Origin of the sequence: Billgrantia tianxiuensis (assembly GCF_009834345.1) — a bacterium.
GTDB classification, from domain to species: domain Bacteria; phylum Pseudomonadota; class Gammaproteobacteria; order Pseudomonadales; family Halomonadaceae; genus Halomonas; species Halomonas tianxiuensis.
Genome location: NZ_CP035042.1, coordinates 907111 through 960689, shown reverse-complemented (window position 1 = coordinate 960689; position 53579 = coordinate 907111). Strand labels below are relative to the sequence as shown.

65 protein-coding genes and 2 pseudogenes (2 of these 67 only partly in view) are annotated in these 53579 nt (G+C 63.1%); 36 read left to right on the top strand and 31 right to left on the bottom strand.

Annotation, left to right across the window (positions count from 1 at the left end; translation table 11 throughout):
* Positions 1–554: pseudogene (locus tag EKK97_RS04510) on the top strand (SLC13 family permease) (it extends 1047 nt beyond the left edge of the window).
* Between the two features lie 85 nt (positions 555–639).
* On the opposite strand, the gene EKK97_RS04505 reads toward EKK97_RS04510, so the two are convergent.
* The 3 genes from EKK97_RS04505 to EKK97_RS04495 are packed head-to-tail and all read right to left on the bottom strand — an operon-like array spanning position 640 to position 3369.
* Positions 640–1383, bottom strand: coding sequence for a carbonic anhydrase (locus tag EKK97_RS04505; RefSeq protein ID WP_201297013.1), 744 nt, complete (start codon positions 1381–1383; stop codon positions 640–642).
* A 53-nt stretch (positions 1384–1436) separates the two neighbouring features.
* Positions 1437–2696 (bottom strand): sensor histidine kinase, encoded by a 1260-nt coding sequence (locus EKK97_RS04500; RefSeq protein ID WP_159549590.1) that lies wholly within the window; start codon positions 2694–2696, stop codon positions 1437–1439.
* Positions 2686–3369 (bottom strand): response regulator transcription factor, encoded by a 684-nt coding sequence (locus EKK97_RS04495; RefSeq protein WP_159549587.1) that lies wholly within the window; start codon positions 3367–3369, stop codon positions 2686–2688. Before EKK97_RS04495 ends, EKK97_RS04500 begins: the two co-directional genes overlap by 11 nt.
* Positions 3370–3504: 135 nt before the next feature.
* Between EKK97_RS04495 and EKK97_RS04490 the strand changes: the two genes are divergently transcribed.
* Positions 3505–3855, top strand: a complete 351-nt coding sequence (locus EKK97_RS04490; protein ID WP_159549584.1) for a VOC family protein — start codon at positions 3505–3507, stop codon at positions 3853–3855.
* 79 nt (positions 3856–3934) lie between these two features.
* Here the strand turns inward: EKK97_RS04490 and EKK97_RS04485 are convergent, their stop codons facing one another.
* On the bottom strand, positions 3935–4204 hold the full coding sequence (locus EKK97_RS04485; protein ID WP_159555683.1) for an EF-hand domain-containing protein: 270 nt from the start codon (positions 4202–4204) through the stop codon (positions 3935–3937).
* Between the two features lie 181 nt (positions 4205–4385).
* Between EKK97_RS04485 and EKK97_RS04480 the strand changes: the two genes are divergently transcribed.
* Entirely contained in the window at positions 4386–5300 is a 915-nt protein-coding gene (locus tag EKK97_RS04480) for a LysR family transcriptional regulator (protein WP_159549581.1), read from the top strand.
* Between the two features lie 48 nt (positions 5301–5348).
* Here EKK97_RS04480 and EKK97_RS04475 read toward each other — a convergent pair whose 3' ends face one another.
* Positions 5349–5942 carry a TetR/AcrR family transcriptional regulator gene (locus EKK97_RS04475; RefSeq protein WP_234286605.1) on the bottom strand — a complete coding sequence of 198 codons (594 nt, stop codon included), beginning with the start codon at positions 5940–5942 and terminating at the stop codon, positions 5349–5351.
* A gap of 127 nt (positions 5943–6069) precedes the next feature.
* On the opposite strand from EKK97_RS04475, the gene EKK97_RS04470 reads away from it, so the two are divergent.
* The 6 genes from EKK97_RS04470 to EKK97_RS04445 all read left to right on the top strand — a co-directional run bounded on the left by EKK97_RS04470 (position 6070) and on the right by EKK97_RS04445 (position 11199).
* Entirely contained in the window at positions 6070–6471 is a 402-nt protein-coding gene (locus EKK97_RS04470) for a RidA family protein (RefSeq protein ID WP_159549578.1), read from the top strand.
* Positions 6472–6664: 193 nt separating this feature from the next.
* Positions 6665–6934 (top strand): hypothetical protein, encoded by a 270-nt coding sequence (locus EKK97_RS04465; protein WP_159549575.1) that lies wholly within the window; start codon positions 6665–6667, stop codon positions 6932–6934.
* On the top strand, positions 6885–7496 hold the full coding sequence (locus tag EKK97_RS04460; protein ID WP_340162927.1) for a GNAT family N-acetyltransferase: 612 nt from the start codon (positions 6885–6887) through the stop codon (positions 7494–7496). The genes EKK97_RS04465 and EKK97_RS04460 overlap by 50 nt, the downstream gene beginning before the upstream one ends.
* Positions 7497–7671: 175 nt before the next feature.
* A complete protein-coding gene (locus EKK97_RS04455; protein ID WP_159549570.1) occupies positions 7672–8688 on the top strand; it encodes a DUF2235 domain-containing protein in 1017 nt (338 codons plus the stop codon).
* Positions 8689–8815: 127 nt separating this feature from the next.
* Positions 8816–9439, top strand: a complete 624-nt coding sequence (locus EKK97_RS04450; protein WP_159549567.1) for a hypothetical protein — start codon at positions 8816–8818, stop codon at positions 9437–9439.
* Between the two features lie 92 nt (positions 9440–9531).
* Complete coding sequence (locus tag EKK97_RS04445) at positions 9532–11199, top strand: ATP-dependent nuclease (RefSeq protein ID WP_159549564.1); 1668 nt, start codon at positions 9532–9534, stop codon at positions 11197–11199.
* Positions 11200–11383: 184 nt separating this feature from the next.
* Here the strand turns inward: EKK97_RS04445 and EKK97_RS04440 are convergent, their stop codons facing one another.
* Positions 11384–12124, bottom strand: coding sequence for a dienelactone hydrolase family protein (locus tag EKK97_RS04440; RefSeq protein ID WP_159549561.1), 741 nt, complete (start codon positions 12122–12124; stop codon positions 11384–11386).
* A gap of 182 nt (positions 12125–12306) precedes the next feature.
* Here EKK97_RS04440 and EKK97_RS04435 point away from each other — a divergent pair, with 182 nt between their 5' ends.
* Positions 12307–12819: an OsmC family protein gene (locus EKK97_RS04435; RefSeq protein ID WP_159549558.1), complete on the top strand. Its 513-nt coding sequence runs from the start codon at positions 12307–12309 to the stop codon at positions 12817–12819.
* A 111-nt stretch (positions 12820–12930) separates the two neighbouring features.
* Positions 12931–13599, top strand: coding sequence for a dihydrofolate reductase family protein (locus tag EKK97_RS04430; RefSeq protein WP_159549555.1), 669 nt, complete (start codon positions 12931–12933; stop codon positions 13597–13599).
* Between the two features lie 8 nt (positions 13600–13607).
* Here EKK97_RS04430 and EKK97_RS04425 read toward each other — a convergent pair whose 3' ends face one another.
* The gene (locus tag EKK97_RS04425) at positions 13608–14975 is read right to left on the bottom strand and encodes an aminotransferase-like domain-containing protein (RefSeq protein WP_159549552.1); all 1368 of its coding nucleotides are present in this window, start codon (positions 14973–14975) and stop codon (positions 13608–13610) included.
* A gap of 156 nt (positions 14976–15131) precedes the next feature.
* Here EKK97_RS04425 and EKK97_RS04420 point away from each other — a divergent pair, with 156 nt between their 5' ends.
* The 6 genes from EKK97_RS04420 to EKK97_RS23600 all read left to right on the top strand — a co-directional run bounded on the left by EKK97_RS04420 (position 15132) and on the right by EKK97_RS23600 (position 20050).
* Entirely contained in the window at positions 15132–15365 is a 234-nt protein-coding gene (locus EKK97_RS04420; protein WP_159549549.1) for a hypothetical protein, read from the top strand.
* A gap of 2 nt (positions 15366–15367) precedes the next feature.
* A complete protein-coding gene (locus EKK97_RS04415; protein ID WP_159549546.1) occupies positions 15368–16720 on the top strand; it encodes a tripartite tricarboxylate transporter permease in 1353 nt (450 codons plus the stop codon).
* 55 nt (positions 16721–16775) lie between these two features.
* Positions 16776–18035, top strand: coding sequence for a hydroxymethylglutaryl-CoA reductase, degradative (locus EKK97_RS04410; protein ID WP_159549543.1), 1260 nt, complete (start codon positions 16776–16778; stop codon positions 18033–18035).
* A 131-nt stretch (positions 18036–18166) separates the two neighbouring features.
* On the top strand, positions 18167–18910 hold the full coding sequence (locus EKK97_RS04405; RefSeq protein ID WP_159549540.1) for a carbon-nitrogen hydrolase family protein: 744 nt from the start codon (positions 18167–18169) through the stop codon (positions 18908–18910).
* 73 nt (positions 18911–18983) lie between these two features.
* Entirely contained in the window at positions 18984–19565 is a 582-nt protein-coding gene (locus tag EKK97_RS23605) for a sodium:calcium antiporter (protein WP_201297012.1), read from the top strand.
* Positions 19520–20050, top strand: a complete 531-nt coding sequence (locus tag EKK97_RS23600; protein WP_201297011.1) for a sodium:calcium antiporter — start codon at positions 19520–19522, stop codon at positions 20048–20050. The genes EKK97_RS23605 and EKK97_RS23600 overlap by 46 nt, the downstream gene beginning before the upstream one ends.
* Positions 20051–20094: 44 nt before the next feature.
* On the opposite strand, the gene EKK97_RS04395 is transcribed toward EKK97_RS23600, so the two are convergent.
* Entirely contained in the window at positions 20095–20739 is a 645-nt protein-coding gene (locus EKK97_RS04395) for an MBL fold metallo-hydrolase (protein WP_159549537.1), read from the bottom strand.
* A 149-nt stretch (positions 20740–20888) separates the two neighbouring features.
* On the opposite strand from EKK97_RS04395, the gene EKK97_RS04390 reads away from it, so the two are divergent.
* Both EKK97_RS04390 and EKK97_RS04385 read left to right on the top strand, forming a co-directional pair.
* Positions 20889–21851, top strand: coding sequence for an arsenic resistance protein (locus EKK97_RS04390; protein ID WP_201297010.1), 963 nt, complete (start codon positions 20889–20891; stop codon positions 21849–21851).
* 133 nt (positions 21852–21984) lie between these two features.
* Entirely contained in the window at positions 21985–22593 is a 609-nt protein-coding gene (locus tag EKK97_RS04385) for a cell wall hydrolase (RefSeq protein ID WP_159549532.1), read from the top strand.
* On the opposite strand, the gene EKK97_RS04380 is transcribed toward EKK97_RS04385, so the two are convergent.
* Positions 22569–23441 carry a LysR substrate-binding domain-containing protein gene (locus EKK97_RS04380; RefSeq protein ID WP_234286656.1) on the bottom strand — a complete coding sequence of 291 codons (873 nt, stop codon included), beginning with the start codon at positions 23439–23441 and terminating at the stop codon, positions 22569–22571. The two genes, EKK97_RS04385 and EKK97_RS04380, sit on opposite strands and share 25 nt — an antisense overlap.
* 238 nt (positions 23442–23679) lie before the next feature.
* Here EKK97_RS04380 and EKK97_RS04375 point away from each other — a divergent pair, with 238 nt between their 5' ends.
* Both EKK97_RS04375 and EKK97_RS04370 read left to right on the top strand, forming a co-directional pair.
* Entirely contained in the window at positions 23680–24012 is a 333-nt protein-coding gene (locus tag EKK97_RS04375) for a hypothetical protein (protein ID WP_159549526.1), read from the top strand.
* 74 nt (positions 24013–24086) lie between these two features.
* Positions 24087–24806: an SDR family NAD(P)-dependent oxidoreductase gene (locus EKK97_RS04370; RefSeq protein WP_159549523.1), complete on the top strand. Its 720-nt coding sequence runs from the start codon at positions 24087–24089 to the stop codon at positions 24804–24806.
* 22 nt (positions 24807–24828) lie between these two features.
* On the opposite strand, the gene EKK97_RS04365 is transcribed toward EKK97_RS04370, so the two are convergent.
* The gene (locus tag EKK97_RS04365; protein WP_159549520.1) at positions 24829–25728 is read right to left on the bottom strand and encodes an arylamine N-acetyltransferase family protein; all 900 of its coding nucleotides are present in this window, start codon (positions 25726–25728) and stop codon (positions 24829–24831) included.
* A gap of 181 nt (positions 25729–25909) precedes the next feature.
* Between EKK97_RS04365 and EKK97_RS04360 the strand changes: the two genes are divergently transcribed.
* The 5 genes from EKK97_RS04360 to EKK97_RS04340 are packed head-to-tail and all read left to right on the top strand — an operon-like array spanning position 25910 to position 28677.
* Positions 25910–26275 (top strand): ArsR/SmtB family transcription factor, encoded by a 366-nt coding sequence (locus EKK97_RS04360; protein WP_201297009.1) that lies wholly within the window; start codon positions 25910–25912, stop codon positions 26273–26275.
* Positions 26268–26819, top strand: coding sequence for an SRPBCC family protein (locus EKK97_RS04355; RefSeq protein ID WP_159549517.1), 552 nt, complete (start codon positions 26268–26270; stop codon positions 26817–26819). The genes EKK97_RS04360 and EKK97_RS04355 overlap by 8 nt, the downstream gene beginning before the upstream one ends.
* Positions 26792–27220, top strand: a complete 429-nt coding sequence (locus EKK97_RS04350) for a VOC family protein (protein WP_159549514.1) — start codon at positions 26792–26794, stop codon at positions 27218–27220. The genes EKK97_RS04355 and EKK97_RS04350 overlap by 28 nt, the downstream gene beginning before the upstream one ends.
* Positions 27217–27924, top strand: a complete 708-nt coding sequence (locus tag EKK97_RS04345) for a DUF899 domain-containing protein (RefSeq protein ID WP_159549511.1) — start codon at positions 27217–27219, stop codon at positions 27922–27924. The genes EKK97_RS04350 and EKK97_RS04345 overlap by 4 nt, the downstream gene beginning before the upstream one ends.
* A 51-nt stretch (positions 27925–27975) precedes the next feature.
* On the top strand, positions 27976–28677 hold the full coding sequence (locus EKK97_RS04340; RefSeq protein ID WP_159555679.1) for an aspartate/glutamate racemase family protein: 702 nt from the start codon (positions 27976–27978) through the stop codon (positions 28675–28677).
* Here EKK97_RS04340 and EKK97_RS04335 read toward each other — a convergent pair.
* The 9 genes from EKK97_RS04335 to EKK97_RS25305 form a co-directional block, all read right to left on the bottom strand.
* Positions 28668–28871, bottom strand: coding sequence for a putative motility protein (locus EKK97_RS04335; protein ID WP_159549508.1), 204 nt, complete (start codon positions 28869–28871; stop codon positions 28668–28670). The genes EKK97_RS04340 and EKK97_RS04335 overlap by 10 nt on opposite strands.
* Positions 28872–28990: 119 nt before the next feature.
* Entirely contained in the window at positions 28991–29776 is a 786-nt protein-coding gene (locus tag EKK97_RS04330) for a hypothetical protein (protein ID WP_159549505.1), read from the bottom strand.
* Between the two features lie 60 nt (positions 29777–29836).
* Positions 29837–30100 carry a PAAR domain-containing protein gene (locus EKK97_RS04325; RefSeq protein ID WP_159549502.1) on the bottom strand — a complete coding sequence of 88 codons (264 nt, stop codon included), beginning with the start codon at positions 30098–30100 and terminating at the stop codon, positions 29837–29839.
* Entirely contained in the window at positions 30097–31128 is a 1032-nt protein-coding gene (locus EKK97_RS04320) for a hypothetical protein (protein WP_159549499.1), read from the bottom strand. The genes EKK97_RS04325 and EKK97_RS04320 overlap by 4 nt, the downstream gene beginning before the upstream one ends.
* Positions 31113–32975: a hypothetical protein gene (locus EKK97_RS04315; RefSeq protein ID WP_159549496.1), complete on the bottom strand. Its 1863-nt coding sequence runs from the start codon at positions 32973–32975 to the stop codon at positions 31113–31115. Before EKK97_RS04315 ends, EKK97_RS04320 begins: the two co-directional genes overlap by 16 nt.
* A gap of 19 nt (positions 32976–32994) precedes the next feature.
* Complete coding sequence (locus tag EKK97_RS04310; protein WP_159549493.1) at positions 32995–34368, bottom strand: DUF4123 domain-containing protein; 1374 nt, start codon at positions 34366–34368, stop codon at positions 32995–32997.
* A gap of 5 nt (positions 34369–34373) precedes the next feature.
* Positions 34374–36356 carry a type VI secretion system Vgr family protein gene (locus tag EKK97_RS04305; protein WP_159549490.1) on the bottom strand — a complete coding sequence of 661 codons (1983 nt, stop codon included), beginning with the start codon at positions 36354–36356 and terminating at the stop codon, positions 34374–34376.
* 232 nt (positions 36357–36588) lie between these two features.
* A complete protein-coding gene (locus tag EKK97_RS04300; RefSeq protein WP_277987348.1) occupies positions 36589–37308 on the bottom strand; it encodes an MFS transporter in 720 nt (239 codons plus the stop codon).
* Positions 37215–37721: an MFS transporter gene (locus EKK97_RS25305; RefSeq protein ID WP_277987334.1), complete on the bottom strand. Its 507-nt coding sequence runs from the start codon at positions 37719–37721 to the stop codon at positions 37215–37217. The genes EKK97_RS04300 and EKK97_RS25305 overlap by 94 nt, the downstream gene beginning before the upstream one ends.
* Positions 37722–37913: 192 nt before the next feature.
* Here EKK97_RS25305 and EKK97_RS04295 point away from each other — a divergent pair, with 192 nt between their 5' ends.
* Together EKK97_RS04295 and EKK97_RS04290 are read left to right on the top strand one after the other, a co-directional pair.
* On the top strand, positions 37914–38942 hold the full coding sequence (locus EKK97_RS04295; protein WP_159549487.1) for an AraC family transcriptional regulator: 1029 nt from the start codon (positions 37914–37916) through the stop codon (positions 38940–38942).
* Positions 38908–39441 (top strand): GrpB family protein, encoded by a 534-nt coding sequence (locus EKK97_RS04290; protein WP_159549484.1) that lies wholly within the window; start codon positions 38908–38910, stop codon positions 39439–39441. Before EKK97_RS04295 ends, EKK97_RS04290 begins: the two co-directional genes overlap by 35 nt.
* Here the strand turns inward: EKK97_RS04290 and mddA are convergent.
* A complete protein-coding gene (mddA, locus tag EKK97_RS04285; RefSeq protein WP_159549481.1) occupies positions 39416–40186 on the bottom strand; it encodes a methanethiol S-methyltransferase in 771 nt (256 codons plus the stop codon). The two genes, EKK97_RS04290 and mddA, sit on opposite strands and share 26 nt — an antisense overlap.
* 211 nt (positions 40187–40397) lie before the next feature.
* Between mddA and EKK97_RS04280 the strand changes: the two genes are divergently transcribed.
* Both EKK97_RS04280 and EKK97_RS04275 read left to right on the top strand, forming a co-directional pair.
* On the top strand, positions 40398–42002 hold the full coding sequence (locus EKK97_RS04280) for a bifunctional AfsR/SARP family transcriptional regulator/alpha/beta hydrolase (RefSeq protein WP_159549478.1): 1605 nt from the start codon (positions 40398–40400) through the stop codon (positions 42000–42002).
* Between the two features lie 82 nt (positions 42003–42084).
* A complete protein-coding gene (locus EKK97_RS04275; RefSeq protein WP_159549475.1) occupies positions 42085–42843 on the top strand; it encodes an alpha/beta fold hydrolase in 759 nt (252 codons plus the stop codon).
* Between the two features lie 76 nt (positions 42844–42919).
* Here EKK97_RS04275 and EKK97_RS04270 read toward each other — a convergent pair whose 3' ends face one another.
* Entirely contained in the window at positions 42920–43357 is a 438-nt protein-coding gene (locus EKK97_RS04270; protein WP_159549472.1) for an META domain-containing protein, read from the bottom strand.
* A gap of 158 nt (positions 43358–43515) precedes the next feature.
* A complete protein-coding gene (locus EKK97_RS04265; RefSeq protein ID WP_234286601.1) occupies positions 43516–43884 on the bottom strand; it encodes a DUF1330 domain-containing protein in 369 nt (122 codons plus the stop codon).
* A gap of 68 nt (positions 43885–43952) precedes the next feature.
* On the opposite strand from EKK97_RS04265, the gene EKK97_RS23595 reads away from it, so the two are divergent.
* Both EKK97_RS23595 and EKK97_RS04260 read left to right on the top strand, forming a co-directional pair.
* Positions 43953–44231, top strand: coding sequence for a helix-turn-helix domain-containing protein (locus EKK97_RS23595; RefSeq protein ID WP_201297008.1), 279 nt, complete (start codon positions 43953–43955; stop codon positions 44229–44231).
* Positions 44219–44764, top strand: a complete 546-nt coding sequence (locus EKK97_RS04260) for an MmyB family transcriptional regulator (protein WP_201297007.1) — start codon at positions 44219–44221, stop codon at positions 44762–44764. Before EKK97_RS23595 ends, EKK97_RS04260 begins: the two co-directional genes overlap by 13 nt.
* Before the next feature lie 139 nt (positions 44765–44903).
* Here the strand turns inward: EKK97_RS04260 and EKK97_RS04255 are convergent, their stop codons facing one another.
* From EKK97_RS04255 to EKK97_RS04245, 3 genes are all read right to left on the bottom strand, one after another.
* Positions 44904–45911 (bottom strand): zinc-dependent alcohol dehydrogenase family protein, encoded by a 1008-nt coding sequence (locus EKK97_RS04255; protein WP_159549469.1) that lies wholly within the window; start codon positions 45909–45911, stop codon positions 44904–44906.
* A gap of 56 nt (positions 45912–45967) precedes the next feature.
* Entirely contained in the window at positions 45968–46771 is an 804-nt protein-coding gene (locus EKK97_RS04250) for an aminoglycoside adenylyltransferase family protein (protein ID WP_159549466.1), read from the bottom strand.
* 64 nt (positions 46772–46835) lie between these two features.
* Positions 46836–48038: an MFS transporter gene (locus EKK97_RS04245; protein WP_159549463.1), complete on the bottom strand. Its 1203-nt coding sequence runs from the start codon at positions 48036–48038 to the stop codon at positions 46836–46838.
* A 94-nt stretch (positions 48039–48132) separates the two neighbouring features.
* Here EKK97_RS04245 and EKK97_RS04240 point away from each other — a divergent pair, with 94 nt between their 5' ends.
* Both EKK97_RS04240 and EKK97_RS04235 read left to right on the top strand, forming a co-directional pair.
* Positions 48133–48495 (top strand): AraC family ligand binding domain-containing protein, encoded by a 363-nt coding sequence (locus EKK97_RS04240; protein WP_159549460.1) that lies wholly within the window; start codon positions 48133–48135, stop codon positions 48493–48495.
* Positions 48462–48944: a helix-turn-helix domain-containing protein gene (locus tag EKK97_RS04235; RefSeq protein WP_159549457.1), complete on the top strand. Its 483-nt coding sequence runs from the start codon at positions 48462–48464 to the stop codon at positions 48942–48944. The genes EKK97_RS04240 and EKK97_RS04235 overlap by 34 nt, the downstream gene beginning before the upstream one ends.
* Before the next feature lie 4 nt (positions 48945–48948).
* Here EKK97_RS04235 and EKK97_RS04230 read toward each other — a convergent pair whose 3' ends face one another.
* The 3 genes and pseudogenes from EKK97_RS04230 to EKK97_RS04225 form a co-directional block, all read right to left on the bottom strand.
* The gene (locus tag EKK97_RS04230) at positions 48949–49566 is read right to left on the bottom strand and encodes a LysR substrate-binding domain-containing protein (protein ID WP_340162926.1); all 618 of its coding nucleotides are present in this window, start codon (positions 49564–49566) and stop codon (positions 48949–48951) included.
* Positions 49553–49822: a helix-turn-helix domain-containing protein gene (locus EKK97_RS25630; RefSeq protein ID WP_340162925.1), complete on the bottom strand. Its 270-nt coding sequence runs from the start codon at positions 49820–49822 to the stop codon at positions 49553–49555. Before EKK97_RS25630 ends, EKK97_RS04230 begins: the two co-directional genes overlap by 14 nt.
* A gap of 38 nt (positions 49823–49860) precedes the next feature.
* A pseudogene (locus EKK97_RS04225) lies at positions 49861–50900 on the bottom strand (zinc-dependent alcohol dehydrogenase family protein).
* Positions 50901–51029: 129 nt separating this feature from the next.
* On the opposite strand from EKK97_RS04225, the gene EKK97_RS25625 reads away from it, so the two are divergent.
* Together EKK97_RS25625 and EKK97_RS04220 are read left to right on the top strand one after the other, a co-directional pair.
* Entirely contained in the window at positions 51030–51272 is a 243-nt protein-coding gene (locus EKK97_RS25625; RefSeq protein WP_340162924.1) for an NAD(P)H-dependent oxidoreductase, read from the top strand.
* On the top strand, positions 51269–51778 hold the full coding sequence (locus EKK97_RS04220; protein ID WP_340162923.1) for an NAD(P)H-dependent oxidoreductase: 510 nt from the start codon (positions 51269–51271) through the stop codon (positions 51776–51778). Before EKK97_RS25625 ends, EKK97_RS04220 begins: the two co-directional genes overlap by 4 nt.
* 14 nt (positions 51779–51792) lie before the next feature.
* Here EKK97_RS04220 and aroQ read toward each other — a convergent pair whose 3' ends face one another.
* The 3 genes in view from aroQ to dbpA are tightly spaced (at most 53 nt apart) and all read right to left on the bottom strand, a layout consistent with a single transcriptional unit that may run on beyond the window.
* Positions 51793–52386, bottom strand: a complete 594-nt coding sequence (gene aroQ / locus EKK97_RS04215; protein ID WP_159549454.1) for a gamma subclass chorismate mutase AroQ — start codon at positions 52384–52386, stop codon at positions 51793–51795.
* Positions 52387–52439: 53 nt separating this feature from the next.
* Positions 52440–53342, bottom strand: coding sequence for a PA4780 family RIO1-like protein kinase (locus tag EKK97_RS04210; RefSeq protein ID WP_159549451.1), 903 nt, complete (start codon positions 53340–53342; stop codon positions 52440–52442).
* A gap of 28 nt (positions 53343–53370) precedes the next feature.
* Positions 53371–53579, bottom strand: partial view of an ATP-dependent RNA helicase DbpA gene (gene dbpA, locus EKK97_RS04205; RefSeq protein WP_159549448.1) — the final stretch only. It continues 1192 nt past the right edge of the window; only the last 209 of its 1401 coding nucleotides appear in the window; its start codon lies off the right edge, out of view — the gene reads right to left on this strand; it ends in the stop codon at positions 53371–53373.

Here is a 53579-nt window from a genome sequence, read left to right as displayed (position 1 = left end):
GATACCGCCATCGCCATCGCCGCCGGCATTGCCTTGTTCATTCTGCCCGCGAGAGGCCGCAGTGAGATGGTGCTGAATTGGCAGGATGCCGAGGATGGATTGCCCTGGGGGTGTTGCTGCTGTTTGGTGGCGGCCTGAGCCTCGCCGGCGCCGTCGCAGGCACCGGCCTGGATAGCTGGTTCGGTCAGCAGATCACCGGGCTCGGGGTGCTGCCAATCCTGCTGCTGGTAGCCGCCGTGGCCACCATCGTGCTGTTCCTCACGGAAGTGACCAGCAACACGGCCACGGCCGCGACCTTCATCCCCGTTCTCGGCGGTGTGGCGGTGGGCATCGGCGCCGACTCGATGACGCTGCTGATCCCGGCGGCCTTCGCCGCGACCTGCGCCTTCATGCTGCCGGTCGGCACGCCACCCAACGCCATCGTGTTCGGCACCGGTGCGGTCACCATCGCCCAGATGGCGCGCGGTGGGGTCATTCTCAACCTGATCGGCATCGTATTGATCACCACCTTCTGCTATCTGCTCGGCGGTTTTGCGCTGGGGCTGCAGTTCTGAACGAGAGGTGCGGGAGGGTAGCGGGAGAAAGATGAAGCTGAACGGCCTGAGCCCTGTGGATACAGGGCTCAGGCTGACTCACCGATTACTGCAGAACAGGGCGAGCGTTGACCGGTTGCACCGGGCGATTGTTGTGATGATCGTCGATGGCCGCCAGGAACTGATCGATCTGCTCCTGGGACGCGGTAATCGGCTGCTTCAGCACCAGCCAGCGCACGCCCTCGGTGCAGGGGGGCGTGGTCAGCGAGCCATTGAAGCGATAGTAATCACGGTCGGCAGGCAAAATGCCCAGCGGGGAGATGTCTGACGTCAGCGCCAGCGTTTCGCCCTCTTCCGGCATTTGCGCCCATGCTCTTGCAAGGGCTTCGTTGGCCTCACCCTCCGTCACCATGACCGCGACGACAGCCAGGTTGCCATCCTCGTCGGCATGTACGAGGTGGCCTTCCATGGGGAACGATTCGCCGTGGATGAGGTTCTCGCTCGGCACATGGAAATGGAACTGCTTCAACTCGAACTCGATACCGTCAACGGTAATGGTGTCGCCTGGATGCACGTTTATCTGGACGGTATGGCCGTTATTGAGGATTTCCGCGCCGCCATTTTCGTAATGAAAATCGATGGGCTCGAGTTCGGCGTCAATGAACCCAGTCAGGTCGATGGGCGACTGGTTGCTGCCCGCACAGGCACCGTACTCCGGGGTCAGCTGTGCCCAATTCTCAGGCCCGGTTTCGCCGGAATAGCTCCAGGCGTGCCCGTCGCCGGCATGGGCAAAACCTGAAAGCAGCGACATGGCGACAGCGATCGCAGTTTTTTTCATGGGGGTCCTCAATGAAGGTTTCGTCAGGGAGTGGACAAGGTAGCCTGACGAACGTCAAGAAGACGTTAAGGAGCTGACACGGCATGAACCGGAGGGAACGTCAGCACGAAGCGGGCTCCCCCGGCTTGCGGCACCTCCAGGCGAACCTCCCAACCGACATGCTCGACCACGCGCTTGACGATGGCCAGGCCCAGCCCCACCCCTTCTTGCCCGGCGGTATCGCGGCCATGGACGAAGCGTTCGAATAGTCTCTCGCGCACACCCTGGGGGATGCCGGGGCCAGTATCCTCGATTACCAGCCGGCCCGGCGTGAGTTGCACGAGAATCATGCCCTGGCTGGTATGCTGGCAGGCATTACGCAGCAAATTGCCGATCATGATCCCGGCCAGGTCGGGGTGTATGTCGGCCCACACAGGCTCCTTCCACTCCAGCCGGCATTGAACGGCACTTCCGCTCAGCAGGGGCCGGCAGCGTTCCATCTCCGACTCGATGATCGTATTCAGCACGATACGCGGCGCATCCAGGGTATCCGGGGCACGCGAAAGCAGGAGCAGCGCGCTGACCCGCTGCGAGGTCTCCGCCGCCACGCGGCGAATGCGTTCCGCGGTCTCGGATTGCCTGGAATGCTCCGGCAACTGAGCTTTCAGAACTTCCGCCGCGCCCAGCATGACCGTCAGAGGCGTGCGCAATTCGTGACTGACGTCGCCGGTAAAGAGCCGCTCACGTCGCAGGAACTGCTGTAGCTTGTCGGTCCGCTTGGCAAAGGCACGAGACAACGAGCCAATTTCGTCTTGCGCGGAAAGGGAAGGCAGTTCGGTCGGGCCTGCGTTACGCTCCACCGCCTCGGCAAGCGCCGCCACCGGCGCCATCACGCGCCGAGCGCTCAGCACACCAAGTACGGCGGCGAGCAGAACGCTGACGACAAAGCCGATGGCCAAGGCAAGCAGGATGACCCTTTCCGCATGTTCGAGTTCATCGACTTCCTGCACCACGGCGTACCGGCTAGCACCGTGCTCCGTCAACAGCACGCGCACCTGGCGCTCCCCGAGCGCCAACTCATGGCTACCCATGGGCAGTTCACGTAACGCGCCGGGTATGTCGTCATTGATATGGAAATGCACGTCCGGTGGCGCATCCGGGACATCGCCCAACTGATGGAGATCGATCAATCTTTCCGCCAACTTGGCGAGTCGAGCGTCGATGACCTGCTCTTCGATCACTTTCACCGCGACATAGGAAACCGCACTGAAGGCGCCGGCCACGGCAACGGTCAACAGAATGTAGGTGAGCGCGATGCGCTTCTTGAGAGAAAGTCTAGGCTTCACTGGGCGTTTTCAATCGATAACCGATGCCTGGTGAAGTCAGCAGCATGGGATAGGGAAAAGGCTTGTCGAGCGCTTGGCGCAACGTATGGATATGCGTACGCAGGGCGTCACTATCCGGCGGATTGTCGCCCCATATCTCGCGCGCGATCTCTTCGCGGCTTATCAGCTTCGGAGCGGCGCGCATTAGCGCCGTGAGAATCTTGTAGCCCGTCGGCGTCAGCTCGAGCGGCTGACCGGCCCGGGTGGCAAGGCCGGTACCCGTATCCAGCCGAAGCTCGCCGAAGACCAGGACCGACTGCACGTGCTCGTTACGCGCTCTGCGTACCAGCGCCTTCAAGCGCGCATCCAGCTCGGGGAGGGAATAGGGTTTGACCAGATAATCGTCGGCGCCGACCTCGAACCCGGTCAGCTTGTCATGCACCGAGTCGCGCGCCGTCAGCATGAGGATCGGCGTTGCCAGCCGATGCTCCTGGCGGAGCCTTCGGCACACCTCGACACCATCCATTCCCGGCAGCGATAGATCGAGGATGATCACATCATGGAAGGCGGCCGTCGCGCACGCGATGCCGGCATTGCCGTTACGCGCCACGTCCAGAACATAGCCGAGCGGTTCCAGGTATCCGTACAGGTTCGCGATGATGTCCGAATTGTCCTCGATAACCAGAACCTGCATGAGCGACCCGCCTGAACTCAATGCATCAAGATTACGAAGAAACAGCGTTGATGCAAAGCAGCCTGGAAGCCCGATGGCGCATCTACATCGATACCACTACGTTAAGGGGTTAATGAACAAGGAATCGGGGTAACCATGAAAGTCAAACGCATCATGGCCAACACGGCGACATCGGATCTCGGCAAGGCGGCGGCCTTCTATGGAGACATCCTGGGTCTCGACCTGCTCATGGATCACGGCTGGTTCCGAACCTATGGCTCGGACGAGAAAATGACGGTTCAGGTGAGCTTCGGCAGCGAAGGCGGCTCGGGTACTCCCGTGCCCGACCTCTCCATCGAGGTCGACGATATCGAAGCGGCGCTGGCCCGCTGCGAGCAGGCGAGCGTGCCCATCGAGTATGGCCCTGCCAGCGAGCCCTGGGGCGTGCGGCGGTTCTATGTCCGCGACCCGTTCGGCAAGCTCGTCAACATCCTGCAGCACGAGTGAAGGAACGCGCCCTCGGAGATGCACAACGAATCAAGGGAGGCCTCGAGCCTCCCTTTTTCACGAGCGAACCCAAACGCGCTCAATGCGGGCGGAAGTCGAACTCCTGACGGGAGATCACGCCATCGTGGTTGCGATCCATGAACAGGAAAATTTCCGGCAGAGTGCCCGCTTCGGCTTCTTCCCGTGAAATGCGGCCATCGCCGTCCCGATCCAGCTGTTCGAAGCTGTTCTGGCCGGTCACGCTGGAGGTCGCGGCAGCGGGCACCAGCTCTTCCGCGCCCCTCTCAGCGAAAGCGACGCCGGAGGCCAGGGCCAGTGCAAGAAACAGTGCGGTTTTCTGAGCTTTCATCGTATCTCTCCTTTGAATACAGAGGTGGGCCCGACAATTGCGTGGTGCTTCACTTCCGTTTGCCGACCCGATGGTTGTATTCTATCGACCAACAATCAACGCACTAGACCGCCAATTTCCAACTTTGCGTTTCCTACAGGAAACGATTAATTTACCGCCGTTCCCCACCGGGGCCGATGCAATGCACGATCTCAACGATCTCTACTACTTCCATGCCGTAGTGACCTACCAAGGCTTCTCGGCAGCCTCGCGTCACATCGGCGTGCCCAAGGGAACGCTCAGCAAGCGCATTGCGCGCCTGGAGGAGCGTCTCAAGGTGCGCCTGCTGGAGCGCTCGACCCGCAAGATCCGCACCACCGATGTGGGGCAATCCTTCTATGAGCATTGCCAGACCATGCTGGCCGGTGCCGAAGCGGCGGAAACGGTAGTGGCCCAGGCCCACGCGGAGCCCAACGGCATCGTGCGGCTGAGCTGCCCGCAGGGCCTGATCCAGAGCCTCATCGAGGAGGTCCTGCCGGCCTTCATGAAGACCTACCCCAAGGTTCGCGTGCACATGCAGGTGTTCGACCGGCGCGCCGACCTGATCGAGGATCGGCTCGACGTGGCCATACGCGTGCGCAGCAGGCCGGACATGACCGATGCCTCGCTGATCATGCGGCCGCTGGGACAGAACCACCTGGTGATGGCGGTCAGCCCGGCCGTGCATGCCGCCTGCAAGCGGGGGCTTACCATCGACGAACTCACGGAGGTGCCGACGCTCTCGATGGGAGGAGAAACGGACGAGGTTCGCTGGGAGCTGACGGGACCGAACGACGAGACCCGCGTGATCACCCTGCGCCCCCGGCTGATGTGCAGCAACTTCGACATGCTGCTCGCGGCGGCACGCCAGGGGCTCGGCGTGGCCCAGCTACCCGTGCATATCTGCCGCAGGAGCATAGCCAAGGGCGAACTGGTTCACGTGCTGCCGGAGTGGCGCTCACCCTACGGCACCATCCAAGCGGTATTCAGCCATCACAAGGGGCTCGTACCTTCCGTGAGGGCGCTGATCGACTTTCTTGCCCAGGCCATCCCCTGCAAGCTTTCGGTCGAAACCTGACAGCGCCCTCTTGCCGCGTACGACGCCGGAAGACTGGAGATTCGCCGCTCAGCGCTCGGTTTGCAGCAGGCCGGCCGCGAGCTGCCGGAACGCCTCGACGGCTCTCGGCAGCACGGCGCGCGGCTCATCGGCCGCGGCAATCCACAGTGCGGCGTTGAGAGCCGCGCCGTTGATCAGGCGGGCAGCGGCTTCGGCATCCACCGGCTTGACCGTACCCTCGTCGATGAGCGCCTGAATGGTCTGGGTCGTGCGCAACAGGCACGCATTCTGGTTGGGCCATTGCGATGGATCGCCGAGCACGGCCGGCCCATCCAGCAGCATGATGCGCTGGACTTCCGGCTCCAGCGCCATTTCGATATAGCTCACACCCTCCGCCAGCAGCCCTTCCCACGGACTTGGCGCCCGCTCCTGGGCCGCGATGAGTCGTGCCACCATCTCCGCATCGATCTGATCGACCACGGCCTGCAGCAGTCCCTTCTTGCCCCCGAAATTGTGATACAGCGCCCCTCGCGTCAGCCCCGCATCGGCGGTGATGTCGTCCATCGAAGCCGCCGCATAGCCCTTGGTCGCGAAGGCCTCCCGAGCGGCTCGAATGAGCTTGACCCGGGTCTCCTCCATCATCTGCGCACGTTTCGTCGCCACAGCCTCTCCTGACATCGCTTGCAAAAGTTTTTCACATACGCGCCGTATGCGTATTGACATACGCTGCGTATGTGCCAGCATAATCACATACGGCCCGTATATCAATTTTACCCACCGGAGCAGCATGATGGCTAAACGCGATGCAGTCTTTCCTGCCGGACGGCAGGCACTCTACGAGATCAACCGCTATTCGGCGGCCATCCGCTCGGGCGACTTCCTGTTCGTCTCGGGCCAGGTCGGCAGCCGTGAGGACGGCTCCCCCGAGCCGGATTTCGAAAGCCAGGTGCAGCTTGCCTTCGACAACCTCTCGGCCGTTCTCGAGGCCGCCGGTTGCACCTTCGACGACATCGTCGACGTGACCACCTTCCACACCGATCCCGCCGCCCAGTGGGAAGCGATCGACAGGGTTCGCACCAAGGAAATCGGCCAACCGCCCTACCCCAACTGGACCGCCGTCGGCGTCAACTGGCTAGCGGGCTTCGACTTTGAAATCAAGGTGATCGCACGGATTCCCGCGCCGGCGGCGTAACGCCACGCCTCCCACCAGGAGCGCACCGCTGCCGGAACGGCGGCGGTGCGCTTTCATCGATTGCAGGCCTCGGCACGCTAACCAATACTGCAGCGAGCGGCATCACTCACGGCAGGCAGCGCCTGATCGATCAGGGTAAACCCCGCTCGCCGAATGGGACTGCGAGCGATCGGAAAACCCTATGGAGGCTCCCATGGATGAAGACCTCGAACGGATGACCCGAGAGGAACTGATCGAAGAAGCCAAACGACTCCGCCAAGGCATCCGCGAACACCGGGACTGCAGCCGGCACGACCTGTGCTGGCATCACCCGGCCCTGTGGGCATTACTGCCCGACAAGACCGACCCGGTTCCCGTGGTACCGGAATGGCCGGAATTCATGAAAGGCTGCATCAAGTACCGCCAATCGCTTGATGAGCAGTTGCCTAATGCACCCCGCACAGATGACTCGTATGAGGAGTAAGACTTCCCACCCAGTAGGGCCAGAGACCATGCTTCCCCCACGTATCGACACCGAGCGACTCACCCTGCGGGAACCGCGCCCCACGGACGGACCGGTCTTGTACCGCGAATACACCACGGACCCGGAAGTGACGCGCTACATGGTCTGGCGTCCTCACCAGGCCCCATCCGAAACGCAGGAGTACGTGGATGTCTGCATTCGGGCCTGGAAAGAGCGCAGCCGGTTTCCGTACGTCATGACTTTCCATGGTGACGAGCACGAACCTATCGGGATGCTGGAAGCCCGGCCTCGGGGGCATACGGTCGATGTGGGCTATGTCCTGGCCCGCCGCCACTGGCGAAAAGGCATCATGCCGGAAGCACTGACTGCCCTGACCGCGCTTTGCCTGGCACAGCCCGAGGTATACCGCGTTCAGGCCACCTGCGATGTCGAAAATCTGGCTTCTGCCCGTTTATTGGAAAAATGCGGCTTCGTGAGAGAGGGTCGCCTCGAACGCCACATGCTCCATCCGAATATCGACCCCGAGCCAAGAGCCTGCTTCCTGTATGCCCGATGTCGTTAGGCTCCATGAACGAAACCCCATGCCCTCGCTCTCCTATCGTTGTAAGCGATTTGCTACAACGCGTAAGCCATAACCTCAATTGCGCTGACAAGGGTCATCTTTTGGCCTGATGGCATGGCGCACCCGAAACAATGGGTTTACGTTTAGTAAAAAAAGCACGCGGGGAGGGAGCGGGATGAAGCGCATCGTCATCTGCGCGGACGGCACCTGGCAGTGCCCGGAGAGCGATACCGCCACGCACGTACTGCGCCTGGCTCGCGGCATCGCCCCCTGCTGCCAGGCCGGTATCAAGCAGGTGGTTTACTACGACTGGGGCGTGGGCACCGAGGGTGACAGCATTCGCGGCGGTGCCACCGGCGCCGGTATCGACAAGAACATCATGGATTGCTATCGCTTCGTGGTGCACAACTACGAGCCCGGCGACCAGCTCTTCCTGTTCGGCTTCAGCCGTGGCGCCTATACCGTACGCTCCCTGGCCGGGCTCATTCGCAACTGCGGCATCCTGCGCCGGCTCTATGCCGACCGCATTCCGGAAGCCTACGTACTCTACCGTCAGCGCTCCAAGAACTCGGCTCCCAGTGGCGACAGAGCCGCCAACTTCCGCCGCGCCTACGCCGTGGCGGATAGAACCGAGATCGAATTCATCGGCGTGTGGGATACCGTCGGCGCACTCGGCATTCCCGCCCCGTTCCTCGGCACCCTGGGCACCGAGCGCTACCTGTTCCACGACACCGAACCCAGCAGCATCATCCGCCACGCCCGCCATGCCGTTTCCATCGACGAGAACCGTCAGGACTTCGAGCCCACGCTGTGGTCGGCCAAGCCCGGCATCGATCTCAAGCAGGTGTGGTTCGCCGGTGTGCATACCGATATCGGCGGCGGCTACCCACAGCGCGAACTCGGCGACTACGCCGGACAATGGATGGCCACCGAGGCCCAGCAGGTCGGCCTCATCTTCGAACCGCACTTCCTCACCTCGATGAACCCGCGCCATAGCGGCAGGCAACACGACGAATACAAGGGCTTCTACAAGATCATGCGCCGCTCGCAGCACCGCACGCCGGAACCCTGCGTGCACCAGAGCGTACGCCTGCGCTGGGAAGACCCGCACGTGACCTACCAGAGCCCGGCACTAAGCCAATTGCTCGACTCGGTGGGTGGGGATTGGGGCCGGGTGGAGTTGGTGGGGTGACTTTGATAAATAGTTTCCAAGGGAATGCAACAGCTGTGAGCCACCGGAAGTACATGACCCCGCCCTCTATCTCACCCATATCTCCGAAGCTTCATATATAAAAAACAATGCCATTAAGAGAAAATTAATGAAAAACGAGCACTGGGTACAAATTTTAGTTGGTATAATAATCCTGGGGACATTAGCTTTCCTAGGCACCAGCATGTATGATATGCGTGGGCTTCTTTCTGGGGTAGCCATGAAAGTTGACCAGAATGAGCAACGCGTATCCAGAATTGCTGATGTTCTCCCTGATGTCCGCGCAAGAGTTGCTTGGGACGAATTGCACGGGCCTCTGTCAGGATTTATTGCAGTATCAGTTCCTGAGGAGCGAAATCCTAACGAATGGGTCTCTACTATACGGCTTTACGACGCTCGAACAAGAAGACTTCAACTGTTCGAAATGACACGACCGGAACGTGAGAAAGATTTTCCTCGCTACCTTGTGGCAGGGCGCATTCGTGCTGAAGGCTCATTAGAGCCAAGCTTCCATGAGCTCACAGTATTTGCAAATAGTGAGCGAATTCCTGTGGCTCTCCCCAAAACCCTGGACAACCACGCCAGTTTTGTCATTCGTAGCCAAAGCATGGAAGTATATGAGGACTTCTTCAGGGAATTTTCAGATGATGAGCCCAGTACAACAGACTCAACTGATCTAAGAAACTGGCTAGAACTGTCAGCAGAGCTAGAAGCCCTAGATCAAGAGGGCTAGTATAGCACTTCCTAATAAACGCAATTTTTCAGCATAAATAAAACCTAAAAAACCAATCAGCCCAGACATGAACCTGAACAAAGGATTACACCGTGAAACTAGCTGCCCTACTTATTTCAAATTTCAAAGGCATAAAAGATGAGGTAAAAATACTCATCGACAACATTGTCGTATTAGTCGGCCCAAACAACAGCTGCAAATCTACGATACTTGACGCATACGAAGCCTACGTTTCAATGGGTAGCGCTCTGAGCTTAGATCACTTTCATGGAAGAAACACTAGCACACCAGTTATAATCACAGGCATATTTAATGATATAACGCAAGAAGATATTGACACATTAGGCCAGGAGTGGCACCTACTTAATGATCCAGAATTTGGAAACTGTGCAAAGTTCCAAATTCGCTGGGAGACGCCTGATGAGAGCGGTATAAAATATAGCTTTAGCAACAAAACCAACGATTGGAAAAAGGGTGGTGCCGGTGGTTGGAATACCTTGCTACAGAGCCGATTGCCAACACCAATTAGGCTTAACCCAAATGATGGATATGACGCGCTAGAAAAAGTCGTAAAGGATCTAGCATCAAAAAACGCCGCCAGAAAGCTTAAAGATGATAAAAGCAAGGTGGCTGGCATTGTTGCCGAAATTGAAAAGCTAGCCAAGGAAGTAGATAGAGAACTGTCTAACAGTATTGGCCAGCTGAGCAATAAAATAGAAACTGAGTTAAACAAGCTATTCCATGGAACCACAGTAACTTTTGAAACTGGCGTTGGAAAATTCAAGGCAGAGGAGGCCATCAAAGATGGAAGCAAATTTTTTGTTAAAACAAGCAACCACCCATCATCACTTGAGCATCAGGGAACAGGATTAAAAAGAGCTTTTTTATGGTCTGCGGTAAATGCTTTGTGTAGCGAAGGAATGTACAAAAAAGGAACCAAAGTAATTCAAGAAGAGACGCCGAAAGTATTACTAATCGACGAGCCAGAAATAAACCTTCACCCATCTGTTATTAAAGCAGCTAGAAAAGCCATCTATGCTCTTGCAGACATGGAGGGCTGGCAAGTTATTTGCACCACCCACTCCCCAATATTTATTGATCTCACTCAGGACCATACCACACTTATCAAGGTCTCCAACAGCCAGCAAGGCGTCTACTATTTTCAGACAGACAAGGCACATTTTAGCCCTGACGAAAGAGACAACCTCAAGATGCTTAACCGTTGCTGCCCAACGGTTCATGAATTCTTCTTTTACTCTAATGCAATACTCGTTGAGGGTGACACAGAGTATCTAGCATACCAGTACATTATTGAACAAAATGGACTGGAAGGAGTCTACTGCGTCATTAACTGTAGAGGCAAGGCAAACATACCAACTTTTATAAAAATCTTCAACCAATTCAATGCAAATGCCATTGCCATACATGACTTAGACACAAAGCTAAGAAAAGATGGAGTGCCAAACGCCATGTGGACAATCAATCTGAATATCCGAACTCTGGCAGATGCAACCGATGGACGCGTTCAAACAGTAGCCCACAACCCTGATTTTGAAGGATTTTATTTAAATGAATCGCCAAGCAAAGATAAGCCTTACAATCTTTTCACCCACCTAACTTCACCTGACTTCTTGACCAATGAAAAATACAATAAACTAAGGGAATCGCTTAGCTCAATAATTAATGGAACTCACAAAGGTTTGTATACTACTCACGCCGAGCTAGACGCAATGGCTTTACCAGCCTCTGCACGAGAATAAAACATTTATCACATCATGAATTCACGATGAGCGCCACGCCATATAATTTTTATTTAAAGCCCACTTCTTTCCGGATGAAAAGTATGACTTAACTTATCGAAAATAAGCTGCATTTTTCCCAGAAAGGCGAACCACCCCACCGCGGCCCCATCCCCCGGGGCCGCCGATAAAGCAGACCGCCCCGCTACAGCGTCTCTTCCAACAACATCGCCAACCGCTTGTGGTGCAGTGCATCAGCGGTCGCGTCGTAGCTGGGGGCGTCCTTGGCGGTGAAGCCGTGGGCGGCGCCCTTGTAGAGTTCGGAGGTGAAGTGCACGCCGGCCTTGGCCAGGGCTTCGTCCAGGCGGGCGATCTGGTCGGGGGGCAGCAGCTCGTCCTTGTCGGCGTGGCCGAGATAGACGCGCCCCTCGATGGTGCCGACTACATGCACCAGGCTGTTCGGGTCGTCGGCCTTGGCCAAGTTGGCCGAATGGAAGCCGGCCGCAGCGGCGACGCGGCCGGGGTGCTCGGCCGCCATGCGCAGCGCGAAGGCGCCGGTCATGCAGTAGCCCACTACGCCTATTTTGACGTCGGCGAACTCGGCCTCGCTGTCGATGCATTTCAGCAGCGCGGTGAAGTCGCGGGATAGTGCCTCGGGCGTAAGGTGGCCGGCATACCCGAACAGTGTTGGTCGCACGTCCGGGTCGCGGAAGGATTTGCCCTCCGGCACGACGGGACCGCGCGCATCGCGATAGTAGATGTTGGGCATCAACACGGCATAGCCGTTGTCCGCGAGTTGCTGGGCCTTCTCGTGATAGCAGGAGCGCAGGCCGCCGATATCGGTGAACAGCACCACGGCCGGAAGAGGACGGTCGGCACTCTCGGGCGTGAAGACATGAGCGTCGATGGTTCCGTCGGCGGCAGGGATTTCAATAGCGCGAGACATAGCGGGCTCCGGGTTTGTCGATGGCAACGTGATCTTGTCAGGGACGAATGTGCCAAATATCCGCCTTTGGCCAGCTCGAGTACCTTAGCCTATTTTGATGGGGTGTTTGAGACAGCTGGCATCTACGGCTGCCGTGCCGCCAAAACGAGCATGAGGCCATAACCAACATTATGGAGAGTGTCATGAAGGCTGAAGAGTTGCGCTCCGTCCAGAGGCCTCTGAAGGAGCGTTATCGCGAGGCACCGGATGCCGCACTGATCACTCTGCGCGCGCAAGGGCGTCTCGGTGAAGGTGTGAGCTGCAAGATCGAGACGGGCAAGGCGCTCGTTGAGGCCGGGCTGCATCCCGCCACGGGCGGGAGCGGTCAAAGCGCGTGTTCGGGCGACATGCTGCTCGAAGCGTTGGTGGCCTGTGCCGGGGTGACGCTGAACGCCGTCGCCACCTCGCTCGGCATCGAGTTGCGAGATGCTTCGCTCCAGGCGGAAGGCGATCTCAATTTTCGTGGAACGCTTGGCGTGGCAAAGGAAGTGCCCGTGGGCTTCCAGAGCATTCGGCTGCAAGTCACCCTCGACACCGATGCCTCGGAAGAGCAGCTCGACACTCTCCTGCGTTTGACGGAGCGGTACTGCGTTGTCTACCAGACGCTGGCACATCCCCCGGCGCTGTCGGTGGCTCGCAAACGCGCAACGGACTGAGCGTTATACCTCACACTCAACAAGCCGTCGCCGCCGTTCATCGCAAGCCTGTCGATTCCTACGCAGCTCGTTCGAATACTGGCTGAACTTGCAAACCACGAGGATGAGCAGATGCGTAAAGTGATCGTTGGCGGCATGGTTTCCCTGGACGGCGTCATGCAGGCGCCCGGCGGGCCGCAGGAAGACCCGACCGGAGGCTTCCGCCATGGCGGCTGGGTCGCGCCGTTGGTGGACGAGGTATTCGGTGAGGAGATCGACAAGCTGTTCGGTCAGCCGTTCGACCTGCTGCTCGGGCGCAAGACGTATGAGATCTTCGCTGCGCACTGGCCCTACGCCGAGGAAGGGCCGGACGACTCCATCGCCAAGACCTTCAACTCGATCAAGAAGTACGTGGCGACCCGAAAGGGACTGGAGTTGACCTGGAAAGACTCGGTGGCGCTGCGCGACGCGGCGGCCGATGTTGCCAGGCTGAAGCAGGAAGATGGGCCGGCGCTGATTACCCAGGGCAGCACCGAGCTGGTCCACACGCTGCTTGCGCACGATCTCGTCGATGAACTCAAGCTGTTCATCTGCCCCGTGGTGCTGGGGCAAGGCAAGAAGTTGTTTGACGACGGCGCCCAGGCGGCGGCATTCAAGCTCGTCGCCAATCGGGTGTCGCCCAACGGCATCGTGATCGCGAATTATGAACGCGACGGAGCGGTGAAGACCGGCGACTTTGCCATGGACCCACCTACGGCGGCGGAAGTGGCACGGCGCGAGAAGATGCAGCGGGAAGGGTAGGATGAAGCCTAACCCAACGCTCTCTTCAGGAACTCCAGGAACCGGAAGTCGTTGGCGTAGGCGACGTTGATGCGCATGGCGGTGCCGTCGATGCCATCCGGGCGCAGCGAAAAGATGGCACCGGGTGCGATGAAGATGCCCTCCTCCGTGGCGCGTTTGGCCAGCTCCAGGGTGTTGATACCGGCAGGCAGCCGGGCCCATAGATAGTAGCCGCCGCCGGGGCCGCTGATATCCTCGATGCCTACATCGCGCAGGGCGCGCCGGGCGCTGGCGCTGGCCTTGGCGACCCGCTCGCGAAGCTGCACCAGATGACGGCGGTAGCGCCCCTTGACGATCAGCTCGTGGATCACCGATTCGATGAAGGTGGAGGAGTTGACCACGGTGAGCATCTTGATGTCGGTGAGGGAGCGGATCAGCGCACGGCTGCCGGCGATGTAGCCTGAGCGCAGCCCGGTGGAGAGCGTCTTGGAGAAGGTGCCCACGTAGATGACGTTCTCCAGTCCATCCAGTGCGGCCAGGTGGGCACTCCCCTGCGGCAGCAGGTCGGCGAACACGTCGTCCTCCACCAACACCACGCCGTGCTGCTCGGCGATCTTCAATAGCTGATGCATGTTGCTCAGCGACATGCTGGTGCCGGTGGGGTTGTGAGCGTTGGGTTGCAGGAAGAACAGCCGCGGCCGGTACTGGCGCACCTTGCGCTCGAACTCCTCGAGGTCCACCCCTTCCGACGTACGCGAAACGCCCACCAGCTTGGCCCGTGCCAGGCGCAGCTTGCCGAACAGCGGATAGTAGCCTGGCGTTTCCACCAGCACGCTATCGCCGGCATCGACGAAGTGCCGGATGATCAGATCGAAGGCATGGTTGGCCCCGAAGGTGAGCAGCACCTGTTCCGGGGCGGCAAGGATGGAACGCCCAGCCAGCACCCGGGCGATGGCGTCGCGCAGCGGCTCGAAGCCCTGCGGCATGCCATATTCGAAATGCGCTTCTTCCTGGCCCGTACCGCGCCGCTTGAGCGCACGGGAGAGATCGAGCCCACCCATCCAGGCGGCCGGCGCACGGCCATCACCAGCACGGACCGCGAAGCTACCGACCAACTGCTCTCGCAGGAGAGAGACACTGTCGATCGCCTCACTCAGGTTCTCGCGCTCTTCCACCGTGGCTTGTGGACGCGTTTGCGAAACGAAGAAGCCGGCGCCATGACGGGCCTGCAGGCGTCCAATGGCGACGAGCTGATCGTAGGCATCGATGATGGTGTTCTTGGCCACGCCGAACTGACGAGCCGCTTCGCGAATGGAGGCAACCTTGGCCCCCGGTGCCAACCGGCCCTCCTCCATGGCCTTGAGCAGCGCCTCGGCAATCTGGCCGGATTTGGTCATGCTCACCCTCTTGCAGCAAACTGTAACCCTTCAGGCGAAGGTACAGTACTTGGAACAATTTTTACAACTGTACCTTATTCTGTTCCTTCGTTTTGCCGAAGCTGGCACTGCCGGTAACGGCTCATAACACCAATAACGATTTACCTGGAGTCACGCATGCCAGCCAAAGACAGGGCTTTCCTGAATGTCTGGGACGATACGGTTTCGGGCAGGGATCTGCTCATCTCGCTTGCCATCGCCACGCTGCTCAGCCTGGGTGGTTTCCTGCTCGCGCCGTGGCCAGCCCCCGGGCCGCTGGTGCTGGGGATTGCCGGTGCCATTCTCGGCTTCTTCATCAGTGCGCTGCTGTTTCGTCCCAAGCGCCGCCTCGACATCGAAGGGGAGGCGTGAGCATGGACCCAATGTTGCTGTTGCAGATGCTGATCGCCGCACTCATCGCGGTGGTGGTCTATACCGCCATTGGCGTGGCGCCCGGCACCGATGAAACCGCCGTACTGGCGCCCGTTACGCTGGCGCTGGTGGTGGCGGGCATCCCACTGCCCGTGGTGCTGGCCTTCTTCATGGCGGCCATCGTGGCCAAGAAGCTGACCGATTCCATTCCTGTTTCGGTGGCGGGCATTCCCGGCGGCGTGATGTCGGCGCCCATGGTGGAGCACGCCTTGACGCTGAAGCGCGAAGGACAGGCCACCCTGGCGATCCGCAAGATGGCCTCCGGCTCGGTGATCGGTACTTTGGTCGCGGTGCCGATCAGCCTGTTCCTCGCCTTCCTGCTCACTCCGCTGGCCGACGTGCTGGGCCAGTATGCCAGCCAGATCTTCTTCCTCGGCGCGGTGTTCCTGGCGCTGATGAGCCGCGAGAAGGTCATCAGCCTGGTCAGCATCGTGGTACTGGCGGCGCTGATCCAGGCACTGCGCCACTTCTATTGGGGCATGGGCGTGATCCCCGAGGGTCGGGTGGTATTCATCTCGTTCTTCCTCGGCATCACCATCGGCCCGATGATGTTCAACCTGGCGCAGCTTCTGGTGAACCGCGAGCGTCGGGCGATGACGGTGGCCGAGCCCAAGACCATCCAGATCTACAAGACCGAGGACGAGCACAAGCTACCCAATCCCTTCCGCATCCTCACGCGGCAGGAAACGGCCTCGGCCGCCGCCAGTTCGGTGCTGGGCTCGGTCACCTTCTTCATGAGCCCGGTGGGCATCACCATCTTCCTCGGCGAGGTGATGTCGAGCTGGGTGAAGGGCACCGTGGAGAAGGCCAGTCGGGCGCTCTCCTCCATGGACGCCGTGACCAACGCCGCCTATATCGCTGGCATCCTGATCCCCCTGGCGGCACTGGGCATTCCCATGAGCCCCATGGCCATCGGCCCGGGCAATGCCTTCTTCAATGCCCCGCCGGTGCTTACCCTGGAGCAGAACGCACACCACCTGATGAGCTTCTCCGAAATTGCCATTGCCAGCATTCTCGGCGCCGGTATTGCATTGCTGATCACCTACCCCATCGCGGTTCGCTACGCACGCCAGATCTGCGTCTTCGTGTTCCGCCACATTCCCCATGAAGCTTTCCTCGCCATGTTCTTCGCCCTGGTCATGCTGCTGGCCTACATGGATGCCGGGCTGATGGGCATTCTCGGCGTAATGGTGCTGGCTCTGGTGGCAGGCCTGCTGAACCGCTGGGGCGTGAATTACGGCGTGCAATTCATGTCGCTCTACGCGGCGCCCTGGCTGATGGGGCTGCTGGCCTGAGGGGTCACGGTTTCCCTTTCGAACTGACTTTCATTGAATTCCGATAGGTATCGATATGGCTCATGGCACTTCCCGAATCGCCGGCTTCTACCAGCTCTCTCCTCGGGAGCGGCTCGCCAAGGTGGCCGAAATCGCGGGTCTCGACGACACAGGTGTGGCGCACTTTACCAATATGGGCAACATCGGCCCGGAAACCGCCGACTCGATGATCGAGAACGTGATCGGCACGCTGAATATCCCGCTGGGTATCGCCACGAACCTGATCATCGATGGCGAGGAGCAACTGGTACCGATGGCCACGGAGGAATCCTCGGTAGTGGCGGCAGTATGCAATGCGGCGCGCCAGTGTCGGGAATCCGGCGGTTTCGTCACCGATGCGTCGGCACCGGTGATGATCGCCCAGGTACAGCTCGTCGAGGTGCCCAATCCTGAGTTCGCGCGCCTCAAGCTGCTGGAGGCACGCGAGGAGATCCGCCGGATTTGCGATGCCACCGACCCCGTGCTGCTCAAGCATGGCGGCGGCTTTCGTGACCTCGAGGTACGCGTGCTGGACGACATGCTGATCGTGCATCTGCTGGTGGACGTGCGCGACGCCATGGGCGCCAACGCGGTTAACTCCATGGCCGAGGCAGTGGCACCTTCATTGGCGGAGTGGAGCGGAGGCAAGAGTCGGCTGCGCATTCTCTCCAATCTGGCCGATCGGCGACTGGTACGGGCCCGGGCTACCTGGCGCCTTGACCAGATCGGCGGGAAGGAGGTACGCGACGGCATGCTCTCGGCCTACCGCTTCGCCGATCTCGACCCTTACCGGGCGGCCACGCACAACAAGGGCATCATGAACGGGGTAAGCGCCGTGGTGCTGGCCACGGGCAACGACACCCGAGCCGTGGAGGCTGGTGCGCATGCCTTTGCCGCACGCACGGGGCGCTATCGCTCCCTCACCCATTGGGAGATGGACAGCGAAGGCAACCTCACCGGTACGCTGGAGTTGCCGATGCCGGTCGGCCTGATCGGTGGCGCCACCCGGGCTCATCCTACCGCGCGCTACTGCCTGGAGATCCTCGGCGTGACCCAGGCCGAACGCCTGGCACGGATCATCGTGGCGGTGGGCTTGGCACAGAACTTCGCTGCCATGAAGGCGCTGGCCACCACCGGCATCCAGAAGGGTCACATGGCGCTGCACGCCAAGAACATCGCGCTGATGGCGGGCGCCCAGGGTGACGAAGTAGCCATCATTGCCGATCTGCTGGTGCAGAAGGGCAGCGTGCGGGTCGACATTGCCGAGAGCGAACTGGCCAAGCTGCGGCAGCACTGAGCCACTCCCGATGTTTGCAACCCCTTGGACGCCCGGTGGGTCCTGCTCGCTGGGCGTTCTCCAAACCTTCGTCATTCCGTTGCCAAAATGGAGTACGCTTAGCTGAGAGCCAGGCCAGAGGGAGCGAGTCGATGAAGCTGTGTGCCGTGCAGTACGCCTCCGTGACGGGCGATATCGAGGCCAACCTGGAGCGCCACGTGGCGTTCATCGAGCAGGCGGCAGCGCACGATACCGAGCTGATCTTTTTCCCCGAACTCTCGCTGACCGGCTATGAGCCCTCGCTGGCCAGGACGCTGGCCACTCACGTGGAGGATCCGCGGCTGGATGCGTTCCAGCGCCTGAGCGACACCCATGAGATCACCATCGCCGCCGGGCTGCCGCTGGTCACCTCGGCCAAACCGCAGATCGGCATGGTGGTGTTCCAACCTCACGTGGGCCGCCAAGCCTATGCCAAGCAGCGGCTGCACGACGATGAGCTGGCCTACTTCTCGGCCGGCGAGCGGCCGATGCTGATCGAGACCCGCGAACATCGCCTGGCCCTGGCGATCTGCTATGAGTCGCTGCAACCCGATCATGTCGCCACGGCGGCAAGTCTCGGCGCGGATGTGTACCTCGCCAGCGTGGCCAAGCTCTCGCCGCGCATGGACGAGGCCTACGCCTACTACGCCACCTTCGCCCGCGAGCACGCCATGACGATACTGATGGCCAACTGCATCGGTCCCTGCGATGGCGAAACCGGCGGCGGCCGTTCGGCGGCCTGGATCGACCAGGGCAAGCGGGTCGCCACCCTCGATGGCACGCAGGAAGCCATGCTGCTGCTGGATACCGCCACGCTGGCCACCTGCGTACTGACCCTGCCCGCCCCTGCCGCCTAGCCGTTCCCTTTCGCACCCGCGCCGGCCCATATGGGGGCGCGCACTCCTCGACCACAAGACAAGGAACCCATCGATGGTAACGCTGCTGCTGTTGGCTCTTGGCCTGTTGTTGTTGATCCTGGGCGCGGAGGGTCTGGTAAAGGGCGCATCGCGCCTGGCGGCTCGCCTGGGCCTTTCCCCGCTGATCATCGGTCTCACCGTGGTGGCCTTCGGCACCAGCGCCCCGGAACTCGTCGTCAGCCTCAAGGCGGCTTTCAGCGGCCAGGCGGGCATTGCCATGGGCAACGTGGTGGGCAGCAACATCTTCAACGTGCTGTTCATCCTGGGAGTCTCGGCGCTGATCGTGCCGCTCGCGGTGGCCCAGCAGCTGATCCGCCTGGATATCCCGCTGATGATCGTGCTCTCCCTGGTCGTGCTGGCGATGGCGCTGGATGGCAGCATCGGCCGGCTGGACGGTGGACTGCTGGTTCTGGGCCTGGTGGCCTACACCAGCTTTCTGCTGCGGCAGGGTCGGCGCCAAGCGCCCGCCAACGAGCCGGCGGCCGACAACAGCGAGGCACCCCCCGCCCCGGGTGGCACGACGCGCTTTATGTCATTGGCGGGCTCGCCATGCTGGTGGCGGGTTCGCGCCTGTTCGTCGACTCGGCCGTGGTGATGGCCGCCTGGTTCGGTGTCAGCGATCAGGTGATCGGCCTGACCGTGGTGGCGGCGGGCACTTCGCTGCCCGAGGTCGTGACCTCGATCGTCGCGGCCCTGCGCGGCCAGCGGGACATCGCCGTGGGCAACGTGGTGGGCAGCAACATCTTCAACCTGCTCGGCGTGCTGGGCCTCACCGGCCTGATTGCCCCAGCCGGCATTGCCGTGACCGAAGCCATGCTCAGCCTCGACCTGCCGGTCATGGTCGCCGTGGCCGTGGCCTGCCTGCCGATCTGTTTCACCGCTCGCGCCATCGACCGCTGGGAAGGTGTCGTGCTGTTGGGTTACTACCTGGCCTATACCGCTTACCTGATCCTGGCCGCCACCCACCACGACGCACTGGCCGGATTCAGCGCCCTGATGCTCTACTTCGTGCTGCCGATTACCGCTCTGACGCTCGCCGTGCTGGTCGTTCCGGAGCTGCGCCGGAACCCGACTCGCTAGGGGCAAGGGGGCGGCCAGGCCCCCTCTGCCATGGCTCGCGCGATTCAGCCCAGCAGTCGCGCCAGGGCACCGTCCACATGGCGCTTCCAGTCTTCTGGTGTCGTTTCCTGGAAGCCCATGTCGCCGAGGAAGGCACTGCCGAACACTACATCCGGCTCGAGCCCACTCAGCAGCCTGAGGCTCTCGGCCAGCGTTTGCCGGTCCCTTTCATCGTTGTGGCCGGGAATGAAGCCGGCGCGCCAGTCGCCCTCCTCGCCACGGTAGAGCGTGTCGCCGGTGAACAGATAGCGCTTGCCATGGGGCGAGTGCACCAGGAAACAGGTGCTGCCCGGGCTGTGTCCCGGCGTGGGGATCACCTCGACGTTGCCCAGGTGCATCTCGCGTCGCTCGAACAGGATGTCAGGCGTGCGGTAGCGGGCAAAATCGTCAAGCTCGGCGCGATGGCCGCCCAGCTTGGCCCCGAATCGCTGATGGATCGTCACGAGCGTTTCCCCCAGTTCGTCCCGGTGGCTCAGGTACTGATAGGCCACGCCGCCCAGCTCCTCCATCCTGTCGATCTCATGCTGGTGGCCGGTGTTGTAGAAAAGCACGTTGCCCGCGTCCCGAGTCAACAGATAGGCATGCACGGTCAGCCCGGGGAAGGGGCTCTCGACTTCGGTTTCCCAGATATCCGGTTGCACGCGTTGCATGGTTCGCTCCTTTGTGTGGCTACACTGTCGGAGCGTAAAACCTCAAGTTAAATTCAGGTCAAGAAAGGCTGCTGACGTCCCTCGCCTGACTTTACAGGGGTGGGTCGGCACGCGATGCTGGGCCGCGAATTGTCAGGGAGTAAGTCGCGTTGACCCGCCAAACGCTCGAGAAATACCAGGTGCTGGTCTATTTGGCGTTCATTGCCATGGGCCTTGCGCTGGGTACCGCACTGCCGGATCGGGTGGATGTGCTGGAAGCCCTGCTGTGGCCGCTGCTGGGGGCGCTGCTCTACGCCACCTTCACCCAGGTGCCGTTGACGCAGCTGCGCAGTGCATGGCGCGATACACGTTTCATGGTGGCCGCGGTGGTGGGCAATTTCCTGCTGCTACCATTTGTCGCCTGGGGGTTGGCGAGCCTTTTCGCTGCCGAGCCGGCGGTTCGCCTGGGCATGCTGCTGGTATTGCTGGTGCCATGCACGGATTGGTTTATCACCTTTTCCCACCTGGGTGGCGGCAGGGCGCAGCACGCCATCGCCTTCGCTCCGGTCAGCCTGCTGCTTCAGCTCTTGCTGCTGCCCTTCTACCTATGGCTGTTTCTCGATCAGGACCTGCTGGTCACCGTGGTGCAGCGTGAGCTGCTGCTGGCCTTTGCGGGGTTGATCCTGCTGCCCTTGCTGCTAGCCTTCGTGACCGAGACCTGGGCTCAGGGACACCGCAGGCGCGAAGCTGGCATCGAGCGCCTGGGGTGGCTGCCGGTGCCACTGCTGTCCCTGGTGGTGTTCAGCATCGCCGCTACCCAGGTCGGCGGCGTCGCCGATTCGTTACCCCTGCTCGGCGGGCTGCTGCTGGCCTTCACCGGGTTTCTGATCGCCGCCGCGCTGCTGGCTCGCCTGCTGGCTCGAGTGTTCGGCCTCCCCACTTCCCAGGGACGCGTGCTGGCCTTCAGCCTGGGTACACGCAACTCCTTCGTCGTGCTGCCCCTGGCGCTCTCCCTTCCCGCTTCCTACGAGCTGGCGGTGGTTGCCATCATGTTCCAGTCGCTGGTCGAACTTATCGGCATGGCGATCTTCCTGTGGTGGGTACCCCGGCGGCTCTTTCCCGCTTCCTCCTGATTCAGCCAGACAACCGCACCCGATGCCTGATTGGCATGGCGTGCGAGTACCGGCGGGAAACTATACTCGTTACGTAACACGCCAATGGGCACTCAAGAGAACCGAGCCATAACGATACAAAAAGGTTCTTCCCATGCTCCCCTCCCGGCTTATCGGTTGGCTGCTTCTTGCCCTGCCCGTGGTGGCGGTGGCCGTCGTCAATCCTGCTCCCCAGGCAGACGAGGCAGCGCGCAAGGCCGAGGTACTGGAGCAGGTCGTGGCCCCCGATGTACAAGTCAGCGAGCCCGTGGAGCCGCTCGACGAGCAGGAGGCACAGGTCATCGACCCGGAAGGAAGCGATCCGCTGGAGGAGCCGCTTACCTGCCTGGCACGGACGATCTACTGGGAAGCGAAGGGCGTGCCGGGCCTCGACATGGAATCGGTGGCCAACGTGGTGATGAACCGGCTGGCCAACGAGGAGTTTCCCAACACCATCTGCGAAGTGGTGAGACAAGGCTCCGAGCAGAGCCCATGCCAGTTCTCCTGGTGGTGCGACGGCAGGCCCGACGAGGTGATGGAAGGCGACGCCTATGAGGTAGCCAAGGAAGTTGCCCGCCGGGCGCTCAATCAGGAGTTACCCGACCATACCGACGGGGCGCTCTATTTTCACGACCGCACCGTTCACCCGCCCTGGGCGAACGAATTCCTGCTGACCGCCGAGACCGAGGCCTTTATCTTCTATCGTCCGGACGCGGTAGAGTGAGCCTGAAACGCGCCCATGACATGCCCCACCAGGGTCTCGCAGGCCTGGCTGGCTCCGGGCCTCTTGACCAGTGTCAGCTGATACTCGCCCAGCGGCGGCAACAAGTCGGGATCGATGCGCCGCAACGGCGGGCGCACCAGGCTCTGCGGGAAGGGAGAAACTGCCAGGTCGGCGATCATGGCCGCCTCCTGGCCGGCGCAATGTTCGCAGGAGTAGGCAATACGGAAGCTCAGGCCGGCCCGATTCAGCGCCTCCAGCGCCATGCCTCGCCAGGCACAGCCCTGATGTGCCAAGGCCACCGGTAGCGGCGAGCGCTGGGCGGCCACACCGCCTTCACGCCCCACCCATACCAACGGCTCGCTGTGTACGACCTCGCCGCGCACCCCCTGTCCAGGGTTGCCCGCCGTGACCAGTACCAGGTCGAGTTCGCCGGCATCCAGTCGAGCGAGCATTTCACGGCTGCTACCCACCACCACATCGACCTGCACCGCCGGGTGAGAGCGGGCGAACTGCGCCAGCACGCCGGGCAGGATGCGTGTGCCCACGTCGTCGGTGGTGCCGAAGCCCAGCCGGCCCGAGACGCTGGGCGCCAGGAATTGCGTGACCGCCTCCTCGTTGAGCTTGAGCAGGCGCCGCCCGTAGCCGAGCAGCACCTCGCCCTCCGGGGTCAACCGCACCTGGCGGGCCTCGCGCACGAAGAGCGCCTGGCCAAGCGTTTCCTCCAGTCGCTTGATCTGCATGCTGAGTGCCGAAGGGGTGCGGAACACCTGGCGTGCGGCCCGGGTAAAGCTACCGCACTCGGCAATCGCGACGAAGCTGCGCAGCACGTCGCTATCGAGCAGTGGCATCACGCCCTGGGAAACGGAGCCCTGTGAAACGGAAGCTTGAAGAGCGGTGGCATGGGGAGAGGCAACGTGAGTCATGTCTCGAACCTTTCAATTTTTCTTAAAAGACAATGTAGACCTTTTCGTTTGATTGATCCAATAGACCAAGCCAAGCTCTTCCTCAAGAGGTCGCGACCCTCCTTATTTCCACAAATTGATACGGCAACCGCCCCGACGGCGGCTGCCCGTCAGGAGGTGCGACATGAGCCAGTACGAACCGCTGCGCCGGCCCCAGCCAACCGCCAGGAAGCGCCCGGCCCCACCGCCCCAGCCAGACTTCTACATGCCGGCCATGCCCCCGCTGGGGCTGATCTACGCCCTCGAGACCAAGTGGCAGGACTACCTGCGCCGGCGGCGGTTTCGCCAGCGCTTCCTGCCGCTGCTGGCGCACGATGACCATATGCTCGAGGACATGGGGCACTGCCGTGAGGACATTCTCTGGGCCTCGCGCCTGCCGCTGAAGGAAGACGCCACAGAAGCGCTGATGCAGCGCCGGACGATACGCAACGCAACGCAGCAAAGGCGCCGACGTTAGCGCAACCCGCTTGACCTCAGCTGCGCTTGAGGTCGTACGGTCCTGGCAACGTCATCGCAGCGAGAGGAAGAAGCATGCGCATCATGATCGTGGGAGCGAGCCAGGGCCTGGGCCTGGCCTTCATCGAGGGGCTGGGCAATCAAGGCGATCACCTGATCGGCGTATCGCGCAGCGTTCCGGCGAGGGTGCCGGAACGCGCCGGCATCGAGATCGACTGGGTTGCCGCCGACCTGGCCGCTCCCGAGCGAGCGGCCGCCACGCTGGCTGAGGCCGTGGAAGCAAGCGGGCTCGACGTGCTGATCTACAACCTGGGGCTGTGGGAAAGCCGGGCCTTCGAGCCCGACTACCGCTTCCTGGCTGACAGCCCCGCTGAGATCCAGCGCATCGTCACGGTCAACGTCAGCGGCGCCATCCTGCTGGTCCAGGCGCTGCTTCCTGCGCTGCTGCGCTCACGCGCACCAAGAATCATCCTTACCGGCTCGACCTCCGCGCTGCCCGGCCACGGCCGGCCGGAGGTCGCCTTCAGCGCCACCAAGTTCGCCCTGCGCGGCATTGCCGAGGCACTGCGCGAGGGCTTTCGCGAGCAGCGCCTGGCGGTGACCTGCCTGCAGCTCGGCCACCTCAATACTGAAGACGGCCTGGGCGTGCCGCCCGAACGTGCGGCCCAGCGCGGCAACGGCGAACTCATCCCCATGCACGACGTGGTGCAGTTGGTGCGCACCCTGCTGACGCTATCACCAAGTGCCTATGTGAAGGAGGTGGTGATGCCGGCAATAGGCGATGCGCGCTTCTAGCGGCTCCTCTCTAGCCACTTACTCAGGCGCCAAGCTGCTCACCTTCGGAGGTGGTGTCGGCGAGCGTCTCGGCTCGCCGCAGCAGCACGCGCTCCTGTTCAGGGGTCAGCGCCAGCCCGAACCGCTCGCGCAGCACGCTGGGCAGCTCATCGGCTGCGATCCGGTGCAGCTCCGGCGCCTTGCCCGGATGGAAGATTTTTAGTTCCAGGTCGGTGAGCGCAAGCCGTACCTCAGCGCCGTTGTGCTGAGCCACGATCCGCCGCACGAACGGGGATGCCGGGTGATGAGACGCCAAGTAGTTGTATTCGCCAGAGTCGGCACGGTAGTTGGGTTCGTTACTGAACTGATAGATGTTGAACCATTCACCGAGGCGCTTATGACGCAGCAGCCAATACCCCAGTGGCGAGCGCTCCAGGCGATACTCCCAGGGGCCATGGCTCGCCTCGCTGTTCACTTCGAGCAGGATCGGCTCACGCGGGCCGATATTGCCCACCCCGACATCGACCATCCAGTCGTTACCTTCCGCTTTTACCACCAGCATCGTATGACCGAGCGGAGTGACGATACTCGCGTCCTCGCCCATCAGCATTCTCGCATTGCGCCCCGCGACCTCGAAGCCGAGCCGGTCCAGCACCGTGGCGAACAGCGTGTTCTGCTCATGGCAATAACCGCCGCGCCGGCGCCGTACCAGCTTGTCCTGAAGGCTTTCCAGGTCGATGCGGATCTCTCCGCCGGTGACGATTTCCAGGTTCTCGAACGGCACTGCGGCGAGGTGCGCCTGCTGCAGGGCCTTGAGAGTTTCCACGCTGGGCGTAAGGGGCCCCCGATAGTCGATGCGTGCCAGATAGGCCTCGAGATCGAGCGCCGCTGTCTCCCAGCGAGCCGATTCATGAAGGGGTTGAGTGATCGTTTCAGCCTGCATGTCGTTCTCCTTTTTCTCTCAAGGGCAATCGTTAGGCGCAGGCTAATACCTCAAGCCAACTTCAGGTAAAGCGGAGAAAACTCAATCGCTCTCATAGCCAAAGACAATCCCCTCGGTAGAGTCTTGAGATTCATTCAACCAAAAGGTTGACAATGATGTTCGTCACGCCTATATCAACCATATGGTTGAATATGACGAAACGCATCTGGACCAGGTCTTTCACGCCCTGGCCGATCCGACCCGACGCGCCCTGCTCGAACGGCTGGCGGCCGGTGAGCGCAAGATCGGCGAGCTGGCCGAGCCGTTCCCCATCTCGCTGGCCGCCGTCTCCAAGCACGTACGTGTGCTCGAGCAAGCCGGGCTAGTGGAACGGCGCATCGAAGGTCGCGCCCACTTCTGCAGGCTGCGGCCGGAGCCGCTGGCCGAAGCGGAACAGTGGCTAAGCTTCTACGAAGGGTTCTGGAGCCAACGCCTGAACGCTCTGGAAGCGGCGCTCAAGGCCGCTTCCGATGGCGAATCGACGAAGGGAGAGAGGCAAGATGGATGACAGCGGCTATGGCGAGAATATCGCCGAAGACAGCATCCGCTTCGAGCGCCTGCTGCCGGGGCCCATCGAGCGGGTCTGGGCCTTCCTGACCGAATCCGACAAGCGCGGCCTGTGGCTGGCTCCCGGCGCCATGGAAATGCGCCAGGGCACCTCTTTCGCCCTGCACTTCCGCAACACGGGGCTCACGCCCGACAAGACGCCTCCCTCCGAGCGCTTTCGCCAGTACGACCGCAGCTTCACCACACAGCATCAGGTGTTGCGCTGCGAACCGCCGCACTTGCTTGCCTGGACCTGGGGCGGCGGCAACGAAGCCCCTTCGGAGGTGACCTTCGAACTCAGCGAGGCCGGCGACCAGGTGCGCCTGGTCGTGACGCACCGCCGCCTCGCCGATGACGATACCCGGATCACCGTGGCCAGCGGCTGGCATACCCATCTCGCCATTCTCGAGAACGTGCTGCAGGGTGAGCGCCCCGTCCCCTTCTGGCCCACGTTCGAACGCCTGGAGGAGGAGTACCGATGCCGCATCACATCACCCCGCAGCTGATGTTCGAAGGCAATGCCGAGCAGGCCATGCGCTTCTACGTCTCGCTGTTCGACGATTCCGAAATCGTCCGGCTCGAGCGCTACGGCCCCGAGGAGCCGGGCCGGGAAGGCAGTGTCAAGCAAGCCGAATTCACCCTGGCCGGGCGACGCTATACCTGCATCGACAGCCATATCCAGCACCTCTTCAGCTTTACGCCCTCGATATCGCTGTTCGTCGAATGCGTAAACCGCGAAGAGTTCGAGCGCCTGCTCGAACAGCTGTCGGAACAGGGCCAAATACTGATGCCGGCGGACGACTACGGTTTCAGCACGCGTTTCGCCTGGCTCAACGACCGCTTCGGCGTCTCCTGGCAGCTCAATCTGGGGACAACTCAACCTGGCCTGAGCGGAGAAACACCATGAGCCGGTCTACCGCCCTGCCTCTCATCGTCTCCGAAGAGGCGTGGCGCAGCGCTCTGGAGGAACAGCTCGCTCGTGAAAAGGCCCATACGCGTGAGCGCGACAGGCTCAATGCCGCGCGGCGCCGTTTGCCGATGACCGAGGTGCGCACCGATTACCTCTTCGACGGGCCTCAGGGCGAAGTCACCCTGCTCGACCTGTTCGAGGGGCGCCGTCAGTTGATCGTCTACCATTTCATGTTCGGGCCCGACTGGGAGGCCGGCTGCGACGGCTGCTCCTGGGTGGTGGACGCCATGACCCACCCCGCCCACCTGAACGCCCGCGATACCACCCTGGTGCTGGTCTCCCGGGCGCCACGGGAGAAGCTCATACGCTACCAGGCGCGTATGGGCTGGCAGCACCCGACGTGGTACTCGTCGCTGAATAGCCGTTTCAACCAGGACATGGGCGTGACGAGCTGCCACTGCGACGCCCCCGACACCGACCGCGGCGAACGGCATGGTATCAGCGTTTTTCTGCGCGACGGCGAGCGGGTGTATCGTACCTACTTCAGCGGCAAGCGCGGCGTGGAGTACCTGGGCAGCCTATGGACCTACCTGGACCTGACGCCCTACGGCCGTCAGGAAACCTGGGAGGACTCGCCCCCCGGCTGGCCGCAAACGCCACCCTACGTGTGGAACCGGCGTCACGACGAATACGAGACGTGACCACGCGTACGGCGAGCCAGGAAACAACGACAACAGAGGGAAACCATGACCATGAAGACCATCGGCCTGCTCGGCGGCATGAGCTGGGAATCCACCGTCAGCTACTACCGTGCGCTCAACGAAGGGGTGAAGGCCGCCCTGGGCGGATTTCACTCGGCCAAGCTGTGTCTGTACAGCGTCGACTTCGCCGAGATCGAGCGGTTGCAGCACGCCGGCGACTGGGACGCCACCGCCGAGATCCTGTGCCAAGCCGCCCGCCGCGTGGAAGCCGGCGGCGCGGACTTCCTTCTGATCGGCACCAACACCATGCACAAGGTCGCGCCGCAGGTGGCCGAGGCGGTCTCGATCCCGTTGCTGCATATCGCCGATGCCACGGCACAGCGGCTGGCCGATGACGGCATTCGTCGCGTCGGCCTGCTTGGCACCCGCTTCACCATGGAGCAGGACTTCTACAAGGGGCGGATCGCCGAAGGCTTCGGCATCGAGGTGCTGGTGCCCGACGAGGCTCAGCGCGATCTGGTGCACGAAGTGATCTACACCGAACTGTGCCTGGGGCAGGTAAAGGAGGCGTCGCGTCAGCGCTACCTGGAGATCATCGAGTCGCTACGCGAGAGCGGCGCCGAGGCGGTGATCCTCGGCTGTACCGAAATCGCCCTGCTGGTGCAGCAGGGCCATACCGAGGTGCCGCTCTACGACACCACGGCCATACACGCCGAAGAGGCAGTGAAGTGGGCGTTGGAGGATCAAGCGTAAGTGTTGATCTGCGTACCCACCATCCCCTCATTGGCCAGCTGCGGTGCCACCGAAGCTGAAGACATCAGGGCGGCAACCTGATCCTTCTGCATGTCCAGGGCATCCTTGTAGACCTCGAGCTGCACCTGCTGTGCGGCTTGGGCCTGCTGCATGACCAAGGCCTGGCCCACGATGGCGTTGACGGCTGAATCCATATGGCTTGCTCCTATTTTTACTTCTTCTGTTAAGCCACGCTAACAGCTAACGAAGGCGAAGGCAAAAACGCAGCCCACCCTAACTCTCACTGGTTCCTATTTCTTGAGCGTCAGGCCGCTCAACGGCCACCTCGACGCAAGCGACCCCGCTTGATTCTTATGCCCTCCCGCGGACGATCAGGGAATAGCTGGCACAAGACTTCCAAAGGGGCATCCAGGTTCTCGGACAAACGTTGCAGCTCGGCCTTCGACCATTGTTGAACTGGTGCCCAACGCAGCTTGTAGCGCTTGTTGATGACGGCTCGTTTGGGCCGGTGTGGGAATAGCCTGGCCAGCTCCTCGGCCGGCAAGTGTCGGTGTTCCTCAAGGCGTTGAAGCTCCTCGGCACTCCATCTATCCCCTTTATCGCCATCGCCTTGGGGCATATAGCTCAGGCTTTCTGCTTTGGCTCGCTGCTTGATGGCCTCGACAGAACGATGAGGCAATGCCCGCTTTACCTGCGAAACACCGCCTTGAGGAAAGTCGCGCCGTAGAATTGCCAGTTCCCGTTCGGCCCATCGCTCTGTCGAGAAGGCCTTCAGACCGAATCTCTTGGCCACATGGCGGATGGCGATGACGGTACGGTGTGGCAGAAAGCGGCGCCGAATCTCCGGTGCCTTGAGTGCGGGAAAGTGCTGGATCACCACGAGCAGCTCTTCCTCGGTCCAAGGCTGCTTCTCCGTGATCGGGACCACCCGTTTTTTCAGCCCCAACTTATGGGCCATGGCCTGAAGCGCTGTAGAGGTGCGATGAGGAAAGTGGCGTGCCTGTAGCTCACGCCACGTCATGTCCAGGTAATGGCACTCGAGCAAGGCCAGTTCACTCGGAGTCCATTCGCGTGAAACGCCTCGATTGCGCCGCCGCATTCGTGCTTCCTCTCTTCTGGGCATCGTTGCTAGTCTCACGCAGTCGTTGGACAGAGACGACTACGGCTGCACCTTTGCCTTCCCCGAGGCGGTGATGATCTCGCCACCATGATCCGTCTTGCAGCCAAGATAAGCCGTGGGCCTGCCATCGGTGGTGGAACTACTCGCTCCTTCGATGATGGTGGCCCCGCAGCCGGTCTTGTCGCCCACCCGGGCCACGGGCTGGCCCTCGACTTGAGAGGGCGAGCCCGAGACGATTTCCGTGACGCCGTGGCCAGGGATGGGGCAGCGATGCAGATCGCCTTTGCGTGCGATGGGTTTCATATATTTGTCGCCACGTCCGCCACCCGCCACTCACCATTGCGAGTCTTGTAGAAGACCACTGGAAAACTGGCGAAACGCTCACTACCAGCCGGAGGATGCTCCCAAAGGATGGGATGGGGCTGGATTCTCACTAGACGACCGTTATCAAGAAACTCCACCTGATCTTCTTGAGGATCATCTCCCCAATATAAGGGTTGCAATACTGCACCGTCCGGTCGGATTCGCTCAAATTTTTCCAACCCTTGGCTGGCATTGTCCACAAAGTCACGCGCAGAGTTTCTTTCTGTCAGCATATAAGCCGTACGCTCCCAGACCGGCTCTACCTCATGAAAGAGCGCTTCCGTATCGTTACGTGAAATCAAGCCATGAATATGCCGATAGGCATCGCGCAGCTCACGGCGCAGCTCGGGAGTATCCTCCAGCACGACGGCTTCACGCTCCCAGTGAAAGGCCGGGATCGGATCATCGACGGTAAAGGTGATATCCAGACGATAGCCATCGAGTGTCCATCCACCACCGAAGATGATGTTGTCGAATTCGGAGAGCTGCATGCGCCCATTGCTACGTAGGTGCGGCTGCTCAAGCACGCGCTCCTCACCGCCGGCAGTGAATTCAAGTTGCTCGAACTTGCCTTCCGCCTCGTTATAGCGGATGCGAATAGGGTGAATGCGTTCCCGCTCCTGGGTCGTCCATAGATATCGCTCGATCGCGATATCGATCGCCACGCCATCATGCAGTTCATAGTGATACTCCCCCGTGTCAGGATCCTGCCCAGTCACTGGGGAGAAAAGCAAGGAGAGCGTATTTTTTCCCTGCCTGAGGTTCAAGCCGACATTGGGGGAGTAGTCGGCATACGCCACCTTGGCGTTATCGCGCACGAAGATATCATTGACCCTCAAGGACCAAGCGGAACCCACGGTATGTATATAGGCGTTATATCGATACTCGAAATTATTAGCCATTGCCGATCCTTGCCAAACGATCATGGTCAGAAGTGTGACACTTAACAACCTCAGTAAGCTTGCCATTCAATTACCTCAGGGCTCCATATGGAATAATTCGTGCCGCTAGTGGGTGCATCCGGCCGCTCCTGTGCCATCCTCTCAGCCGCCGCTTGTGATGAACCGATATGCCGTCCCACCTGTTCGAAAAGATCGCCCGCCTGAGCCTGGCCTCCGAATTCTCCACTAAGTTCAGGGCCCGCCTGTTTGACGTTATCGTGATCATTTTCCCACTTGGCCTCTGCATAAGCGGTTAGCGTCAACACGACGCCCTCGAATTCGTAGCGGCGCTGGCGCTCGCCCTCATGCATGCGCATGGCCCAGATCCAGGCGGTATGCAGCGAGCCGCTAGCCCCGGCCTTTGCGCTGAAGACCCAAACTTGGGCTTCGACTTCGATGGCGATCTCGGCTTTGCCGTTGATCTTGAGTTCACCGCCAAACTGCTGCTGAATACCGGCATAGGCCGCTTCCAGATTGCCATTGGCCGGAATCGTAATGCTCGCTCCGCTATCGATCGTATGCTGCAGGCTGCCCGTGGCGGCCATTTCAAGGTAGGCATCCAATTTCCCGGTGATGTGCTCACCTGCCGCCATACGTGCCCGAGCTTCGCGGATGGCATTTGCTCCAGGGCCACTAAAGGTCATAGCCAGAGCATCAATGAAGTCGAGCTTGCCCGATACCCCGATGCTGAGCGTCGATTCAAGGCTGGAGATGGCAAGTTGCAGATCAGGAGACCCTGTGACGGCGGTCAGCTCGAAGCCCTTCGGTTCGAAGGTCAACGACTTGCTGAGCTGAATACCGGAGGCGTACTGGGTGCGATCCAGTTCCTGCCGTTGCCTATTGCCCACGGAAACATAGTGATCCATCCTCTCGATGATACTGGCCATGGTGCCCACGAGCCCCGGGGCTTCGCTGCCGCTATCGACTGCCTGGCCGGTGTTGGCGGAGCCGCCGGCGCTGCCTTCGGCCGTCAGCTCGTCGGCACCGTACTGCCCGGTGAGCGTTCCCTTGGCCTCTGCGGAAGCGGAAACCCCAGCCGTGGTGAAGCTGATACGGGTGGCCAACTCCAGTTTTCCATCCAGCTTGGCATAGGGCAGCGGAATGACCTGGCATGGCACTCCCATCGAGGCATCCGAAAGGCACTGGAAGGGTGTGAAGCTGGCGCCCTGTCTTCCCCTCACAGCCGAGGCAATGGCTAGCACGGCATCCATGGCAAATAGCGCATGCAGCACATTCTCTGGCACATAGTTGCGCAATGCCAGGCTAACGTTGAGCATTTGCTCGTAACCTGTGGCCACTTCCACCTGCTGCTCTTCGATACGGCTTCGCCCATTGGTCAGGCCCGTCGTATTCATCCTGGGGCGATCATAATGCCCGACCTGGCAGCGCTGTCCTTCCCATTCGACTTGCACCTTGGAGAGCAGGTGCATGTCTTCTACCTCCTTGGCAATGACCAAGAGTGTAGTGGCTGTGGTGCTTTGCTCGTCTGACTCGGCCATTGCCGGTGGCCAGGTAATCTTGCGAGTGCTATCGGTGCTGTCGGATATGCTCCCCGAGATGAGACAGCAGGGCTCGTTGGACTGGCATTCGACGCAGGCCGCTGCGAAATCCGGATCGAGGGTGGGATCGCTACCCGGTTCCGGTGGGATGGGGCTTCTGGCGAGCGGCTGCCCACCATTACCACCCTGCTCGACCCACCTATTGGCCCAATTTCTCATGACGGGGCTTTCCAGGTTACTTGCGCCGTTGTCGCTCCTGCGCTGGAAGGCCTTGCCGATCTCGTTCTCCAGCAAGCGGCGGTCGTGGGCGCTGAAGCGCTCTCCATCCGAGGCAAGGATATAGGCGAGATCTTCTGCGGTGGGTGTGTAGCTCATTCCGATTTTCCTCTGCCTGCTAGGGCGACTCGACCCAGGCGCCAAGTGTCACGCGGGTTTGTGCTTGCTGTTTCAGGAAGTCACGCCGAATACGGCCACGCGGAATCCACTCTTCCATGAGCTTGCGCTTCTGCCATGGGAGCTTGCCGGGGTGGTTCAGAATGCCCTGGGCATCTCGATATTCGTGGAGAAAATCCTGGCCGAACTCCAGCACGCACTTGGCTAACGTTGCCACCTGTTTTCCCGAAGTCATCCCATGGCGCTGACCTATTCTTTCTGCCGCCTCGACCGCCGCCAGGAGGTCTGCCAGCGGCGTCTCGGCGTAGGGTTCCATGAGTTCCCTGGCCAGCTTGCGCTGCGCCCGGGTCTTCTGCAGGGCGCCGAAGCGGGCGAACTCGGTGGGATCGATGGCGAAGCTGCGGCCAGGGGTGATGGCGTTGGCCTCGCGGTCGCGCTCCGTTGCTGCGTCGCTCAGCGCCAGCCGCAGCAGCCGTCCCTGTACTTCCTGGGGCGTGGCGGCGAAGTGGGGCGGATCGCGGAGGTTGGCCGTGTCGGGGACGGTCATCAGCGGCGAGAGACCGACGATGAGCGTTTCCAGCGGGGCCATGAAGGCGGCCAGTTTCCAGGGGGCCAGCGCCTGGGCCATGTCCAGCGCCACGCGCGGGTCGTAGAAGCGGAAGTAGACCGGGGCCTGGTCGTTGGCCGGGATCCACAGCATGGTGAACTTGCGCAGGTGGCTGCGCAGCTGCTTCAGGGTGGCGTGGGATTGCAACAGGATGCCCCAGTGCTGGTCCTGGGGCAGGCTTTGCAGCCAGTGGCGGATCTCGCTGTCGGCTTCGAGCCGCACCAGCCAGGGCGCGATGGCGCGGGTGGCGGCATCGGTGGTGGCGTAGAGGCAGGCGCTCTGGACCTCGGCACTGGCGAGCCGCTGCATGACGTCGCGACAGTTGACGCCGTCGATCACCGCCCACAGCGGTGGCGAGGTGGGGGTGGTGGAAGTGAAAAGATCGGGCCAGGTAATCTCGTCGTAGCGGACCGGGGGCGGCGGCGGGCCGGGTTCCTCGGCCGGCGCTGCCGCTTCCGGCAGCAGCGGGAGCATCTCGCCGAAGGCCACCGGGGTGCGCGGTGAGATCGCGTCTGCCAGTCTCTGCAGCGTGTAGGAGGTGCCTTCGCGACGAAAGCGCTGCAGCAGGGTCTGCACTGCGTCGAGGCGGACCAGCGTCAGGCCTTCGGCGGCGAGCGTTGCGAGCAATCGGGCGCGCATATCCGCTTCCGATTCGGCCCGTACCACCACGGTGACCATGGCCTCGTCGGCATCGGCCTCCCAGCGTCTCGCCGTGGGCGAGCCGGCGCGCAGGTGGCAGCGCCCCGTCCAGTAGTCGTGGGACGACATGGGGCTTAGCCCTGCAGCGGGCAGTGGGAGACGAAAGGACTGCCTTCTCCGGCGGCCGCTTCCAGCACGGCGGGAATGGGCGGCAGGGCGGCGGCCCCCGGGGAGGCCGAGCCGACATTGATATGCGGCGTGACGTCGACGCGACCGCCCGCGACGACCAGTGCCGCGCCGCCCGCGACGAGGGTGATCTTCGCGGCGTCGAGCACGATCTCGCCGTCGGCCTTGAGGGTGATGTCGCCGCCGGCATGGGTCTGGAAGCTGCTGCCGACGCGCAGGCCGCGTTCGCCGTCGATCTTCTCGCTGAGATTGGCGCCGACGGTGACCTCGCGGTTGCCCTCGATGGTTTCGATGCGGTCGTTGGCCACGGCGAGGTGGGAGTCATGGCCGATGGTGGCGCTGTCGTCGTACTCCACACGCTTCTGGCGCGAGTTCTCGACGTGCAGCTCCAGGTTCTTCTGGGCGTGCACGTAGATGAATTCCTCGCCGGCCTGGTCTTCGAAGGTCAGTTCGTTGCTGCCTTCGCCCTGGTGCGTCTGGGTCTTGATCGTGGTACGGGTCTTGTGGACGGGCAGCGGATAAGGCGGCAGGTTCGTCGCGTGGTAGGTACGCCCGGTGATCAGCGGCTGATCCGGATCGCCCTCGAGGAAGCTGATCACCACCTCATGGCCGATCCTGGGAATCGCCATGCTGCCGTAGCCGCTGCCGGCCCAGCCCTGGGCGACCCGGATCCAGGCGCTGGCGGTGTCATCGGGCGCGGCGTCGCGGTCCCAGGGGAACTGCACCTTGACCCGGCCATACTCGTCACAGTAGATCTCTTCCCCCGCCGGCCCGACCACGAAGCCGATCTGGGGGCCGTCGACCCGCGGCTTGGGGTTGGGCTCGGGGCGCCAGGCCACGTCGCCGGGAGTCAGCACCAGTTCGTTGTGGTAGCGCGTCATGCCACCCGCGTCGTCGGCCGCCCCTTGCTCGCCGTTCAGGACGATACCGTCCTCCTCCAAGGCCTGGGGCTGCTTGCCGTAGTGGGTGACCGAGACCAGTTGCCAGTTGCGGTTGAGGCTCTCGGCATCGTGGTCGGTGAGGTCGAAGCGCAGGCCGGGCGCGAGTTCGGGCAGGTCGCTCTCGGCCTCGGCCGTGAGCGCCTCGTGGCGCAGCGACTCGAGGCGTATGCGGGTGAAGGGCTGACCGGAGGCGTCCTGCTTGTAGCGGCCGGGATAGTCGTAGTGTTCGTAGTCGTCGCGCTGACCGTGAGCTTCTAGATCGCGTGCGGCGTGGTCGTGCAGTTGTCCGTAGGCCGGGTTCTTGAACGAGTAGTCCTTGAGCGTGACCGAGGCGGGCGCGACCCGGGCCAGCTGACGCAGCTGGCGCACGTGCCGGGCGGGCGCAGTGCCGCCGGCACGGCTGTGGTAGGTACGCGGCCCGAGGTCGCCGAGCACGTGGGGCGCATCGGCGAACACCAGCCGATGCCCGCCGTCATGAAACTCGTGGAAATAGAACAGCCCCTCTTCGGCGGCCAGGCGCTCGATGAAATCCAGGTCCCGCTCCCGATATTGCACGCAGAACTCCCGAACCTCGGGTTCGCGGGTCACCGCGAAGGCGATATCGCGCAGGCCGCGTTCCTCGCACAGGGTCTCGATGATGGCAAGCGGCGAAGTCTGCTGAAAGATGCGCGAATTCTGGCGCAGCGAGAGGCGCCACAGGGCGGGACGCAGCACCAGCGAATAGAAGGTGCGGCGATGGCCGCGATCGCCACGGCCGAACTCGCTGATCACCCCCTGGATCCGGCGCAGCGGCTCGCCATCCTGCCAGATCGTGAGACAGGCCTCGCGGTCGAGCAGCTCGGTGGCGTCCAGATCACCGTTGCGGCTCGCCAGATTGAGCGTCAGCTCGAACGGTTTGGAGAGCGTTTCGCGATGGATGAAGTCGACTACCGCCACCTCGTCGACGCCGGGCAGGGCCAGGGTGAACTGCAGTCCGGTTGCGTGCGCCATGACGCCTCCCTACGTCGATGTTGCTGGGCGTCGCGTGTCCGCCCGACGCTGCATTAGGGGTTTCTTTAGTGAATGAGAAAAATACCATCCCCTCCCGGAGGCTTCTGTCGCTTTTCTCTGATGGATTTGTAAGCCATGGCGGACAAAAAGGCGACGACATTGGCTATTGACAGGATGCAGCCCGCCGAAGCGGGCCGCACTCATCCAGCCAGTGTTCCTGTTGAAACGGTTTTCAGGTTCCGGCAGTAGCCAGTGGCCGTGTCCTTACGCCCATCAGGATCATCAGCGCGGCCAGCAGCAGCACCGCACCGCTGGCGGCGAACACATTGAGGGCTCCGCCCAGGTCGAAGATAAGTCCCCCCGCAGCCGCCCCGGTGGCGATCGCCAGGTTGATGGCGGCCACCAAGAGACCACTGGCGCTCTCGGCCTCGTCGGGCACCGTGCGGGTGAGCCAGGTCGACCACGCCACCGGAATGGCGCCGAAGGCCAGCCCCCACACTGCCACCAGCGCAGCGTCCGTAGCCGGCGTACTTTGCAGCACTACCAGTGCCACCCCGAGCGAGCCCATCAACAGCGGCATCGCGATCATGGTCAGGCGCAGGCTGCGCTCGACCATCCAGCCACCCAGGTAGTTGCCAAGGAAGTTGGCCACGCCGAAGCCCAACAGGATGGTGGCCACGCCGCTGACACCAACGCCGGTTACGGTCTCGAGGAATGGCCGAATGTAGGTAAAGAAGGCGAAGTGGCCGGTGAAGACCAGGGCCGCGGCCAGCATGCCCAGGCCCACCCGCGGCCGCATCAGCACGTCGAACAGGGTGCGCAAGCGGGTCAGGCCGCTGGGTGCCATGCGCGGCAGCGTCATGAACTGCACCGCCAGCGCCAGCAAGCCCAACAGTGCTGCCATGCGGAACACGTCGCGCCAGCCGAGCAGGTCGCCGAAGTAGCTTCCCAGCGGCGCCGCAGCGATGGTCGCCGCGGATACTCCGCTGAACATGATCGACAGCCCCGCGGTACCAGATCCTCGGGCACCAGGCGCATCATGGTGGCGATCGACATGGTCCAGAATCCACCCAGCGCCATCCCCAACAGCACGCGCCCGATCAGCAGTACCGTCAGATTGGGGGCAAACGCCACCATCAGGTTCGAGGCCACCAGCAGCATCGAGAAGCCCAGCAGCACATGGCGCCGGTCGATGCGGCGGGTGGCGGTGGAGATCAGCAGGCTGGTCAGCAGTGCCACCGCCGCGGTAACCGTGACCGCCTGGCCCGCCATGCCTTCGGTCACGCCCAGGTCCGCCGCCATGGGTGTGAGCAGGCTGGCGGGCAGGAACTCCGCCGTGACCAGCCCGAATACGCCAAGGGCCATCGAGATGACTGCCCCCAAGCGGGCCTGGCCCGCTGTGCCAACTCGTTCATCGTTCGTTCTCCTTTCCTAGAGAAGCGTTCGTCAGGAACGAGAAGACTAGAGCGATCAACCCGGACGATCTATGCTAGAAGCTCTCGAATGCTTGATCATTCATCCGAAACTGATGAATGCCTACAGTAACAGGAGCACAGGATGCCAAAACCGGAACTGCCCAGCGATCTGGTCAGCGAGCTGCTGCTCGGGATGCGCCTGCGCGGCATCGCCTATCGTCGTATCCAACTTTCGCCCCCGCTGGGGGTCGAGTTCGGCACGGCCGCGGGCTGGGCCCAGTTCCACTTCGTCGCACGTGGCCCCGTCTACTTGCGCAGCCCCAGCGGCAGCGTTCATACCCTCTCGACGGGCGATGCCCTATTGCTGCCGCGGGGCGGCCCTCATGCCCTGCTCTCCTCCCCTGACCAGCCGGCCCAGGACGTCACCGCCTTCGAAAGCGCCAGGCTGTGCGAGGCGGTCAGCGCGATTCGCGCCTGCCCGAAGAATTGCACCCTCGACGGCGCCCTGACCTTCAGCGGCTGTATGGAGTTCGACTTGGGCAGCATGCACGCCCTCGTTTCGCTGATGCCCGAGGTGATGTACGTCGGCACCCTGCTCGAGCGCCAGCCCGAGATACTGCCCATGCTCGAGGCAATGGAGCGCGAGGCGAGAAGTGAACGGGCGGGCTATGCCGCTATCCTGGCGCGGCTCGCCGACGTGATGGCCGCCTTCATCGTGCGCGGCTGGGTGGAGTGCGGCTGTGGCGATGCCAGCGGTTGGATCGAGGCGCTGCGCGATCCGCGCCTGGGGCGCGTCATCGCCGCGCTGCATCGCGAGCCGGGGCGCAACTGGACGGTGGCGGAACTCGCCGCCGAGATGGGCAGCTCGCGCTCGGTGTTCGCCGAGCGCTTCCTGGCGGTAACGGGCATGACACCGCATCGTTACGTGACCGAGCTGCGCATGCGCCTGGCGGCCCAGTGGATCGGCCGGGAGCGGCAACCGATCGAAAGCGTGGCCTACCGCCTGGGCTACGGCAGTGCGGCCGCCTTCAGCCGCGCCTTCAAGCGTATCCACGGCCATCCGCCCGGTGCCTTGCGCCAGCAACACGAGGCCAGAACGGATGCGCCCCCGTACGAACCCGCCGCCAGGAGCCCCCATGAACGAAGCCCAGTCGCTACAGCGGGCCATTGATGAACCGGTGCACCTGGCGGAGTACGACCCCGCCTGGCCGGCACGCTTCAAGGCCGAGCGCAAGCGTCTGCTGGAGCGCTTCCCCGCCGCGCTGATCGAGGTGCAGCATATCGGCAGCACCGCCATTCCCGGCATGCCGGCCAAGCCCATTATCGACGTCATGGCCGGGGTCGCCTCCATGGCCGTGGCCGATTTCCTGTTCGAGCCCATTCTCGATCACGGCTACGTGACCTCGGTCGAGTTCAACGCCGGCCTGACCGACCGCCGCTGGTTCATGCGCCATGCCAATGGCCGACGCACCCACCACCTGCACGTAGTGGCTTACGACGGCAAGCTGTGGCGCAAGCGCCTAGCCTTTCGCGACGCCCTGCGCACCGATGCGGCGCTGGCCGAGCGCTATGCCGCCCTCAAGCGCGAGTTGGCTTTGCGTCACGGCACGGATCGCGAAGCCTATACCCGGGCCAAGGGGGAGTTCATACGCTGCGTTTGCGCTTCATGAAGCAAGACGCAACGGCGCGATACAGCGGCCTCAAGCTGGGAATCAGCATGGGAGTCGTTGCCTGATAGGCCCGGTAGTGATCGCCAAAGGCCCGCACCAGGCTACGCTCTTCGAAGTGAATGCCGATCAGAATGTAGAGGCTCATGCCTGCCGCGAAGAAGAAATGGCCAACTGTCATGTGAGGCGTCGACCAGAAAGCCAGCAACAGCCCCGACATGAGGGGATGACGCACCAATCGATGCAGCCCTGGGGTGTGAAAGCCAATCTCGCAGGGTGCTCTGCCACGCAGACGGCGATAGGCCTGGCTGATACCCAACAGTTCTCCATGACTGATCAGAAAGGTGGCGTACACGACCAGCACCCAACCCAGCACGAACAGGCACCAGAGCGCCACGGCAAGGCCGCCCTCCACCCACCACAAGGTAAGGGGCAAGGGCCGCCAGCCCCAGTAGAGCAAGCCCAACATGAGAGATGACAACAACACGTAGGTGCTGCGCTCCATTGGTGCCGGTATCCAGGCTCGGCACCAGCGCTTGAAGCCTTGGCGCGCCATGATGGAGTGCTGTACACCGAACATCAGCATCAGACTTGCATTGATCAGTAACGCCTGACCTATCCCGCTGACAGGGCCATGGTTCACTGTCCTTGGCACGAGGATATCGGCGGTAAAGCCGATCAAATAGGCGCTACATAGCCAGAACACTAGATAGGCCACTACGGCATAGAGCATCGTTACCCAGCGCATCGTCATCTCCTGAACCCATGGGGGTTGGCATCGGTAAGGTTGGGAGTCGAATCGTGCTCAGGCTGTTAGCTGATAGAATCAAGATGAGGTGCGGCGCACCCCGCCATCCTTGCCTGCCACTCATGACTCGGCGCCAGCTTGCCCGGTCGGCGTCGCCTGTGCGTCCACTGGGAGCCGACCCACTTCGGCTGTCTGCGATGGAGATACCCGTGTGTCGCTGAAGCTGTTCCTGTTTGGCTATCCCCGGCTTGAGCACGGCGGCCATTCCCTTCCTCTCAAGCTGCGCAAGGGGCTGGCTCTGGCAGCCTATCTGGCCATGGCCGGCAAGCCTGTCGGTCGCGACCTGCTGGCGGAATTGCTGTGGCCCGAGGCCCCCTCCGGAGAGGGCCGAGCCAGCCTGCGTCGCACCCTGCACCGCTTGCAGCGCCAGCTCGGTATCGATCTGTTCGTCACGACCTCGGAAACCGTCGCCCTGGCACCCGCTGTGGTGGCATCGACCGACGTCGTCGTCTTTCAATCGCTGCTCGAACGACACTCTAGCCGGGCCCCTGCCGGGCAGACAATGGCGGAACTCCACCAGGCGAGTTCACTTTACCGCGACGACTTTCTGCTCGGGTTCACGCTTCCCGAGTGCCAGGATTTTGCCGATTGGCAGGCTCGGGTATGCGAGGAGCTGCGCCAAGGATTCGGTGAAGCCCTGACGCAACTGGCGCAGGCGGCAGCCGCTGGCAACGATTACGAGGCGGCACTCGCCTACGCACAGCGAAGGCTGACGCTCGATTCTCTTCACGAGCCGACACATCGGCTATTGATGCGGCTCCACGCCGAAGCCGGACACCCGGCTGCGGCCCTCTGCGTGTACGATGAATGCCGCGTCACGCTAATGCGAGAGCTGGGGATCTCTCCCCAGAAGAGCACTGAAAGCCTGCGACGGACCATCGCCGATGGTGTATATCCCACGGCGAGCGTGCCAACGAGCGAACCGACGCCAGTCAGATACGTAGTCAGCGACGGGGTCCATGTCGCCTACCGACTGTATGGAGAGGGTCCGCTGACGCTGGTAGTCCTGCCAGGCTTCGTATCGCATCTCGATTTTTATTGGGACCAGCCGGAACTCGCCCGCTTCATGCAGGCGCTCGGCCACATGGCCAGGGTGGTGTGCTTCGACAAGCGCGGCGTGGGCCTGTCCGATCGTATCGACTATGCCGCAACGCCGCAGCATACGGCACGGGACCTGCTGGCCATTCTCGATGCCGAGAGCATCGAACGGGTCGTGCTGCTGGGTGTTTCCGAAGGTGGCCCGACAGCCCTCACCCTGACGGCGACTACACCGGAACGGGTCACGGCTTTGGTTCTCTACGGCACCCTGGCGCGAGCCCTGCGCACGCCCGACTACCCTTGGGGCTACCCCCCCGAGCGCTACGATGCCCAGGTCGAGGCCTTGATCAACGACTGGGGCGGCCCTGCCTGTATCGAGAGCTTCGCCCCCGGCTGGGCACTCGATGTCGAGCGACGCGCCTGGTGGGCACGGGCCCTGCGCCTTGCGGCCAGTCCGCGTACGGTGAAACAGGTCTTCGAGGCGCTGAAGTCAATCGACGTGCGGCCCCTGCTTGCCAGGATCGACTGCCCCACGTTGATACTTCATCGGCACGGCGACAAGGCGGTACCGGTCGAACATGGGCGATTCCTTGCCCGCCAGATGCCCCATGCCCAGTGGGTGGAGCTTCCCGGCGAGGACCACTGGTGGTGGGTCGGCGATACCCGCGACATCCTGCGCCACCTGGATGAGTTTCTGGCTTCTCTCCGCCACTCTTGAGGGACGCTCAGAGGACGCAACGGCTGCACTCTTCTCAGTTCCATTATGTGGAATGGCCCAACAAGTGGAATGGAGAGCCCCGATGCCCTATCTCGTCAACCGCCAAGTCAAGATCCACTTCCAGCAGTTGGGAGAGGGTCCGCCTCTGGTGCTTCAGCATGGCTTCAGCGACAGCATTTCCGGCTGGTACGAAGCTGGCTGGGTGAAACGGCTAGGACGCCATTTTCGTCTGATCATGATCGATGCGCGGGGCCATGGTCTCAGCGACAAGCCGCACGCTCCCGACGCCTACGACCTCAGCCACCGCGTCGACGATGTGCTGACCGTCATCGACACGCTTGGGCTCGAACGAGTCCATTTTCTCGGCTACTCGATGGGCGGCTGGATCGGCCTGGGCCTGGCCCAGGCAGCACCGCACAGGCTTCTCAGCCTTACCCTTGGCGGCATCCATCCCTATGGCCAGGACATGAGCCCTTACCGACGCGGTATCGCCCACGGCATGGACGGCTGGGCCAAGCTCGTGCAGCAGGCTGCGGGAGGCCGCATACCGGATAGCACCATGCAGCGAATTCGCGCCAATGACCCACAAGCGCTTGCCGCCGCCGTGGCACACGACCGGCCTGCGCTCAAAGGGCCTTGGGACCAGCTACGCTGCCCTTGCCTGCTCTTCGCGGGTACCCACGACCCACTCCTGCCGCAGGTGGAGCGCTTTGCCCATGAGCTGCCGGAAGCCCAGTTGGTAAGAATCGAAGACGCCGATCACACTCAGGCCTTCTTCAAGCCCGCCAGGCTAACCCCCGCCTTCCTCGAGCTTTTGCAACCCAGTAAGGATCATGTATGACTTCGGCCTCTTTCGCCCCTTGGAGCGGAATGGTAGGTACAGGCAGACGAGAAGGGCTGCTTAGAGACCGGGCTGATTAGTTGAGATGCACCGCCTCGAACTGCGCCACGGCGGTGCCTGACGCATCGCGCAGGGTCAGCGTCTGGCCTTCGACCTGCCAGGTCGCCGTCGCTTCCAGCGCGGCCAGGAAGGCCCGCTCGGTTTCGCCGCCTTGCAGGCAGGCCATGCGCGTGGTGATCAGGGGGCCGAAGTGAAGGGCATTACTTTCCAGCCGATAGTTGCCTGCCAGGCGGTTGCATCCGGTGGAGCCCGCCACGCGGTTCTCCTCGGTGTGCAGTACGAAATGCGCCTCGCGCTGGTTGTCCACCGCTACGGGCGTGACATCGCCGACCTGGGTCAGCTTCCAGTAGGTGTTCACCAGCGACTCGTCGTGTGTCATCGAACCCTCCATGGCGGTACAGCCCATCAGCACGATGGCCAGTGAACTCAACAAGATGGCAAAGCGCTTTTTCATTCTCGTTCCCTCGGCAAGCAGTCTCGACTCCCGCCGGCACGGCGGGCTCCATGTGCCGTAATGTCGGAGAAGCCGCGGCGAATAGCCAGCCTGAATTACGCAGATACCGGGGATTTCGCGCCCTCGGCCAAAGGCCAGGCTAATACCGCCTGGAGTATCTAACCAAGAATGTCGATGCCCCGGTGTCCTTCCTCGACGCCTTCCACCAGAATGACGTCGCCCACGGCATTGGCGGTGCGCAGCGGCAGGATGCGCCGGTAGGCCTCGGAGCGATACCAGGCCCGGGCCTGTTCCAGGCTGGGGAAGCCGAGCATGATCGTGTCGCCCTGCCAGCTGCCCTCCAGCACCTCGGTAGGGCCGCCGTGGATCAGGTAGCGGCCGCCATAAGGCGAGAGGGTGGCATCGATCTTCTCCAGGTACTCGACGATCTCAGGGCCCATGGAGACATCCTGCAAGCGGGCGATGGCGTAGGCGGTCATGGCGTTGCTCCAGTAGTGGGTTTGCCTCGACAGCTTGGCCCCGCTCATGCGGCCTGGCGATTACCTGCGAGGTAATAGCCAGGCATATCGCTTGGCGCTAATCTGGTGCCATGACCATGAATTCCCCTACCCCCGGGCAGCTGTTGAAGGAGTGGCGCCAGCGGCGGCGGCTGAGCCAGCTCGCGCTCGCCACCGAGGCCGACGTCTCCCAGCGCCACCTCAGCTTCGTCGAATCCGGACGCGCCGTGCCAAGCCGGGAGATGCTGCTGCGCCTGGCGGAGCAACTGGGCGTTCCCCTGCGCGAGCGCAACCGGCTGCTGCTCGCCGCCGGTTTCGCCCCGGCCTTCGGCGAACGCGGCATCGACGCCCCGAGCTGGGTGCGGTGCGCGGCGTGATCGAGCGGCTGCTGGCGAGCCATGCCCCCTACCCGGCGCTGGCCGTCGACCGCCACTGGCACCTGCTGATGGCCAATCGGCCGCTCGAGGCGCTGCTCGATGGCATCGACGCCGAACTGCTGAAGCCGCCGGTCAACGTGCTGCGGCTCACCCTGCATCCTCAGGGGCTCGCATCGCGCATCGGCAATTTCCGCGAATGGCGCGCCCATATTCTCGAGCGACTGGCGCGTCAGGCCGAGACGACCGCCGACCCGGCGCTCATCGAACTCGCCGAGGAGCTGAAGGGTTATCCGGTGCCGGCCGGCGCTCGCCCCCACCTGACCAGCGCGCCGTCGCGCCACGGCGGCATCGTCGTGCCGCTGGAGCTGGCCATGCCGGATGGCCGCGTGCTGTCGCTGTTGAGTACCACCACGGTGTTCGGCACACCGCTCGACATCACCCTGGAGGAACTCGCCATCGAGTCGTTCTTCCCGGCGGATGCCGCCACCCAGGACGCGCTGCAGCAGCTGGCGGCGGCCTCCTCACCTGGCTAGGCTGTGTCTGAAAAGTCGGCGAGCGAAGGTCAGACAAGGCAAAAATCAGCGAGAAGACGGAGTTTACGGGGTGTAAATGAGTACTTTGAGCTGATTTTTAACGCCGTATGGCCAAGCGCAGACAGTTTTCAGGCATAGCCTAGAACGACAGGCAGATCTTGCCGAAGTGACGCCCCGCCTCCTCGTGGCGGAAGGCGTCGGCGATCTCCTCGAGCTTGAAGGTGCTGTCGATGATCGGGCGTACGCCGCTGGCCTCGATGCCACGCACCATCTCCTGCTGGTGGATGCGGCTGCCGACGATCAGTCCCTGCAGGCGCGCCTGCTTGGCCATCAGCTTGGCGGTGGGTACCTCGCCCCCACGCCCGGTCAACACGCCGATCAGCGAGATATGACCGCCGATGCGCACGGCGTCGATGGACTGCGGCAGCGTACCCGGCCCACCGACCTCGATCACATGGTCGACGCCCTGGCCGTCGGTCAGCGCCTTCACCTTCTTGCCCCACTCCGGCTCGGCCTTGTAGTTGAGGGTGTGATCGGCGCCGAGCTGCTTGAGCCGTTCGATCTTCTCGTCGGAGGACGAGGTGGAGATCACCCGCGCCCCCATGGCCTTGGCGAACTGCAGGGCGAAGATGGAAACGCCGCCGGTACCCAGCGTGAGGATGGTATCGCCGGCCTTGAGGTGGCCGTCCACCACCAGCGCGCGCCAGGCGGTGAGGCCCGCGGTGGTCAGCGTGGCGGCCTCCTCGTGGCTGTAGCCCTTCGGCGCGTGGGTGAACCAGGTGGCCGGGCGAATGACCTGCTCGCGCGCGTAGCCGTCGACACCGTCGCCGGGCGTGGTCTTGAAATCGCCGACCCGCGCAGGGCCGTCGAGCCAGTAGGGGAAGAAGGTCGAGACCACCGCATCGCCCACGGCGAACGCCTCGACGCCCTCGCCCACCGCCTCGACCACGCCTGCGCCGTCGGACATGGGAATGCGACCATCCTCGGTCGGCATCTTGCCGGACACCACGCCGTAGTCATGGAAGTTGAGCGAACTGGCATGCACGCGCACTAGGATCTCGCCCGGTCCCGGCTCACCGGGTGCCTCCCGCTCGACGACTTGCAGCTGGTCCAGCCCGCCGGGGCTCTTCAGGGTTACCACTTTCATCTCGGCACTCCTCTATCTTTTCACTGCCTTTGGCATTTACTGAGAGTGCCAAGAGACTAGTCCATCATGCCGGAGGAAGCGCAAGCAATGGCGCGCCGCAGATAGGCCGCCAGCGCTTCCACCTGGGGCATACGCTGTGGCCAGTCGTCGCCGTCCCCATCAAGATAACCGCGCCGCGCCAGCGCCATCATGGCCTGGTGCTCGGGGGGCAGGCGTTCCAGCACCCAGGCGGCGGCCACATCCTTGGGCGCGATCTCTCCCGTCTCGAGGGTCATCCACATTCGTGCCAGGGTCAGCAGCACGTTGCGCTCGTCGCCCGGCAAGCCATCGATCAGGCCGGGCAGCGAATCGACGATCGCCCGTCGCAGGTCCGCCTCAGGGATCGGCGCGATCAGCTCCGCGAGTTCCGGCCCGCACAGGGCCAGGCTCGCCTGCCTGGCGGTGGTCAGCACCACGGCCAGGTCGGGATCGGTAGTCGCCGGCGGAATGCGGCCCTGCTCGAACTCGTCCCGCAACCATTCGCCGTAGACCAGCTCACTCCTCGGTGGGTAGCGCCACGGCACCAGCGCCTGCCGGCACAGCACCGTCACCTCCAACGGCCGGGGCGAGCCGTCGTCTGCCGGGCTACCGGAGACCCGCATCAGCGCCTCGACCAGGCGCCGACGCACCGGCTCCTCGGGCGGCCGGCCGACGATTGCCAGCACGTCCACATCGCTATTGGGGCGCAGGCCGCCGGTGAGCGCCGAGCCGAACAGATAGACGCCGACCACGCTCCCGCCCAGCTCGCGAACGATGATGTCGAAGGCGGCCACGGCCTCCTTGGGTAGCGGCCGTTCGGTCGCCCGGGAAGAGAGCTTCATCGTGTCCTCCATTTTCCTGATGCGCCACGCCGAACCGCCCGTGCACACTCTGTTGCCCTCAATGTTACTGGCTATCGCCCAGAGCCGCCTGCGCGTAGCGCCGGGCCGGCAGCAGCAGCGCGGCCAGCGCCACGCCGACGGCACAGGCGGCCAGCAGCAGGTAGAGACGGACGAAGCCGCTGGCCGGATCGTACCCCCAGGCCACGATCGGCACGGCCAGGGCACCGACGCCCAGCGACAGCACGTACTTTACGGCATAGACCCGTGCTCGCCAGTCGCTTGCGGTATGGCGCGCCACGATGGCGTCCTGCACGGGAATGACGCCGAACACCGTTATCATCAGCCCCAGCGACAACGCCACGACCCACCACTGCCCAGCTTGCCCCATCAGCAGGAACAGCGGCACCTGCAACAGCGCCAGCAACAGCATCAATTGCCGCGGCGAGACCCTGTCCACGGCCCTGCCGGTGACGAGTTGCGCCACGGAGGCGCAGGCAAAGACCATCGATGCCAGGCCGGCAGCGCTGACCAGGCCATTCCCGCCACCGTTGAAGGCGTCCTCCATGACCTTGGGCAGCACCACGGTGGTGGCCGCAAACACGAGCCCGCCCATCAGCGCCGTGATGACCAGGTAGGCGAGGATTCGGCCCGGCAGCGCCACCGCGGTCGGCACCGCTGCCGGGGGTTCGGCGGCGGCAGCGGACGCCTCACGCTTACCGCGTTCGGCCGGTACCAGCATCAGGTAGGCGATACCGCTCGCCAGGCACAACGCGCCGGGAATCAGGAAGGCCGCCTGCCAGCCGAACATGCCCGTGAGCGCTCCGGTCACCAGCGGCGCCGCCGCGACGCCCATGTTGCCCCACACGCCGTTCACGCCCAGCGCCTGGCCAACCCCTTCGCCGCTCTCCGCGACCAGGGCGATGCCGACGGGATGATAGATCGCCGCGAAGCTGCCCATGAGGAACAGCCCGGCCGCCATCTGGAAGGGGCTGCTGGCGAAAGCGGTGAGCAGGGAAGCCGCGCCGAGCCCCAGGAACATCACGGCCATCATGCCGTGCCGGCTCCAGCGGTCGCCCAGCCAGCCCGCCGGCAGGGTGAAGGCGGCAAAGGCAACGAAGCCCGCCGTGGCCGGCAACAGCAGCGCACCGTAATCGCCCTGACCGCGACTCTCGAGCGCCACCGCCACGGTGGGATGGATCAGCATGAAATAGTGGGCATAGGCGTGCCCCACATTGAGGAACAGTAACCGAACGCGATTGCCGCTCATGACCAGACTCCAGGATTGCCGGACTTTCAGGCTAAACTGGAGTCGAGGCGACTTCTCTCGCCATTCTGACAAGATATATCGCATAACGGACAACATGCTTAACACTCTGGCCCACTCCCTGCCCCTCTCACGTGAAGCCCTGCAGCGGCGCATCGAGAGCGCCTCGGGTCCGGTACAGCCCTATGCCTGCGACTATCCTGCCGGCTGGGATACCGGCCGCCATCATCATCTGCGCACTCAGCTCGTCTTCGCCACCCACGGCGTGATGACGGTCTCGACCCCGGCGGGATGGTGGGTGGTGCCGCCCCAGCTCGCGGTATGGATACCGGCTCGCCTGGAGCATGCCCTGCTGATGCATCGGGCCGTGAAGCTGCGCACGCTCTATCTCGACGAGCGCCTACCGGGTTACCAACCCAGCCGCGCGTGGTCAACGTCTCGCCGCTGCTGCGCGAGCTGATACTGCGCTTGATGGAGCTGCCGGCCGAGGCGACCGCCCACGGTGCCGGAGCACGCTTGGTCGCGGTGCTGCTGGATGAGCTGCACGAGGGGCCCACCTTGCCGCTGCACCTCCCCGAGCCCGACGACCCCGCGCTGCAGCGGATCTGCGCCGCCCTGCGCGACGACCCGGCCAACCGGGACAACCTGGCCACCTGGGGCCGCACGGTCGGTGCCTCGCCACGCACCCTGGCACGGCGCTTCCAGGCGCAGACCGGCATGGGCTTCGCCGCTTGGCGTCAGCAGGCCCGCCTGCTCGCCGCCCTGCCCATGCTAGCGGAAGGGCGCCCGGTCACGGCCGTGTCTCAGGAGGTCGGTTACGAATCGCCGAGCGCCTTCATCGCCGCCTTTCGCCGCAGCCTCGGCGTCAGCCCCGGGCGCTACTTTTCCCGCCAGGCCGGTGGCGGTTGAGTCGCTATTCCATGCCGTGAGATTGCTGCAAGCGCTCGTCGGCGACCAGCACCTCGGCCACGAAGGCCATGAAGGCACGGATGCGCGCCACCCGGCGCAGGTCGGGGTGAGTCAGCAGCCACAGGTCGGTGGCGAGCTCGGGGATCGGCTCGCCGAGTCGCGTAAGGGTCGGTTCGGCATCGGCGAGATAGCTGGGCAGCACGGCACGGCCCAGCCCGTCGCGGGCGGCGGCCAGCATGCCGAACATGGTGTCGACGCGATAGCGGCAGCACGCATTCGCTCCTTGCTTGGCCATCCAGGCGTCGAGCGCGGCATAGCCCAGATGGCGATCCGGCCCGACCCAGGCATCGGCGGCGCCATCGGAACGGGCGTAAATGGCCTGGGCGATGGTGCCGATCCGCCGCCCCACCAGATGCTCGGGTGGCGTGGGCGAGGGCCGCACCGCCACGTCGGCATCGCGCTGGGAGAGATTGAACAGCTGATTGGAGACCGCCACCTCGAGCACGATCTCGGGATGCGTACGCTGGAAGTCGGCAAAGATCGGCGACAGCAGCCCCATCAGCAGCGTATCGGTGGTGGTCACGCGGATGGTGCCGGAGAGGCGCAGGTCACGCCCCACCACGCGCCGCTCCGCCCCAGCACCTCGGTCTCCACGCGAGCGGCGGTCGCCGCCAGGTCCTCCCCGCCGGGGTCGGTGCGTAGCCCGTGCGCGAGCGCTCGAACAGCGCCACGCCCAGGCGCCGCTCGATGGCGTTCAGCCGGCGGAACACCGTGGCGTGGCTGGCCCCCAGCCGCCGCCCGGCGCCGGACAGCGACCCCGCCTCGGCGATGGCCTGTACCACGCGTAGGTCGTCCCAGTGCAGCGACTGCTCATTCACGATCCGCCCCCATCAGCACGGCCTGGCAGTTTCCCGTCTCAGAATTCGGTGACCACGGTTACGCCAACACCCTGGAACTCGTCCATGCTCGTCAGCGCCTTGATCGACTGTTCCAGGTCGATCCTTTGGCCAACCAGCTTCTCGGGCGCCAGCTTCCCGGTCTGGATCATGTCGAGCATGGCGCCGTAGCGATAGGCCTGCATGCCGTGGCTGCCCAGAATCTCGAGCTCGTTGGCGATCACCTTGCTCATCGGAATGGCCGGCGTGCTGTGATCGGCCAGCATGAGCCCGACCTGAACGTGCTTGCCGCGCTTGCGCAAATTGCTGATCGAGTTGAAACAGGTAGTGGGGTGCCCCAGCGCATCCAGCGACACGTGGGCACCGCCCCGCGTCACCTCGATGACCGCCTCGGCGACGTCTGCCACATCGGTTGCGTTCACGGTGGCCACCGCGCCCAGCTCGCGGGCCAACTGGAGCTTCTCGGCAGAGATATCGACGGCCACCACGTTGGCGCCCACGGCATTGGCGATCATGATCGCGGAGAGGCCGACACCGCCGCAGCCGTGCACCGCGACCCACTGGCCGCAGACGCCTTGCCCTGGTCGACCACGGCGCGAAACGAGGTCACGAAACGACAGCCCAGGCTGGCCGCCGTGGCGAAGTCCAGCGTCTCCGGCAAGGCCACCAGGTTGATGTCCGCCTGGTGGATGCCGACGTATTGGGCAAAGGAGCCCCAGTGAGTGAATCCGGGCTGGAACTGGCTGTCGCAGACCTGGTGGTTACCCGAGTAGCACTCGGGGCAGCTGCCGCAGCCGCCGACGAAGGGCACCGTGACGCGATCGCCCACTCGCCATTGCGTCACGTCCTTGCCCACCGCCTCGACGATGCCCGCCAGTTCGTGCCCCGGCACGTGAGGGAGCCGTATGTCGGGGTCGTGGCCCATCCAACCGTGCCAGTCGCTGCGGCACACGCCCGTCGCCATCACCTTGACCACCACGCCGTGTGCTTCCGGCGTCGGATCGGGAACGTGCTGGATTTGCGGCGGAGCGGAAAAGGCCTCGTAGACCACGGCTTTCATGCAAGATCCTCTCTGGCGGGATGTTCAGTCATGCAAAGTCGGCTGTCATATTTTGGGAATGTCGGTTCGTCAGCGTACAGCATAGCCTGAAGGCACGCATCACGTAGGCCAGCGAAGCGGAGACCCAAGATGCATGCCCTGATCGTGTTCTGCCACCCCGAACCGCGCTCGTTCAATGGCGCCCTGAAGGACGTCGCCGTCGAGACTCTGCAGCGGCAAGGCTACCGTGTCGAGGTCTCGGATCTCTACGCCGAGGGATTCGATCCGCTGGAGCGGCCTGGCCACTACGTCGAACGGGCCGAGCCCGAGACATTCTTCCCCTCACCGAGCAGCGCAGCGCTTTTGAAGGCGGCACCCTGCCCACCGACGTGAAGCGTGAGATCGAACGCCTGGAGCGCGCCGACCTGGTGATCCTGCAGTTCCCGCTGTGGTGGCACGCCCAGCCGGCCATGCTCAAGGGCTGGTTCGATAGGGTATTCGTCTACGGTGGGCTCTATTCGGGCCGCATGCGCTACGACCGCGGCCGTTTCCCCGACAAGCGGGTGATGCTCTCGGTGACCACCGGCGCCCCGGCGCCGACCTTCACCCGGCATGGCCGCAGCGGCCATATCGTGGCGCTGCTGTGGCCGATCCACTACTCGCTCTACTACCTCGGGGTACAGGTGCTGCCGCCCCAGGTCACCTACGGGGTGCAGGGCGGCGGGCTGAGCTACCAGGACGAGGCGGCATTTCGTGAACGCCTGGAAGCGGAGAAGGCCGCCTGGGCACGGCGACTGGAAGGGCTCGACGGCGAGGCGCCGATCCCCTTCGCCGGCTGGGACGACTGGGACGAGCAGGGCGTGCTCAAGGCGGGGCATCCCGCAGCGTGGGCGCTCTGACTCATCCCCTTGCGCTAGGGTGTGAGGCGCTCCACCAACGGCTGGATCGAGACGTCACGCGGCTCGCCGTCGAAGTCGTCCTGGATCAGCTCTGTCGCGCGCCGTTCGAGGTAGCGCCCTGCGCCTTCCACTTCGGCGATACGCTGTATATCGGCCAGCGCTTCGATCAGCTGTGGCGTCAGGCGGTCGAGCACCGGGCGCACCTCCTCGGCGAGGTCGGGCGGGTCGGCGAAAGTGGAACGCCCTTCCTGCAGCCATTGGTGGTGCAGGCGCCGCTGGATCTGCTTGCTGGCTTCGAACTGCTTCTCGAAGAAGCGCCGGGCGAAGTCCTCGTCGACGCCGGCGGCTTCGGCATCCTCCGCCACCTGGTCGAGGATCTGCGCCTCGCGTTCCGGCGCCTCGATAGGCGCGCCACTGTTCCACTTGGACTGGGCCACCAGCGGCGCCACGTCGAGCCGCTCGTCGATCAGCCCCAGCATGCGGTCGATGGCCGCCTTGTCCTCGTCGGGTGGCTCCGGTGGCTGCATCTGGCAGCCTGCCAGCAGCAGGGCCAAGGCAATGGCAAGCCAGCGTCCGGAATGGATGGGCAACGTCTTACGCAACGACATGGCGATCCTCGCTCGGTTATTGGAGATGATTCGAAAGAGTACTCCAATTCGGCTCAACGCTCCCGCTGGGATTCCCGCCACTCCTCGGCGGCCTCCTCCACGCCGGGCTCGTCGCTGCGGTTGCGCCTCCCCTGGCGGTAGGCCTCCTCCTCGCGCACGTCGTCGATCACGCTCATCAGCTCATTCACGTCCACGGTGCCGGTGTCATGCTCGAAGCAGCCGGTCAGCCGGCTCTCGGGATGCAGCTCGCCAGCTTCGTAGAGCGCCCAGATCTCCTTACCGTAGTCAGTGCCGAGCAGCTCCGGGGCGAAGCGGCCGAAGTAGCGGCGCATGTTGTCCACGTCGCGCTCGAACATCCACTCGGCGCTGTTGTTGCCGGCGGCGTCCACCGCCTGGGGCAGGTCGATGATCACCGGACCGTCGGCGGCCAGCAGCACGTTGAACTCGGAGAGATCGCCGTGCACCAGGCCGGCGCACAGCATCTTGACCACGTCGCGCAGGATCTTGGCGTAGTACTCGCGGGCCTGCTCGGGGCTCAGGATCACGTCGTCCAGGCGCGGGGCGGTCAGGCCCTCGGCATCGCTGATCATCTCCATCAGCAGCACGCCGTCGATGAAGCCGTAGGGCTGCGGTACCCGCACGTCCGCTGCCGCCAGCCGGTAGAGGGCATCGACTTCGGCGTTGAGCCAGGCCTGCTCCTGCTCCTTCTGGCCGTAGCGGGTCTTCTTGGCCATGGCCCGTGAGCGGCGGCTGTTGCGTTCGCGGCGCCCCTCCTGGTACTGCACCGCCTGCTTGAAGCTGCGCTGCTTGGCCTCCTTGAAGACCTTGGCGCAGCGCCGCTCGCCGTGGGAAATCACCACGAAGACCTGGGCTTCCTTGCCGCTCATCAACTGGCTCTCGACTACGTCGATCAAGCCGTCGTCGATCAGCGGCTGCAATCGTTTAGGTACCTTCACCTATCCTCCTACTGTTCTAAAGCGGCCATCAGCGGCTGACACGCCGGGCGCGAAACGAGCGCCCCTTGAGCTTGCCCGTGCCGAGCTGGGCAAGCGCCGCCTTGGCGACTTCGCGCTGCACCGCCACGTAGGCGCTGCGCTCCAGCACCTTGATCTTGCCCACCTGAGCTCCCTCGATGCCACCCTCGCCGGTCAAGGCACCGAGAATATCGCCGGGGCGCACCTTCTGCTTCTTGC

Bases quoted from the DNA above. Each gene is read 5' to 3' on its own strand.
- EKK97_RS04495 (WP_159549587.1), bottom strand. From the start codon at position 3,369: ATGCAGGTTCTGGTTATCGAGGACAATTCGGACATCATCGCGAACCTG.
- EKK97_RS04490 (WP_159549584.1), top strand. From the start codon at position 3,505: ATGAAAGTCAAACGCATCATGGCCAACACGGCGACATCGGATCTCGGC.
- EKK97_RS04485 (WP_159555683.1), bottom strand. From the start codon at position 4,204: ATGAAAGCTCAGAAAACCGCACTGTTTCTTGCACTGGCCCTGGCCTCC.
- EKK97_RS04480 (WP_159549581.1), top strand. From the start codon at position 4,386: ATGCACGATCTCAACGATCTCTACTACTTCCATGCCGTAGTGACCTAC.
- EKK97_RS04470 (WP_159549578.1), top strand. From the start codon at position 6,070: ATGGCTAAACGCGATGCAGTCTTTCCTGCCGGACGGCAGGCACTCTAC.
- EKK97_RS04465 (WP_159549575.1), top strand. From the start codon at position 6,665: ATGGATGAAGACCTCGAACGGATGACCCGAGAGGAACTGATCGAAGAA.
- EKK97_RS04460 (WP_340162927.1), top strand. From the start codon at position 6,885: ATGAGCAGTTGCCTAATGCACCCCGCACAGATGACTCGTATGAGGAGT.
- EKK97_RS04455 (WP_159549570.1), top strand. From the start codon at position 7,672: ATGAAGCGCATCGTCATCTGCGCGGACGGCACCTGGCAGTGCCCGGAG.
- EKK97_RS04450 (WP_159549567.1), top strand. From the start codon at position 8,816: ATGAAAAACGAGCACTGGGTACAAATTTTAGTTGGTATAATAATCCTG.
- EKK97_RS04440 (WP_159549561.1), bottom strand. From the start codon at position 12,124: ATGTCTCGCGCTATTGAAATCCCTGCCGCCGACGGAACCATCGACGCT.
- EKK97_RS04435 (WP_159549558.1), top strand. From the start codon at position 12,307: ATGAAGGCTGAAGAGTTGCGCTCCGTCCAGAGGCCTCTGAAGGAGCGT.
- EKK97_RS04430 (WP_159549555.1), top strand. From the start codon at position 12,931: ATGCGTAAAGTGATCGTTGGCGGCATGGTTTCCCTGGACGGCGTCATG.
- EKK97_RS04425 (WP_159549552.1), bottom strand. From the start codon at position 14,975: ATGACCAAATCCGGCCAGATTGCCGAGGCGCTGCTCAAGGCCATGGAG.
- EKK97_RS04420 (WP_159549549.1), top strand. From the start codon at position 15,132: ATGCCAGCCAAAGACAGGGCTTTCCTGAATGTCTGGGACGATACGGTT.
- EKK97_RS04415 (WP_159549546.1), top strand. From the start codon at position 15,368: ATGGACCCAATGTTGCTGTTGCAGATGCTGATCGCCGCACTCATCGCG.
- EKK97_RS04410 (WP_159549543.1), top strand. From the start codon at position 16,776: ATGGCTCATGGCACTTCCCGAATCGCCGGCTTCTACCAGCTCTCTCCT.
- EKK97_RS04405 (WP_159549540.1), top strand. From the start codon at position 18,167: ATGAAGCTGTGTGCCGTGCAGTACGCCTCCGTGACGGGCGATATCGAG.
- EKK97_RS23605 (WP_201297012.1), top strand. From the start codon at position 18,984: ATGGTAACGCTGCTGCTGTTGGCTCTTGGCCTGTTGTTGTTGATCCTG.
- EKK97_RS23600 (WP_201297011.1), top strand. From the start codon at position 19,520: ATGCTGGTGGCGGGTTCGCGCCTGTTCGTCGACTCGGCCGTGGTGATG.
- EKK97_RS04395 (WP_159549537.1), bottom strand. From the start codon at position 20,739: ATGCAACGCGTGCAACCGGATATCTGGGAAACCGAAGTCGAGAGCCCC.
- EKK97_RS04385 (WP_159549532.1), top strand. From the start codon at position 21,985: ATGCTCCCCTCCCGGCTTATCGGTTGGCTGCTTCTTGCCCTGCCCGTG.
- EKK97_RS04380 (WP_234286656.1), bottom strand. From the start codon at position 23,441: ATGCCACTGCTCGATAGCGACGTGCTGCGCAGCTTCGTCGCGATTGCC.
- EKK97_RS04375 (WP_159549526.1), top strand. From the start codon at position 23,680: ATGAGCCAGTACGAACCGCTGCGCCGGCCCCAGCCAACCGCCAGGAAG.
- EKK97_RS04370 (WP_159549523.1), top strand. From the start codon at position 24,087: ATGCGCATCATGATCGTGGGAGCGAGCCAGGGCCTGGGCCTGGCCTTC.
- EKK97_RS04365 (WP_159549520.1), bottom strand. From the start codon at position 25,728: ATGCAGGCTGAAACGATCACTCAACCCCTTCATGAATCGGCTCGCTGG.
- EKK97_RS04360 (WP_201297009.1), top strand. From the start codon at position 25,910: ATGGTTGAATATGACGAAACGCATCTGGACCAGGTCTTTCACGCCCTG.
- EKK97_RS04355 (WP_159549517.1), top strand. From the start codon at position 26,268: ATGGATGACAGCGGCTATGGCGAGAATATCGCCGAAGACAGCATCCGC.
- EKK97_RS04350 (WP_159549514.1), top strand. From the start codon at position 26,792: ATGCCGCATCACATCACCCCGCAGCTGATGTTCGAAGGCAATGCCGAG.
- EKK97_RS04345 (WP_159549511.1), top strand. From the start codon at position 27,217: ATGAGCCGGTCTACCGCCCTGCCTCTCATCGTCTCCGAAGAGGCGTGG.
- EKK97_RS04340 (WP_159555679.1), top strand. From the start codon at position 27,976: ATGAAGACCATCGGCCTGCTCGGCGGCATGAGCTGGGAATCCACCGTC.
- EKK97_RS04335 (WP_159549508.1), bottom strand. From the start codon at position 28,871: ATGGATTCAGCCGTCAACGCCATCGTGGGCCAGGCCTTGGTCATGCAG.
- EKK97_RS04330 (WP_159549505.1), bottom strand. From the start codon at position 29,776: ATGCGGCGGCGCAATCGAGGCGTTTCACGCGAATGGACTCCGAGTGAA.
- EKK97_RS04325 (WP_159549502.1), bottom strand. From the start codon at position 30,100: ATGAAACCCATCGCACGCAAAGGCGATCTGCATCGCTGCCCCATCCCT.
- EKK97_RS04320 (WP_159549499.1), bottom strand. From the start codon at position 31,128: ATGGCAAGCTTACTGAGGTTGTTAAGTGTCACACTTCTGACCATGATC.
- EKK97_RS04315 (WP_159549496.1), bottom strand. From the start codon at position 32,975: ATGAGCTACACACCCACCGCAGAAGATCTCGCCTATATCCTTGCCTCG.
- EKK97_RS04310 (WP_159549493.1), bottom strand. From the start codon at position 34,368: ATGTCGTCCCACGACTACTGGACGGGGCGCTGCCACCTGCGCGCCGGC.
- EKK97_RS04305 (WP_159549490.1), bottom strand. From the start codon at position 36,356: ATGGCGCACGCAACCGGACTGCAGTTCACCCTGGCCCTGCCCGGCGTC.
- EKK97_RS25305 (WP_277987334.1), bottom strand. From the start codon at position 37,721: ATGGCCCTTGGCGTATTCGGGCTGGTCACGGCGGAGTTCCTGCCCGCC.
- EKK97_RS04295 (WP_159549487.1), top strand. From the start codon at position 37,914: ATGCCAAAACCGGAACTGCCCAGCGATCTGGTCAGCGAGCTGCTGCTC.
- EKK97_RS04290 (WP_159549484.1), top strand. From the start codon at position 38,908: ATGAACGAAGCCCAGTCGCTACAGCGGGCCATTGATGAACCGGTGCAC.
- mddA (WP_159549481.1), bottom strand. From the start codon at position 40,186: ATGCGCTGGGTAACGATGCTCTATGCCGTAGTGGCCTATCTAGTGTTC.
- EKK97_RS04275 (WP_159549475.1), top strand. From the start codon at position 42,085: ATGCCCTATCTCGTCAACCGCCAAGTCAAGATCCACTTCCAGCAGTTG.
- EKK97_RS04270 (WP_159549472.1), bottom strand. From the start codon at position 43,357: ATGAAAAAGCGCTTTGCCATCTTGTTGAGTTCACTGGCCATCGTGCTG.
- EKK97_RS04265 (WP_234286601.1), bottom strand. From the start codon at position 43,884: ATGAGCGGGGCCAAGCTGTCGAGGCAAACCCACTACTGGAGCAACGCC.
- EKK97_RS23595 (WP_201297008.1), top strand. From the start codon at position 43,953: ATGAATTCCCCTACCCCCGGGCAGCTGTTGAAGGAGTGGCGCCAGCGG.
- EKK97_RS04255 (WP_159549469.1), bottom strand. From the start codon at position 45,911: ATGAAAGTGGTAACCCTGAAGAGCCCCGGCGGGCTGGACCAGCTGCAA.
- EKK97_RS04250 (WP_159549466.1), bottom strand. From the start codon at position 46,771: ATGAAGCTCTCTTCCCGGGCGACCGAACGGCCGCTACCCAAGGAGGCC.
- EKK97_RS04245 (WP_159549463.1), bottom strand. From the start codon at position 48,038: ATGAGCGGCAATCGCGTTCGGTTACTGTTCCTCAATGTGGGGCACGCC.
- EKK97_RS04240 (WP_159549460.1), top strand. From the start codon at position 48,133: ATGCTTAACACTCTGGCCCACTCCCTGCCCCTCTCACGTGAAGCCCTG.
- EKK97_RS25625 (WP_340162924.1), top strand. From the start codon at position 51,030: ATGCATGCCCTGATCGTGTTCTGCCACCCCGAACCGCGCTCGTTCAAT.
- aroQ (WP_159549454.1), bottom strand. From the start codon at position 52,386: ATGTCGTTGCGTAAGACGTTGCCCATCCATTCCGGACGCTGGCTTGCC.